Origin of the sequence: Paraburkholderia sp. LEh10, assembly GCF_017814945.1 — a bacterium.
GTDB lineage: Bacteria > Pseudomonadota > Gammaproteobacteria > Burkholderiales > Burkholderiaceae > Paraburkholderia.
Window position 1 is genome coordinate 128 of sequence record NZ_JAGIPX010000010.1, and the last position, 55840, is coordinate 55967.

55 protein-coding genes (1 of these 55 only partly in view) are annotated in these 55840 nt (G+C 65.0%); 29 read left to right on the forward strand and 26 right to left on the reverse strand.

The features are described 5' to 3' along the window. The 4 genes from J8I87_RS10625 to J8I87_RS10640 all read right to left on the reverse strand — a co-directional run. On the reverse strand, positions 1-335 hold a 335-nt coding region (locus J8I87_RS10625), incomplete at its 3' end, for a hypothetical protein (protein WP_209931412.1). Beyond that, the gene (locus J8I87_RS10630; RefSeq protein ID WP_209931413.1) at positions 302-1684 is read right to left on the reverse strand and encodes a DUF6513 domain-containing protein; all 1383 of its coding nucleotides are present in this window, start codon (positions 1682-1684) and stop codon (positions 302-304) included. The genes J8I87_RS10630 and J8I87_RS10625, both read right to left, overlap by 34 nt. After that, a complete protein-coding gene (locus J8I87_RS10635) occupies positions 1663-2262 on the reverse strand; it encodes a flavoprotein (protein ID WP_209931414.1) in 600 nt (199 codons plus the stop codon). Before J8I87_RS10635 ends, J8I87_RS10630 begins: the two co-directional genes overlap by 22 nt. 7 nt (positions 2263-2269) lie before the next feature. Continuing rightward, positions 2270-4372, reverse strand: coding sequence for a sigma-54-dependent Fis family transcriptional regulator (locus tag J8I87_RS10640; RefSeq protein WP_209931415.1), 2103 nt, complete (start codon positions 4370-4372; stop codon positions 2270-2272). A gap of 379 nt (positions 4373-4751) precedes the next feature. Here J8I87_RS10640 and J8I87_RS10645 point away from each other — a divergent pair, with 379 nt between their 5' ends. Beyond that, on the forward strand, positions 4752-5225 hold the full coding sequence (locus J8I87_RS10645) for a dihydroneopterin aldolase (RefSeq protein ID WP_209931416.1): 474 nt from the start codon (positions 4752-4754) through the stop codon (positions 5223-5225). Between the two features lie 51 nt (positions 5226-5276). On the opposite strand, the gene J8I87_RS10650 is transcribed toward J8I87_RS10645, so the two are convergent. The 9 genes from J8I87_RS10650 to J8I87_RS10690 all read right to left on the reverse strand — a co-directional run bounded on the left by J8I87_RS10650 (position 5277) and on the right by J8I87_RS10690 (position 13680). Continuing rightward, complete coding sequence (locus J8I87_RS10650; protein WP_209931417.1) at positions 5277-5690, reverse strand: hypothetical protein; 414 nt, start codon at positions 5688-5690, stop codon at positions 5277-5279. Between the two features lie 124 nt (positions 5691-5814). Continuing rightward, a complete protein-coding gene (gene fae / locus J8I87_RS10655; protein WP_209931418.1) occupies positions 5815-6324 on the reverse strand; it encodes a formaldehyde-activating enzyme in 510 nt (169 codons plus the stop codon). A 135-nt stretch (positions 6325-6459) separates the two neighbouring features. After that, positions 6460-7452: a triphosphoribosyl-dephospho-CoA synthase gene (locus J8I87_RS10660; protein WP_209931419.1), complete on the reverse strand. Its 993-nt coding sequence runs from the start codon at positions 7450-7452 to the stop codon at positions 6460-6462. Then, complete coding sequence (locus J8I87_RS10665) at positions 7439-8452, reverse strand: RimK family alpha-L-glutamate ligase (RefSeq protein WP_209931420.1); 1014 nt, start codon at positions 8450-8452, stop codon at positions 7439-7441. The genes J8I87_RS10660 and J8I87_RS10665 overlap by 14 nt, the downstream gene beginning before the upstream one ends. Beyond that, positions 8449-9552, reverse strand: a complete 1104-nt coding sequence (gene mch, locus J8I87_RS10670; RefSeq protein ID WP_209931421.1) for a methenyltetrahydromethanopterin cyclohydrolase — start codon at positions 9550-9552, stop codon at positions 8449-8451. Before mch ends, J8I87_RS10665 begins: the two co-directional genes overlap by 4 nt. Then, positions 9527-10753: an ATP-grasp domain-containing protein gene (locus J8I87_RS10675; protein ID WP_209931570.1), complete on the reverse strand. Its 1227-nt coding sequence runs from the start codon at positions 10751-10753 to the stop codon at positions 9527-9529. The genes mch and J8I87_RS10675 overlap by 26 nt, the downstream gene beginning before the upstream one ends. A 34-nt stretch (positions 10754-10787) precedes the next feature. Beyond that, positions 10788-11714, reverse strand: coding sequence for an NAD(P)-dependent methylenetetrahydromethanopterin dehydrogenase (locus J8I87_RS10680; RefSeq protein ID WP_209931422.1), 927 nt, complete (start codon positions 11712-11714; stop codon positions 10788-10790). A gap of 93 nt (positions 11715-11807) precedes the next feature. Further along, complete coding sequence (locus J8I87_RS10685) at positions 11808-12878, reverse strand: beta-ribofuranosylaminobenzene 5'-phosphate synthase family protein (RefSeq protein WP_209931423.1); 1071 nt, start codon at positions 12876-12878, stop codon at positions 11808-11810. 415 nt (positions 12879-13293) lie between these two features. Then, positions 13294-13680, reverse strand: coding sequence for a 4a-hydroxytetrahydrobiopterin dehydratase (locus J8I87_RS10690; RefSeq protein ID WP_209931424.1), 387 nt, complete (start codon positions 13678-13680; stop codon positions 13294-13296). 379 nt (positions 13681-14059) lie between these two features. Between J8I87_RS10690 and J8I87_RS10695 the strand changes: the two genes are divergently transcribed. From J8I87_RS10695 to J8I87_RS10715, 5 genes are all read left to right on the forward strand, one after another. Then, positions 14060-15880, forward strand: coding sequence for a methanol/ethanol family PQQ-dependent dehydrogenase (locus J8I87_RS10695; RefSeq protein ID WP_209931425.1), 1821 nt, complete (start codon positions 14060-14062; stop codon positions 15878-15880). Positions 15881-16080: 200 nt separating this feature from the next. Next, positions 16081-16518, forward strand: coding sequence for a c-type cytochrome (locus J8I87_RS10700; RefSeq protein WP_209931426.1), 438 nt, complete (start codon positions 16081-16083; stop codon positions 16516-16518). Between the two features lie 88 nt (positions 16519-16606). Then, entirely contained in the window at positions 16607-17521 is a 915-nt protein-coding gene (locus J8I87_RS10705; protein ID WP_209931427.1) for a substrate-binding domain-containing protein, read from the forward strand. Further along, entirely contained in the window at positions 17518-18363 is an 846-nt protein-coding gene (locus J8I87_RS10710; protein ID WP_209931428.1) for a hypothetical protein, read from the forward strand. The genes J8I87_RS10705 and J8I87_RS10710 overlap by 4 nt, the downstream gene beginning before the upstream one ends. Before the next feature lie 73 nt (positions 18364-18436). Then, positions 18437-19399, forward strand: a complete 963-nt coding sequence (locus J8I87_RS10715) for a LysR family transcriptional regulator (RefSeq protein ID WP_209931429.1) — start codon at positions 18437-18439, stop codon at positions 19397-19399. A gap of 476 nt (positions 19400-19875) precedes the next feature. Here J8I87_RS10715 and J8I87_RS10720 read toward each other — a convergent pair whose 3' ends face one another. The 3 genes from J8I87_RS10720 to J8I87_RS10730 are packed head-to-tail and all read right to left on the reverse strand — an operon-like array spanning position 19876 to position 22634. Next, the gene (locus tag J8I87_RS10720) at positions 19876-20346 is read right to left on the reverse strand and encodes a hypothetical protein (protein WP_209931430.1); all 471 of its coding nucleotides are present in this window, start codon (positions 20344-20346) and stop codon (positions 19876-19878) included. Further along, positions 20337-20543 carry a YbdD/YjiX family protein gene (locus J8I87_RS10725; RefSeq protein ID WP_209931431.1) on the reverse strand — a complete coding sequence of 69 codons (207 nt, stop codon included), beginning with the start codon at positions 20541-20543 and terminating at the stop codon, positions 20337-20339. The genes J8I87_RS10720 and J8I87_RS10725 overlap by 10 nt, the downstream gene beginning before the upstream one ends. 12 nt (positions 20544-20555) lie before the next feature. Beyond that, positions 20556-22634 carry a carbon starvation CstA family protein gene (locus tag J8I87_RS10730; RefSeq protein ID WP_209931432.1) on the reverse strand — a complete coding sequence of 693 codons (2079 nt, stop codon included), beginning with the start codon at positions 22632-22634 and terminating at the stop codon, positions 20556-20558. 203 nt (positions 22635-22837) lie between these two features. Here J8I87_RS10730 and J8I87_RS10735 point away from each other — a divergent pair, with 203 nt between their 5' ends. Then, entirely contained in the window at positions 22838-24253 is a 1416-nt protein-coding gene (locus J8I87_RS10735; protein ID WP_209931433.1) for a cache domain-containing protein, read from the forward strand. Continuing rightward, positions 24250-24891 carry a response regulator gene (locus J8I87_RS10740; protein ID WP_209931434.1) on the forward strand — a complete coding sequence of 214 codons (642 nt, stop codon included), beginning with the start codon at positions 24250-24252 and terminating at the stop codon, positions 24889-24891. The genes J8I87_RS10735 and J8I87_RS10740 overlap by 4 nt, the downstream gene beginning before the upstream one ends. Positions 24892-24915: 24 nt before the next feature. Here J8I87_RS10740 and J8I87_RS10745 read toward each other — a convergent pair whose 3' ends face one another. After that, positions 24916-25140, reverse strand: a complete 225-nt coding sequence (locus J8I87_RS10745; RefSeq protein WP_209931435.1) for a hypothetical protein — start codon at positions 25138-25140, stop codon at positions 24916-24918. A 374-nt stretch (positions 25141-25514) separates the two neighbouring features. Here J8I87_RS10745 and J8I87_RS10750 point away from each other — a divergent pair, with 374 nt between their 5' ends. Beyond that, positions 25515-26003, forward strand: coding sequence for a YozE family protein (locus tag J8I87_RS10750; protein ID WP_209931436.1), 489 nt, complete (start codon positions 25515-25517; stop codon positions 26001-26003). A gap of 41 nt (positions 26004-26044) precedes the next feature. On the opposite strand, the gene J8I87_RS10755 is transcribed toward J8I87_RS10750, so the two are convergent. Next, entirely contained in the window at positions 26045-26710 is a 666-nt protein-coding gene (locus tag J8I87_RS10755; RefSeq protein WP_209931437.1) for a glutaminyl-peptide cyclotransferase, read from the reverse strand. A gap of 38 nt (positions 26711-26748) precedes the next feature. Further along, the gene (locus tag J8I87_RS10760; RefSeq protein ID WP_209931438.1) at positions 26749-27969 is read right to left on the reverse strand and encodes a helix-turn-helix domain-containing protein; all 1221 of its coding nucleotides are present in this window, start codon (positions 27967-27969) and stop codon (positions 26749-26751) included. 90 nt (positions 27970-28059) lie between these two features. Here J8I87_RS10760 and J8I87_RS10765 point away from each other — a divergent pair, with 90 nt between their 5' ends. Both J8I87_RS10765 and J8I87_RS10770 read left to right on the forward strand, forming a co-directional pair. Further along, on the forward strand, positions 28060-28824 hold the full coding sequence (locus tag J8I87_RS10765; RefSeq protein WP_209931439.1) for a DUF899 domain-containing protein: 765 nt from the start codon (positions 28060-28062) through the stop codon (positions 28822-28824). Positions 28825-28832: 8 nt separating this feature from the next. Beyond that, positions 28833-29669: a DUF2182 domain-containing protein gene (locus tag J8I87_RS10770; protein WP_313064383.1), complete on the forward strand. Its 837-nt coding sequence runs from the start codon at positions 28833-28835 to the stop codon at positions 29667-29669. Between the two features lie 218 nt (positions 29670-29887). On the opposite strand, the gene J8I87_RS10780 is transcribed toward J8I87_RS10770, so the two are convergent. Both J8I87_RS10780 and J8I87_RS10785 read right to left on the reverse strand, forming a co-directional pair. After that, positions 29888-30859: a zinc-binding alcohol dehydrogenase family protein gene (locus J8I87_RS10780; protein ID WP_209931440.1), complete on the reverse strand. Its 972-nt coding sequence runs from the start codon at positions 30857-30859 to the stop codon at positions 29888-29890. A gap of 71 nt (positions 30860-30930) precedes the next feature. Beyond that, the gene (locus J8I87_RS10785) at positions 30931-31785 is read right to left on the reverse strand and encodes an alpha/beta fold hydrolase (RefSeq protein WP_209931441.1); all 855 of its coding nucleotides are present in this window, start codon (positions 31783-31785) and stop codon (positions 30931-30933) included. A gap of 172 nt (positions 31786-31957) precedes the next feature. On the opposite strand from J8I87_RS10785, the gene J8I87_RS10790 reads away from it, so the two are divergent. Next, on the forward strand, positions 31958-32590 hold the full coding sequence (locus J8I87_RS10790; RefSeq protein ID WP_209931442.1) for an ABATE domain-containing protein: 633 nt from the start codon (positions 31958-31960) through the stop codon (positions 32588-32590). 46 nt (positions 32591-32636) lie between these two features. Continuing rightward, positions 32637-33335 (forward strand): haloacid dehalogenase type II, encoded by a 699-nt coding sequence (locus tag J8I87_RS10795; protein WP_209931443.1) that lies wholly within the window; start codon positions 32637-32639, stop codon positions 33333-33335. A gap of 57 nt (positions 33336-33392) precedes the next feature. Here J8I87_RS10795 and J8I87_RS10800 read toward each other — a convergent pair whose 3' ends face one another. The 4 genes from J8I87_RS10800 to J8I87_RS10815 form a co-directional block, all read right to left on the reverse strand. Beyond that, positions 33393-34019 (reverse strand): phospholipid-binding protein MlaC, encoded by a 627-nt coding sequence (locus J8I87_RS10800; protein WP_209931444.1) that lies wholly within the window; start codon positions 34017-34019, stop codon positions 33393-33395. Positions 34020-34220: 201 nt separating this feature from the next. Further along, entirely contained in the window at positions 34221-35252 is a 1032-nt protein-coding gene (locus J8I87_RS10805; RefSeq protein ID WP_209931445.1) for a lyase, read from the reverse strand. 41 nt (positions 35253-35293) lie between these two features. Beyond that, positions 35294-36208: a DUF4922 domain-containing protein gene (locus J8I87_RS10810; protein WP_209931446.1), complete on the reverse strand. Its 915-nt coding sequence runs from the start codon at positions 36206-36208 to the stop codon at positions 35294-35296. Positions 36209-36290: 82 nt separating this feature from the next. Continuing rightward, a complete protein-coding gene (locus J8I87_RS10815) occupies positions 36291-36776 on the reverse strand; it encodes an adenosine-specific kinase (protein ID WP_209931447.1) in 486 nt (161 codons plus the stop codon). 455 nt (positions 36777-37231) lie between these two features. Here J8I87_RS10815 and J8I87_RS10820 point away from each other — a divergent pair, with 455 nt between their 5' ends. The 6 genes from J8I87_RS10820 (at position 37232) to J8I87_RS10845 (ending at position 43881) form a co-directional block, all read left to right on the forward strand. Further along, positions 37232-38179 carry a DMT family transporter gene (locus tag J8I87_RS10820; protein WP_209931448.1) on the forward strand — a complete coding sequence of 316 codons (948 nt, stop codon included), beginning with the start codon at positions 37232-37234 and terminating at the stop codon, positions 38177-38179. A 320-nt stretch (positions 38180-38499) separates the two neighbouring features. Then, a complete protein-coding gene (locus J8I87_RS10825; protein ID WP_209931449.1) occupies positions 38500-39516 on the forward strand; it encodes an alcohol dehydrogenase in 1017 nt (338 codons plus the stop codon). A 230-nt stretch (positions 39517-39746) separates the two neighbouring features. Then, a complete protein-coding gene (locus J8I87_RS10830; protein ID WP_209931450.1) occupies positions 39747-40493 on the forward strand; it encodes a DUF3348 domain-containing protein in 747 nt (248 codons plus the stop codon). Positions 40494-40503: 10 nt separating this feature from the next. After that, positions 40504-42603: a DUF802 domain-containing protein gene (locus tag J8I87_RS10835; RefSeq protein WP_209931451.1), complete on the forward strand. Its 2100-nt coding sequence runs from the start codon at positions 40504-40506 to the stop codon at positions 42601-42603. After that, positions 42600-43247: an OmpA family protein gene (locus tag J8I87_RS10840; RefSeq protein ID WP_209931452.1), complete on the forward strand. Its 648-nt coding sequence runs from the start codon at positions 42600-42602 to the stop codon at positions 43245-43247. Before J8I87_RS10835 ends, J8I87_RS10840 begins: the two co-directional genes overlap by 4 nt. After that, positions 43240-43881, forward strand: coding sequence for a DUF2894 domain-containing protein (locus J8I87_RS10845; RefSeq protein WP_209931453.1), 642 nt, complete (start codon positions 43240-43242; stop codon positions 43879-43881). Before J8I87_RS10840 ends, J8I87_RS10845 begins: the two co-directional genes overlap by 8 nt. Positions 43882-43892: 11 nt before the next feature. Here the strand turns inward: J8I87_RS10845 and fusA are convergent, their stop codons facing one another. Beyond that, entirely contained in the window at positions 43893-45938 is a 2046-nt protein-coding gene (gene fusA, locus J8I87_RS10850) for an elongation factor G (RefSeq protein WP_209931454.1), read from the reverse strand. Between the two features lie 185 nt (positions 45939-46123). On the opposite strand from fusA, the gene J8I87_RS10855 reads away from it, so the two are divergent. From J8I87_RS10855 to J8I87_RS10900, 10 genes are all read left to right on the forward strand, one after another. Continuing rightward, positions 46124-46771, forward strand: coding sequence for a DsbA family oxidoreductase (locus tag J8I87_RS10855; RefSeq protein ID WP_209931455.1), 648 nt, complete (start codon positions 46124-46126; stop codon positions 46769-46771). Positions 46772-47517: 746 nt separating this feature from the next. Further along, the gene (locus J8I87_RS10860) at positions 47518-47682 is read left to right on the forward strand and encodes a zinc ribbon domain-containing protein (protein WP_209931456.1); all 165 of its coding nucleotides are present in this window, start codon (positions 47518-47520) and stop codon (positions 47680-47682) included. Positions 47683-47994: 312 nt separating this feature from the next. After that, entirely contained in the window at positions 47995-48255 is a 261-nt protein-coding gene (locus tag J8I87_RS10865; RefSeq protein ID WP_209931457.1) for a hypothetical protein, read from the forward strand. Between the two features lie 228 nt (positions 48256-48483). Then, complete coding sequence (locus J8I87_RS10870; RefSeq protein WP_209931458.1) at positions 48484-50010, forward strand: sensor domain-containing diguanylate cyclase; 1527 nt, start codon at positions 48484-48486, stop codon at positions 50008-50010. A gap of 277 nt (positions 50011-50287) precedes the next feature. Then, positions 50288-51307 (forward strand): LacI family DNA-binding transcriptional regulator, encoded by a 1020-nt coding sequence (locus J8I87_RS10875; protein WP_209931459.1) that lies wholly within the window; start codon positions 50288-50290, stop codon positions 51305-51307. Positions 51308-51421: 114 nt separating this feature from the next. Next, a complete protein-coding gene (locus J8I87_RS10880; protein WP_209931460.1) occupies positions 51422-52753 on the forward strand; it encodes an ABC transporter substrate-binding protein in 1332 nt (443 codons plus the stop codon). Between the two features lie 71 nt (positions 52754-52824). Beyond that, positions 52825-53781 carry a carbohydrate ABC transporter permease gene (locus J8I87_RS10885; protein WP_209931461.1) on the forward strand — a complete coding sequence of 319 codons (957 nt, stop codon included), beginning with the start codon at positions 52825-52827 and terminating at the stop codon, positions 53779-53781. Next, positions 53778-54731: a carbohydrate ABC transporter permease gene (locus tag J8I87_RS10890; protein WP_209931462.1), complete on the forward strand. Its 954-nt coding sequence runs from the start codon at positions 53778-53780 to the stop codon at positions 54729-54731. Before J8I87_RS10885 ends, J8I87_RS10890 begins: the two co-directional genes overlap by 4 nt. Next, a complete protein-coding gene (locus tag J8I87_RS10895) occupies positions 54728-54922 on the forward strand; it encodes a hypothetical protein (RefSeq protein ID WP_209931463.1) in 195 nt (64 codons plus the stop codon). The genes J8I87_RS10890 and J8I87_RS10895 overlap by 4 nt, the downstream gene beginning before the upstream one ends. A gap of 3 nt (positions 54923-54925) precedes the next feature. Then, on the forward strand, positions 54926-55840 hold the 5' portion of the coding sequence (locus J8I87_RS10900; RefSeq protein WP_209931464.1) for an ABC transporter ATP-binding protein. The gene runs 201 nt beyond the window's last position; the window shows 915 of its 1116 coding nt (coding positions 1-915); its start codon is at positions 54926-54928; its stop codon lies beyond the right edge, outside the window.

The following is a 55840-nucleotide window of genomic DNA, read 5'->3' on the forward strand; positions in this document are numbered from 1 at the left end:
CGGATGCCAGCGACAGCGGCAAAGGCAACCCGCAATCGCGGATGCCAGCGACAGCGGCAAAGGCAACCCGCAATCGCGGATGCCAGCGACAGCGGCAAAGGCAACCCGCAATCGCTGGCAACGCCCGCGCCGCGAGGCGCATTGCGGATGCCAGCGACAGCGGCAAAGGCAACCCGCAATCGCGGATGCCAGCGCAAAGGCAAAACAAACCGCAATCGCGAAGGATGCCAGCGATAGCGGCAAAAACTCAAATCAAACCACGAATCGCAAAGGCTCGCCCGCGACAGCGCCAACAGCAAGCCTATTCCTTTTTCATCGTCGCGCCCGGCGCACACCACACATCGAGATCCTCCGCGGGCCTCTCAACCTGGCATCCCCAGTCCAGTTGCTGATCCTGATCGAACCTCTTTCCCAACTGCCACGCGATCTCGGCGCGCGCCGTCTGCACACCCATATAAAACGCATGTCCGCCATCGTGTTCGAGCTTCAGATGCGGATAGAGCGCAAACGGATCCTCTTCGACCACGTGCATTTCGCGGTTGTACACATGAATGCCGTCCGTCGTGACCTGCACGCGGAAGTTCGGATCGCGCACCTGTGCGGCGAACGCGGCAATTTCATCAGCGTCGTACGGAAACGGACGCTTCGCGTGCAACGCGCAAAGATCGGCGTCGATGCCCTTCGGCAACACCTGCGCTTCGTGCGCGGCCTCCATCACGCGCCGCGCGACGTCCGCCTCGCGCACCGCCCGCCGCGCGTGCAGGCTGACGGAGGTCGTCAGTACGGCGGATACCCGCAACTCGGCGGCAATGCCGAGCAGCACCGCATTGATCCCGCTCGTATCGGCTTCCGTCAATTCCGTGAGATTGCCAATGCCAAGCATGATCGCGATGTCGGGATAGCGCTCGCGCAGCGCGACATAACGCGCAATCGACGCCGCAAAGCCGAACGGAATCGGATCGAGGATGGGATCGGCGAGAAAGGGCTTGCCGCGCGCCACGAGCGTATCGATGGCCTGATGCAGGGAAGCCGTATCGCGCGGCTCGCGTGCGACGACGACAGGCGTCGCGCTCACTTCGTCTGCGATCCATAGCGTGTCGGCGTTCAGGCTCATCAGGTAGTCGGCGCCCGCGCGGCCTGCGCGCAGCAGTTCATCCGTAACCATCGAATCGACGCTCACACGGTAGCCTTGCGCCTTCAGCATGCGCACGGCGTCTTCGAGATGCGCAAACGGCGTATCGGGCAGACAGCCGATATCGATCACGTCCGCGCCTTGCTGCGCATACTGCTTTGCGCGGGCCGCGATGCCGTCGAGATCGAGCCTCGGCGCATCGACGATCTCCGCGAAGATTTGCGTCGTGTAGCGCGACAGATCGAACTTGCGGGCCGCGTGGCCGAAGTGCTGCGGCAAGTCTTTCGCCTCCTCCGGACCGCGCTCGACGGGTATGCCGAAGTGCTCGCTCAGCGCCGCGAGATCGCCGCGGCAGCGTCCGGGCACGATCATCCGGTCGGCGGCGAGCGGCAGCGCGACGCGCCGGCGGATCATGTCGGCCGTCATCAGCGCGGCGACCTGCAGGCCGATCTCGCGCACTTCCCACGTGAACGGCGCGTCGATCATGCCTGTCAGCACCTGCACGACGCTTTGCTCGGCCAGCCTGCCGGTCAGGAAGACGATGTGTTCCATGCGAGCCCGAGTTTCGATAGCCGATCGCTCAATGCCGCGCGCAGTTCGTCGAGCGAGCGCGCGACGCTCGTGTATTCGATGCGCGCGAGCCGTTCGACGTTCTCCAGTTCGATCGCGCGCGGGCGCACTTCGACCCATTCGTGCGGGCTCTGCGTGATGACGCTCGGCTCGGTGTCGCATGCGAAAACGATGCCGGGCACGCACTGCTTGCCCGCTTGCGCGTAAAGATTGGTCGGCAGCGTGTCGGAGATGCCGAACGCGCATTTGGCGACCGTGTTGCTGGTGGCGGGTGCGATCACGACGGTGTGATAGAAGCCCTCGTACAGCATGCCGACGGGCACGCTGCTCGCGCTGTTGTCGCGCATCACGCGAAAGTGCTCGCGCAACCGCGTGACGGGCCAGCCGTACAGCGGCAGCACTTCTTCGCCGGCCGCGGACAGAAACAGCTCGACGCCCGGCAGCGCGAGCGCGATGTCGATCGATTCTTCGAGCATATGGCCCGAACCTGTGATGCACCACGCGAAGCGCGCGTCGGGGCGAAATTCGCCGGGGCGGCGGGCGGGCGACGGTGCGCTCATGCGTGGATCATTTGGCGGGCGCGGCGTCGTCGGCGCAAGGCTGCGTGCCGTCGTGCGACAGCCGGATGTGCAGTCTGTGCATCTTCCGATATAGCGTGTTGCGGCTGATGCCCAGCGTCTTCGCCACGTTGCTCACGTTCCAGCGATGTTCGTCGAGCAACGCGAGCACCGTTTCGCGTTCCTTGATCTGGATCGCGTTGAGCGCCGACAGGTCGACGTCGTCGTCGAACGGCGGCGCCGGCACTCGCGCCGTTTGCGCGGCTATCTCCGACGAAGCGCGCGCGGGCGTGCCGTTGACGTCATCGACGATTTCCACGGGCAAATGCGCGCAGCGGATATCGGGCCCGTCGCACAACGCAATCGCCATTTGCAGCACGTGCCGCAACTGGCGGATGTTGCCCGGCCACGCGTAGTTGAGCAGCACATGGCGCGCTTCGGCGCTAAGTTCCGGCGGATCGTCGGACTCGCTTTCAAGCAGATGCTGGATCAACGGCAGCAGGTCGGCGCGCTCGCACAGCGGCGGCAGATTGATTTCGATGCCGTTGAGCCGGTAGTACAGGTCTTCGCGGAACAGCCCGCGCTGCACCAGATCGAGCAGATTGCGGTGGCTCGCGCTGATCAGCTGGAAATCCACCTTGATCGTGGTTTCCGCGCCTAGAGGCGTGACCTCCTGCTCCTCCAGCACGCGCAGCAGCCGCGCCTGCAAGGCCATCGGCATGTCGCCGATTTCGTCGAGGAACAGCGTGCCGCCACTGGCCTGCACGATCTTGCCGCGCCGTCCTTCGCGCTGCGCGCCCGTGAACGCGCCCGCGCGATAGCCGAACAGTTCGCTTTCGATCAGCGTCTCGGGCAGCGATGCGCAGTTCACCGCGACGAATGTGCCCGCCGCATTCGGACTGATGCTGTGCAGCGCGTTCGCGAACACCTCTTTGCCTGTGCCCGTCTGGCCCCGCAGGATGATCGGGATCTTGCGCTGGATCACGCGCGCGGCCAGCTGGCTTTGAGCGGCCATGCGCGGGTCGCCGAACTCCAGGTGTGACAGCTTGTCGAGTCCCGCTGCCGCGGGCTTCGCGTCGCGGGCCTCGCGCGGGCTCTTCGCACGCGCGCCGCGGTTGAGCGTCACGTCGCTCCACGGCCCGCGCGCGCTCGACGCCACCTGGTTCGTGCCCGGCATCGCCGTCGCGTCGCGCGGCGTCTGCGCGATCAGGAAGAAGCGGTTGTTGGCGTGCGCGCTGTACACGGTGATCGGGTGGAACGAGCCGCGAATGCTGCGCGCGATCATGTCTTCGAGCGTCGCGCTGAACGCCTCCTCGATCCGCTTGCCGCACAGCTGGTCGGGCGAGCGCAGATCGAGCTGGAACAGCGCGCTGCGATTGACGGCGAGCACGATGCCTTCGTCATCGACGGCGAGCTTGCCCGCGTGCAGCGTGCCGACGAATTCGGGCCGGCTATGAAAGTGGATCGTGTTCGCGCGGCGGTAGCGCGAATCGATCAGACGGTTTTCGATCATCTGCCGCGACATGCCGACCAGCACGAGGGAATGCTGCTGCAGCATCTTCGAGCGGCTCGTCACGTCGAGCACGCCGACGATCTCGCCGCGCTCGTCGAAGATGGGCGCAGCCGAGCAGGTAAGGGCCGTATAGCGCGGATAGAAATGCTCGTGCTGATAGACAGCGAGACATTCGCGTTCCGTCAGGCATGTGCCCATGCCGTTCGTGCCCGCCTCGCGTTCGCTCCACACGGCGCCGACGCGCAAGCCGTCGGCGGCCACCGTCTCGCCGAACGGCACCGACGAAACCTGATGGACGATCACGCCGTTCGCATCGACGAGGATCACGGCCAGATCCGGGTCGGCGAGCTGTTGATACAGCGTGGTCATTTCCAGCTTCGAGCAGGCGATCAGATCGCCGGCTGATTCACGGCGCAGGGTCAGCTCGTGCTGCGTGAGCACGGGCGGCATGACGAAGCGTCCAGGGTCCAGACCGAAATCGACAAGACAGCGTGTCCACGACTGCGCGACAGAGGGGCTCATCGTGCACGTGGCAGGCTGGTTGTTGACGATGTTCAGTACATCCCGGACGTGCGAATCTATGTCAACGAGCGATGACATGAGGGGCGTCTCCGTTGCGCCCGGCCCGGTGCCCATCGCTGTCGCTGGACGGCGGGCCTGCGCTGATCTATGTGTATTTCCCCGCTTGCTTCCCGACGTGCCGCGCGTCTTGCGCGCGCGTATGGCGTATGAATTGCTGGACTGTTATGTCGATTGAATCCGTTCCTGAGCATTCTGCAAACACTGTACAACTCGTATGGCGATACATCAATAAATAGTCGTACCAGTGATTCGCGGTGCGCCTGCTTTTTGCTTCGCATCGTCGAGGGGGTTTGCGGCGGCGACGGCCGAACCGCGACCGGACGATGCGCCGCGGCACGACGCGCGGCTTCATGACCGACGATGCGCCCGACGGCGCGGCCTATGCCGGAGCTTTCACATGGACCGTTTCAATCCAGCCAGCAGTCCCGTTCATTTCACTGTCGTGCTGCCGTCGAGCGCGCGTCCGCAGCCCGCACAGGTGCCGCGTGCCGCGCTCGATATCGTCTATATCGAGGGCTTCGTCGCGCAGACGATCATCGGCATCGATTCGAGCGAACTGCATAAGCCGCAGCCCGTGCAGCTGGATCTCGCGATCGGTGTGCCGTCGCTGCGTGCCTGCGAGACCGATCAGATCGGCGACACGATCAATTACGCCGCTGTGCGCGCCGAGCTGCACGCGCTTCTTGCAACGCACAAAGTGCAGCTGCTGGAGGCGCTGGCTGAGCGGATCGCGCAACTGCTGATCGCCCGGTTCGGCGCCCATTGGGTCCGCGTGAAGCTGTGCAAGCCGGCCAAATTCGACGATGTCGCCGCCGTCGGCGTGGTCATCGAAAGGAACAGCAGCGGGAACAGCAGCGAACGTTTCGGATGAGACGTATGCATCGTGTGTGCCCGATGCTTTCGGCACGCAGGCTCGCGCCGCTTACTTCGACGCGGAAGGCGAGGGCTTAGCGAGCCCGCACGCCTGATACGCCTCTTCCTGCAACGCGCGGTATTTCTTCGTCTGCGCGCGCGCCCGGTCGACGCGGAACTCGTTGCCGCCCTCGCCGCCGAGCGTCGCGTACTTCGAGAACGTCATCTGCTCGACGTAATCGTCGTACGGAAGCGCGGCCGCGATCTTGTCGATCGTGCATGAGCACTTGTAGACATTGGCGAAATCGTGGCCCTTTTCGTCCATGCAGCCGAGCACGTATTCGACGCGGCCTTGCGTCGGGTAGTCGTAGCCCTTCGCGGGCGCGTTGGCGCCACCGGCGTCTGCCGCCGACGCGCGAAGGGGAATCACTGCAACGCACGCGAACGCCGCGACAGCCATGCGCGCGCGATAACGTGAGGTCATGTCAAAGCCTTTAGCGTAGGGTTCTGCATTCGTCCATCAGGCGCGCGCGGCGCGAGGCGCGGCTGTACTCTGCCCGTCCCGCCGCGGCCCGCGCGCGACACTGCTGCACATGCATACCGCGCGCCTAGTTCGGCGCGAACGGATGCGCAACGCTCGACTTCTTCCCGACGACTTCAGCAGCGTTCGGCTCGCCTGCCACCGCACGCTGGAGCGCCTCGCGCGTCGCCTTGTAGTTGAACTCCTGGATCTTCTTGTCGTCGTCGGCTTCCCAGTGGATGAAGACGCCGACGCAGATGAACAGGTCGTCGGCTTCCTCCTTCGGGATCGTGCCGTCCTCGACGCAATCCGCGACGGCGAGCGCGACGGCGTGCTGCGCCGGGCCGAACATCTGCACGGCCTGCTTCGCGCCCTTGATCGTCACCTTGTTGAACATCACGGTATTGGGTTTCGTCATCAGATTCGGCGCGACGACGGCGAGTAGCGAAGTAAAGCCATCCTTGTTGTTGGTGAGCGCGTGGCAAAACGCCGATTCGGCGGCGGAGCCTCGCGGTCCGATCAGCAAGTCGATGTGGGCGACTTCATTGCCTTCGCCGATAAGCGACTCGCCTACCAGGACGCGGTTGATCTTGGCCATGCTGTTCCTCCAGTGATTTGGGTCTGTCGACGTGGGACGAACTCGCGACGCGTGGCCACCCGCCGCGCGTTGTATGAGGGGGACGCACCGCGTTCCCGTCTAACAGGAACCATGCCAATCGCGATGCCGATGCGTTCACGCGCGTTCGGCCGCGAAGCGCGGCGGATCGAGCAGGGCTGCGACGAACAGCGTCGCCACGGTCAGATCGGCGCTCGTGCCTGGGTTGACGCGCCGGGCCTTCAGTTCGGCGTCCCATGCATCGAGCCGCGCGGCGGATGCGGCATCGCCTTCACGGCGCCATTGCGCGTGACGCTCGCGTGCCTCGCCCGTGACACTTTGCGCCACGGCCGCGCCATGCTTGCGCAGTATGTGCGAGTCGGGCCACGTGCCGAGGAATGTCAGAAACACATCGAGCGTGAGCGCGGCCGGGCTCGCGCGCGGCGATATGGCGAGCGCGTCGAGGCCCGCGCCGAAGATGTCCGCAAAGCCGTTCGCATACTGGCGCGCGATGCTGTCGCGCCCCGCCGCGAGCGACATCGCCGCGCGCAGATCGACGGTGGGCGGCGCGTGCACGGATTGCTCGGGCGCGTCGCCGAGCCCGCCGGGGTTTGCGAGCGCGATCGCGCGATAGGCGGCGCGCGCGTCGTCCACCGTGAGCGCGGCCAGCACGCGCCCGACACACGCCTGCCAGCGCGCGGCGTCCGGCGGCGCTGCTTCGCATCCCGCTTCGCAGCCTGCTTCACATCCCGCTTCACATCCCGCCTCGCACCGGGCTTCACATCCTGCTTCACATGCCCCCTCGCAGCCCGCTTCGCACCTCGCCTCGCACGCGGCTTCGAGCGCGGCGGCAAGCGGCGCGACGAGCAGCACGATGCCGAGATTGGTGTTGCATCCCGCGACCTGCCGCGTGCGCGTCACGGCGCCGAGAATGCGCGCGCCGACGCTCGCGCCGCGCGTGAACAATGCGGGCGCGGCGGCCTCGGCGCTGTCGATGAATTGCGTCGCGTCCATCCCGTGCCCCGGGCTCGCGATGCTGACGTTGCCGGGCTTCGCCGTTTCGACATCGAGACGGCAGGCGCGCAGAAACGCGTCAGGCGCGCGCGCGAGGGGATCGTCAGCGGCCCGCATGGATCGGCACGACGGGCACCGTCGACGCGCGGCTCGCGGCGAGCTTGCGGTCGAGCAGATCGTCGGCGAGCGCCGCCGCGATATCGACGGATGTCACCGATTGCAGCCCCCGCCATGCCGCGACGCCGTTCACTTCGAGCACGAGCGGCACGCCGGCGTCATCGGGCATCGAAGGGTCGGGGATCAGGTCGACGCCCGCATAGTCGAGCCCGAGTGCCGCCGCCGCGCGCTCGGCGATGGCAGCGAGCGTCGGTTCGAGCGCGCAAGGCTCGCAGCGCGCGCCGCGTGCGACGTTGTGTATCCAGCCGCGCCCGCCGCTGCGCCGCATCGCGGCCACCGCACGGCCGCCGATCACCAGCACGCGCCAGTCGAAGCCCGCGCGCCGCGCGCGGGCCGTGCCGACGAAGCGCTGCAGATACGCGACCTGCTGATAGCTGCGCAGGGAGGGCAGCGGCGTCAGCGAACCGCACGCGCCGGCGCGTGTCGCTTGCGAGCCGAGCCGCCGCAGCCCTTTGCCCTGCGAGCCGAACAGCGGCTTCATCACGACCTGGCGGGCGGCCGCCGTTTCGCGCATCAGCACGCGTTGCGCGAACGCCGCCGATTCCGTCGCCCAGGCGGGCGGCGTCGGCACGCCCGCGCGGTGCAGCAAAAAGCTCGTCATCGATTTGTCGACGCTGCGCTCGATGGCGCGCGCATCGTTGTAGACGGGCACGCCGCACTCGCGCAGCGCGTGCAGGATGCCCAGGCGCAGCGTCACCTGTTCGAAGGTGCCGCCCGCGATGCCGCGTACGAAGACGGCGTCGGGCACCTCGCGCGCGAAGCCCGGAATCGCGACGCCATACGGCGACCATGACGTGTCGATGCGGCATGCGGCGAGATCGACGCAGCGCGCGTCCACGCCGCGCGCGCGGAACGCCTTCTTGAGCCGGCCCGTGTGCCAGCCGGTCTCGTCCGTCATGATCGCGACGCGCAGTCCAGACGCGACGGCGGCATCGCTCATGGCGCCCCCGTACTGGTGACGCCCGGCGTGCCCGGCGCGGCGGCCGGCTCGCTGGCCGCGTCGAACGCATCGCCTTGCCACAGCGCATGCAGCAGCGCGCCGTCGAGCCGCCCGCCGCGATACGTCGCGCCGCTTTCGAGACTGCTGGCCCACACCTCGGCGGGCGCGAACAGCGACGGATCGATCTGATAGAAGTCGTGGTTGAACGACGCGAAGATGTCGGCGAACGGCCGTCCGTAGTCGCGCGAGTTCGACGACGGCAATTCGGCCGCGAGCCGCCGCGCGGTGGCGTCGCGGGTCACGGTCAGATGCACGCGCCCGCCGTAGAGGATCGCGTCGTTGGTGCGGCCCATCGCGGCAAGCGCATCGGGCGCGGGCGGCGGCAGCGGCGCGGTGCCGCTCGCTTCGACGATCTCGCCGAGCGGCACGCCGAGCACATGTGTCTTGTGCAGCGCGACTTCGACCACGCGCGCGACGATCTGCACCGTGCCCGCGACAGACTGTGTCGGCGTGACGATCACGGTCAGCCGCTCGGGCGCGAGAGCGCAGTCGCCGGCGATTTTTTCGAGCACCGCTTGCGGCGGCGGCTGGCCGACTTCCATCACGAGCACGCCCGCGTCATGGACGTCGCGATAGCCGAGCTCGTCGAAAAGCGTCTCCTTGCCGGCTAGCGCGCGCGCCGGGCCCGAGCCGAGCGAAAAGAACTTGTTGCCGTGGTTCTGCTCGCGCGTCGCCGAAAGGCTCCAGCCCGCGTACTGGCTGCCGAGGCAGGCGAGCACGGGCGCGGACGTGTGGACTTCGATCGTCGCAGGCCAGAGCGGCTCGTGCTCGCTGCTCGCGCGCGTCTCGACGCGGCCGAGGCCGCCCATGCAGATGCGCGCGATCATCACGCCCGCTTCGACGCCGCCCGCTGCCGCGACGCCCGCATCGACGATCGTCGGCCCGAACGCGTGGCGCGACGACGCGATGCGCAGCCGCGCCGCGTCGATGAGCAATTGCGCGACGAGCGGCGCGGCGAGCGCGTTGACGCTGGGCGCGTCGCGGGCGATGGGCGGCGACGCGCTGCCGCCGGATTCAGCCGTGTGTGTCGACGAGTTCATGGCAGGGCTCGGTACGGGTGTCGATGGTTGGCGAAAGACGTTGCAGCAGGCGTTGCGTGTGGCGTTGCAGTTCGCGTGACAGCGCGGCCGTCGAGTCGCCCGTCACGAGCACTGTGCAGACGGGCTGGCCCGCTTCGATCCGCGTGCCCCGGTTCGGAATGTCGTGGCAGACGGGGTCGACGAAGAGGGTGTCGCTCAAGCGGCGCGTGACGCTCAGCGTGTGGGCTGCGAAGACGACCTGTTGTGCGACGCGGCATTGCGGCGCGCCGTTGCGCCCGCCGGGCAGGCGCTCGTGCAGGCAGGCGTCGATATGCGCGGCGACGAGGCCGCGCGGCCATGCATCGCGCGATGCGCGCTCGTACAGCGCCATCGTCGACGACGGGCGCGCGTTGATTTCGAGCACGCTGATCGCGTCGCCGTCCAGCAGAAAATCGAGGCTGTTGAGTCCGCGCAGGCTGGCGCGCGCGGCAATCGAGCGGACGGCGTAATCGATCTGCCCGGCGATCCGGGCGGGCAGATCGACGGGCCCGAGCGACCCCGCGTGCACATACGGCAACGCGCCGCTCGCGATGCAGCGGTGCTCCGCAAAGCCGACGATCGATACTTCGCGCCGCGCAGCGAGAAAGAGCGCCGACATCGGCAGTCCCTTTTGCACACGCTGAAAATAGCCGGACGAATGTTCGTCTGCATTGCCGAGCGGAACAACATGTGTGCCGCCGCAGCCATCAGCGTGCTTGCGCAGCCATCCTCCGGGGTGTGCGGGCCGCTCGAAGGCGACCTCGGGATGCGCGATGCCAAGCTCGTCGAGCAACGCGAAGAAGCGCGCCGGATCGCGCACCGTGGCCGTCGCGTGCGCATCGCTGCCGATCAGCCGCGGCAGGCGTGACATGCGGTGCAGCGCGGCCAGATGGGGCTCCGTGCCGCTGCCCGCAATCAAGCCCAACAGGCGCGGCAGCCGTGTGACCCGCTCGAGCGCGGCGTGCAATTTGTCGGGATCGATCGACAGACGGGCGCCGCCGATATCGATCCACAGCTTCGCGTAACGGCGTGTGTCGCGGTCGCCGAACACGTCGAGCGCCGCCACCTGATAGCCCGCCTGCGCGGCGGACTGCGCCAGCATGCGCGCGGACAGGCCCGCGACCGCGACGAACGGCGTGCATGCGGCAACACGCGCACGCGCTGCGGCAAGGCGGCCCGTCATCACGGACGATGCGTGCATCGTATCGCCTCCTGCGCTAGCTGCGCTCGGCGACGACCGCGCGCGCTTCGTCGAATGCTTCCGCGAAGCCCAGATAGGCGGCCTTGCCCGCCGTTCGCATGCGCGTGAACAGACGATGTTCGACCTGGTACTTCACGTTGCCGATCGCCAGTGCGCCGATGCCGATCGCGTCGGGCCGCGCCGCGCCCGCGAGCGGCTTGCCGTCGTCCATCACGTTGACGCCCGCGATGCCCTCGGGCGGCACGGCGTTGACGTCGGCGGCGATCACCAGCCGCTGTGCCTGTGCGAGATCGGCGGCGCTCACGATCTGCACTCCCGCTGCCGCCGTCGCGAAGACGATATCCGCGTGTGCGAGCGCGGCGTGCAGCGACTCGCGCGTGCCCGTGCCCAGGCCCGACGTCTTGACGCCGAACCGCTCGTCGATGTCCTGGCTCGCGCGCTGGGCGCGCGCCGCGTCGGAATGGCTCGCGATCACGACCTGTGCGCCGAGCGTCGCGGAGATCGCCGCGGTGACACGGCCCACCGCGCCCGTGCCGCCGAGGACCAGCACCTGCTTGCCCTTGAACTCGTCGCCGTACTGCGCTTTCAGATGTGCCTCGACGAGCGCGACGAGCGCCGCTGACGTCGTGTACGCGCCGCTCGGGTCGGCGAACACGGAGACTTCGAACGGCGGCACCATCGCTTCGCGCGCGCGTTCGAGCATGTCGGCGGCGAGCATCACGTCGCGCCCGCCGATGAAGATGCCCGTGCGCGACACGCCTTTCGGGCCGCGCGAAAAGATGGCGTCCTGGGTCAGCTGCACGACGTTGCGCACGTCGACGTCGCAGTACGGCACGAGAATCTGATAACCGGCATCGGCCGCCATGTTGACGTCGAACGGACTCATCTGCGGCGTCGGCGTGAACATGTGCAGGATGTAAGGCCTTTCAGTGGTTTGGGACATGGCGTCGGCTCATTCGTAGTCGGTAGCGGGGCGTGCGCGACGGGCTGGCGCGCACTCATTCGATCCAGCGGCGGGCGCGGGCCGTCCGGCTCATCATGCGTCGATGCCGAAGTGCGGCTGCTGCACGGCATAGAAGCGCGCGCCGTGATTGCGGCCGCGCGTGACGGAGCACACGATGCCGGGAAATGCGCGCGTCGCCGCGCGCGCTGCCGCAAGCGCTTCATCGGCGTGGCGCGAGCTTTGCACGATCGCAAAGCCTGTCGGTCCCCACGAGCTCTGGCCGACGCCCGCGTGCTGTTTCGCGGCGATGGCCTGCATCGCCGCCGCGACGGCAGGGCTCGAATAGACACCGCCCTGCACGGGCGCGAAATATCCGCCGATCGACTGCTGGATCGCGGTGACACCCGCGGCGAACGCGTCGAAGTCGGATTGCGCGATGCCGGGCAGCACGCGCATCAGCAACTGATGACAGACGCGCGCGGCCAGCGCCTCGGGGAAGGGCGGCAGTGCGGCGAGGCCGCGCCGCTCTTCGTCGCCATGCAGACCTGCGCGCGTGGTGTCGTCGATCAGCACGATGCGCCAGTCGTCGGGAAACGGCTGGCGTGAGACGAGCGGCGGCAACGCGGCCGCGTGCGCCTCGCGCGATCCCGCGCGTGCCGGTGAAGACGTCGTCGCGCGGCCGGGACCGCCGTCGACGATCAGTCCGCCGTGATCGAAACCCAGCACGCCGATGCCGGAGCGCGCGCCTCGCCCGAGCCGTTGCGCGAGTTCCGCCGTCGTCGCGCAAATGCCGGCGAGGCGCGCGTATGCGGTGCCCACGGCCAGCGCGAGCTGCGTGCCGGAGCCGATGCCGCAGTGCGGGCGCGCGGCCTGGTCGAGTTCGATCGAAGCGGGCGGGCCGCCGTATGCGTCGTGCAGCAGTGCGAGGTAGCGGGCGATGCGCTCGTGCTGCGCGTCGGTGAGCGCGCCTTCGACACGCATGTCGTCGGCGTGCCGCGCGGTGACGCGCGTGCCACATCCTTCGATGACAAGGCCGACGCTGCCGAACGCGCGTCCGAGCGAGCCGCCGGGATCGAGAAAGCCCATATGCAGCCGGCCGGGTGCTTCCACGGTGATCGCCGAGATGGCAGGCAGGGCCGACGAGCGTTCGGATGGCATCCGCATGCGAAAGCTTCCTTTTCGAATGTGCATGGGTACGGCCTGATGTACCGCCGCAGCGGTGCGCGGCATCCAGGTCTCAGGCAAGAGCCGTACCATTGGCGCTGCGGCGCGGGCGGGCGTGCGTGCGCGCGCTCGCGGGCGCTGGCGCACGTGCGCGGCGGAACGTGGCATGGACGCGGGCGCAACGCGGCATGAGCGCGGCATGTACGCGGCATGAGCGCGGCATGAGCGCGGCATGAACGCGGCATGAACGCGGCATGGCGCGCGCTCGCCGCGACATCGCGTGTCAGATGCGGCACAGCGATGGGCGGCGGCGTGACGGCGTGTCACGCGCCGCCGCCGAGGCAGCCGACGGCCTCAAGCCGCATCGACGCCGCATCGAACCCGAATCAAAGCCTCGAAAGCCGCCGATGCGCCGTCAAGCCTTCGGCGCGTCGTACTTGATATAGCGGAAGCGCTGATCGTCCGACGGTGTGCCTTCGAGCGGCCCGCCTTCCTTGCCCGGCTGCCACTGGATCACTTCCTCGATCTTGCGGGCGAGCGCGAAGTCCTTGTCGGTGATCCCCTTCGCGGAATGCGTCTTCAGCTTGACGACGACAAATGCATACGACACGGTCAGATCCGGGTGATGCCACGCCGCCTCGGCGAGATGGCCGACCGTGTTGACGACCATCAGTGTGCCCTTCCAGCTTTCCGTGCGGTATTTGCGCCGCAGCCAGCCGTCCTCCATATACCAGTGCTGCAACGGACCTTCGAGTTTCTTCTGGACTTCCTCGTCGGAATACACCTGTTCGCTTTGCGCCATGGCGGACCTCCGCTCGTCTCGTGAGATGGGTGTCGCATAGGGAAGCTTAGTCCCCGTATCCGGTTTGCAAAGCAGGATCGCGAAATGGCTGACAGGCGGCCATCAGGCACGGATGCGACCCCGCTGATGTATTGCGTATCTGACACAGAATGTCCCGCCGTCCGTGGCGAAGCGCCACACGTTGACGCCGGCAGGCCGCATGGCGCCGCGCCGCATCGACCGGCATGGAATATGCAAACCGCCGTCATACGCATGAGCCGGGCAATGGACCCGGCGCAGCTCAGGCGTTACCTGCATCCAGAGGCGCGGCTGGAGCACACGGTAGCGTGTCATCGGTAACTGGACGGATTCAACCCAGTATCACCCATCTGGAGGAGACATGAACGTACGCACCCTGGTTCTCGGACTGGCGGTGTTGGTTGCGACGGCGCTGAACTCGTTCCTGGCTTATGCCGATCCGCAACTGGACTCGCTGATCAAGAACCCATCGAACTGGGCGGCGCAGGCAGGTGACTATTCGAATCACCGCTACAGCCCGCTCAAGCAGATCAACGAAGGCAATGTCGGCAAGCTGCAAGTCGCATGGACGATGTCGACGGGCGTGCTGCGCGGTCACGAAGGCTCGCCCCTCGTGATCGGCGACACGATGTATATCCACTCGCCGTTCCCCAACAAGGTCATCGCGGTCAACCTGAAGGACCAGACCTTCCTGTGGCAGTACGAGCCGAAGCAGGACGCTGCCGTGATTTCCGTGATGTGCTGCGACACCGTCAACCGCGGGCTCGCGTATGGCGACGGCAAGATCTTCCTGCAACAGGCCGACACAACGCTCGTCGCGCTGAACGCGAAGACAGGCGAAGTCGTGTGGAAGGCGCAGAACGGCAATCCGAAGGCGGGTGAAACCAACACCAATGCGCCGCACGTATTCGGCGACAAGGTGCTGACGGGCATCTCCGGTGGAGAGTTCGGCGTGCGCGGCCGCCTGATCGCCTATGACATCAAGACGGGCAAGGAAGTGTGGAAGGCCTACAGCACAGGGCCCGACAACGAGATGCTGCTCGACCCGCAGCAGACGATGACCTGGGCCGACGGCAAGTTGCAGCCCGTCGGCGCGGACTCGTCGATCAAGAGCTGGAAGGGCGATCAGTGGAAGCTCGGCGGCGGCACCACATGGGGCTGGTACGCGTGGGACCCGAAGCTCAACCTTGTCTACTACGGCACGGGCAATCCGGGCACGTGGAATCCGACGCAGCGCCCCGGCGACAACAGATGGTCGATGTCGATCTTCGCACGCGATCTGAATACGGGGAAGGCGAAGTGGGTCTATCAGATGACGCCGCACGACGAATGGGATTATGACGGCGTCAACGAAATGATCCTCTCCGACATTCCGATGAACGGCAAGAAGGTGCCCGCCATCGTGCACTTCGACCGCAACGGCTTCGGCTATACGCTGAATCGCGAAACGGGCGAACTGCTGGTCGCGAGCAAGTACGACCCGGCCGTGAACTGGGCTGATCGCGTCGATCTGCAAAGCGGCCTGCCGATCCGCAACGCTGCCTACTCGACGCAAAAGGCGGGTCCCGATCACAACGTCAAGGGCATTTGCCCGGCGGCGCTCGGATCGAAGGACGAGCAGCCGGCCGCGTTCGATCCGTCGTCGAACCTGTTCCTCGTGCCGACCAACCACGTCTGCATGGACTACGAGCCGTTCGACGTCGATTACGTGTCGGGTCAGCCGTATGTAGGCGCGACGCTGTCGATGTATCCCGGTCCTAACGAAAACGGCGCGATGGGCAACTTCATCGCGTGGGATGCGGCGAAGGGCAAGATCGTCTGGTCGAAGCCCGAGCGCTTCTCCGTGTGGTCGGGCGCGCTCGCCACGGCAGGCGGCATCGTCTTCTACGGCACGCTGGAAGGCTACATCAAGGCAGTGCGCATCAAGGACGGCAAGGAGCTGTGGAAGTTCAAGACGCCGTCGGGGATTATCGGCAACGTCTTCACGTATGAGTATCAGGGCAAGCAGTACGTCGGCGTGTATTCGGGCATCGGCGGCTGGGCGGGCATCGGCATGGCGGCCGGCCTCGAAAAGTCGACGGAAGGCCTGGGCGCCGTCGGCGGCTACCGCGCGCTGGCGAAGTACACGGCGCTTGGCGGCACGCTGTTCATCTTCGCCATTCCGGGCGGAACGAACGGCTGAACGCGAACGCCGTCCGGCAGTTTCGCAGCAGTAACGCGGCCGAAGGCGCCTGCACGCGGTCTTCGGCTGTGACAAAACATCGAACGGGCGCCGGCGGCGCGCCGCATGCGCGCCGCACGGCCGCCTGGTTGCAGTCGAAGAGCAGCTTCAATCGGGATCACGCCCCCATGTAGCGTGATCGCAAAAAGGGAGACGAACGCATGAAAGGCCGCGTTGTGCTGTCGCTTGCAGGTGCGTCACTGGTGTTGTGCGCTTTACCTGTTGTCATGACCGAAAGCTGGGGGCAGTCGTCGGACGCGCCCCAGGTCCAGAAGGTCGCCTACAAGGTCGTCGACGGCAACAAGGTCGACAACGATACGCTGCTGGGATGGAAGACCTGGCGCGCGCTCGCCTGTGAACGCTGCCACGGCGCAAAGCAGGAAGGCCTTGTCGGTCCGTCGCTGATCGAAGCCTTCAAGACGCTGGACAAGAACGAGTTTCATCGCACCGTGTTCGGCGGGCGGGTCGACAAGGGCATGCCCGACTTCAGTACGAGCCAGATGATGCAGAAGAACTGGGAAAACCTCTACGCGTACCTGAAGGGCCGCTCCGACGGCAAGATTGAGCCAGGCGACCTGAAGGCGATCGATGCAAAGTGAGCACAGTGACCTCGTGCGATGCTGCGTGACGCGCCGTCGTGAGATGGATCGCGCCGCGCTTCGCATGACGCAAACCCAGGAGACCGTCATGTCCGATCGCAGAAATTCCGCCGTCCGAGTTGCCTGTGCCACGCTGGCGCTCTGCTGCGCCTGGGCGCTCACGCCTTGTGCTCGCGCGCAGGGCACAAACGCGCCGGATCTGCCGAACAACGACGGCGCGGACAAGGTGCTGCGCGTATGCGCGGACCCGAACAACATGCCGTTGTCGAACGACAAAGGCGAGGGCTATGAGAACAAGATCGCGGCCGCGATGGCCAAAGACTTCGGCTACCAGCTCGAATACACGTATTTTCCGCAGCGCATGGGTTTCGTGCGCCATACGCTGCGCGACAAGGTGCCCAACACCGAGCAGTTCAAATGCGACCTCATCATCGGAGTGCCGCACGGCTACGACATGACATCGACGACGCGGCCCTGGCTGCATTCGACGTACGCGATGGTGTTCGTCAAGCGCCCCGAGTTCGCGAATATCAACACGCCGTCCGATCTGCTGAAGCTGCCGCCCGACCAGCTCAAGAAGCTCAGGCTCGGCATTTTTTCGCAGACGCCCGCTGTCGACTGGCTGCTGACCAACAATCTGATCGACCAGGCGGTGTCGTATCAGGCGCAAAGCGGCGACCCGAATGCGTTCCCCGGCGAGATGATCCAGCATGACCTCGCGAAGGGCAATGTCGATGCCGTGTTCATCTGGGGGCCGATTGCGGGCTACTTCGCGAAGCGCGAAGGCGATCGCGTGAAGCTCGTGCCATTTCCGCCGCAGCAGGGCATCCGTTTCGACTATGAAATCTCGATGGGCGTGCGCTATGGCGAGAAGGCGTGGCGGGACAAGATCGACCAGTGGATCGGCTCGCATCAGGACACGATCAATCAGATTCTGATCAGCTACGAGGTGCCGCTGCTGCCGCTGGCGAGCGCGCCCGTCGCATCGGAAGCGCCGAAATGATCCGCGCTCGCGGAGCAGGTGCGCGCGTGCGCGCGCTTGCGCTTTCGTGTGCGTTTTGCCGTGCGCTTTCCGCGCGCGGCGTGACGGCGCGCGCGGCGCTCGCTTCTTCGTTGATGATGTCGCTGATGATGCCGCAGTGGGCGTTGCACCCCGCGATGGCGGCCGACACCACCCAGGCCGACACGACCCCGATCGCGCCCGCCGAAAAGCTGCTGTTTCTTACGCCTCATCTGCATGGTGTCGCACCGCAGACGGAGCTCGATTACTCGCTCGTCGTATCCGCGCCGCCCGACAAGCGGACGGACCGGATCCGGGTGCTCGTCGCGAGCGCGGATAACGTGGACAGCGACGCGACCGTGAGCGACGCGAGCGGGAAGGTGCAATTGCCTGCGAATCTGCCGTGCAATCCTGTGATCCTGTATTTTCTCGAACGCGACATCGCGGAGATGGAGCAGTTGACGGGCGGCCAGCGGCGCTATTTCCAGCAGCGCGTGCGGCTCGCGCTGGCGGCGGGGCCGCCCATCACCGAGGCGACGGTCCAGTTGGACGGCAAGCCCGTGAAGGCGCACAAGATCGTGATTCAGCCGTATCTGAACGATCCGAACGCACAGCGCTTCCCGAAGTTCACGAGCAAGCGTTATACGTTCGTGCTCGCCGATGGCGTGCCCGGCGGCGTGTCGCTGCTGCGCACCGATGTGCCCGGCGCCAACGACGATTTCGCGCATCCGCTGAAAACGGAATCGCTGAGCTACGAAGGCGCGTTGCGCAAGCTGCAGCCGCCCGCGCACGGCGCGTCGTCGCCATCGACGAAGCCTGCCAACGGGCCACGGGCGAGTCGCTGAAGCAGTCGGGTTATTGCGCGTATCGGCGCGCGGCGGCGCGTGCTGCCCGCCGCTGCGCGATGGGAACCGCTTCATGAATCTGATCCGCTCGCTGACGCTGCGGCAACTGCAGATCTTCGTGATCGCGAGCCGTTTGCCGAGCTTCGCGCGCGCGGCGGAGGAACTGCATCTGACGCAGCCTGCCGTGTCGATGCAGATCCGCCAGCTGGAAGAAGCCATCGGCATGCCGCTCTTCGAGCGGGTCGCGCGGCGGCTGACGTTGACGGAAGCGGGTGAGCGCCTGTCGCATCACGCGAGCCGCATTCTCGGCGAGATCAAGGACGCCGAGGACACGATGACTTCGCTCGCGCAAGCCGATAGCGGGACGATTGCCGTGAGCATCGTGAGTTCCGCGACCTACTTTGCGCCGAAGCTGCTTGCGCTGTATTCGAAGCAGTATCCGAAGGTCGACGTGCATTTCTCGGTCGGCAATCGGGAGATGCTGTTGCGGCTGCTACATGACAATGCGACGGATCTCGCCATCATGGGCCGGCCGCCGCCCGAGCTCGGCACGACGGCCGAGCCGCTTGCCTATCATCCGCATGTGATCATCGCGCCCGTCACGCATCCGTTGCGTCTTGCGCGCCGATTCGATCTGCAGGAACTCGCGGGCGACACTTTCCTGCTGCGCGAGCCGGGGTCGGGGACGCGCGCCGTCGCTGAACATACGTTCCGGCAGCATCTATTCACGCCTGCGCGCTGCGTGACGCTCGGCAGCAACGAAACGATCAAGCAGGCGGTGATGGCGGGCATGGGCGTGAGTCTGATTTCGTTGCATACGCTTGCGCTTGAATTGCGGACGGCGGAGATCGCGCTGCTGGATGTGAACGGAATGCCCGTTGAACGCACGTGGCAGATCGTGCATTTGAGTTCGAAGCAGTTGTCGCCGACGTGTGTGGTTTTCCGTCGTTTCCTGCTCGAGCATGCGGCGCCTTTTCTTGAGCGGGAGTATGCGGAGTTGATCCGGCCATTGGCGGTGGCCGCTGCGCGGCGGTGATGGTGTGGTTGCCGCTGGCGCTGTTTGCTCTGCCGCTATCGCTGGCATCCGCGATGCGCCTCGCGGCGCGGGCGTTGCCCCTGTGCGGGGCGGCACCTACTTTCTTTGCCGCGGCAAAGAAAGTAGGCAAAGAAAGCCGCTCACCCCGCCAACCCTTGACGTTTATCCACGGGCCCCCAACGTCCCCACGTTTATTGCGGCAGTGTGCTCGCCCACGCCCGTTGCCTGCACATTGAGCGGCGCCTCACCCGCTTCATGCCCCCGCGTTGCAGACCACGCCCCAGATTATCCGGCGCCCCCATGCGGCAAACCTATGTAGGCATTCGCGCGATCAGAACAGCGTCGCTGCGCGATGTCTCTGCGCTGTTAGAGCGCTGCCCTGAGAGGCGCGACGACCAACATAGGGTTTGCCGCAAAGGGCACTGAAACATCAGGACGGTTAGCAGTTGTGCGAACGCATGAAGCGGGTGAGGCGTTCAATCAGCGCGCGGGCAACGGGCAAAGTCAGCACGCTGCCATGCGAAGCGCGGGGACGCCAAGAGCCCGTGGATAAGGGTCAAGCATTGGCGGGGTGAGCGGCTTTCTTTGCTTACTTTCTTTGCCGCGGCAAAGAAAGTAAGTGCCGCCCCGCACAGGGGCGACGCCCGCGCCGCGAGGCGCATCGCGGATGCCAGCGATAGCGGCAGAGCACAGCGCCAGCGGCAGAGCACAGCGCCAGCGGCAGAGCACAGCGCCAGCGGCAGAGCAAACAGCGCTAGCGGCAGAGCAAACACCAGCGGCAGAGCAAACACCGCCAGCGGCAGAGCAAACACCGCCAGCGGCAGAGCAAACAGCGATAGCGGAAGAGCAAACACCGCCAGCGGCAGAGCAAACAGCGATAGCGGAAGAGCAAACACCGCCAGCGGCAGAGCAAACAGCGCCAGCGGCCGAAACCTCATCAACAACACTTCCCCGCGCCACCTCCATACCGCGCGGACTGTCGCTCGCGGAAGAATTCCTCATAACTCATCACCGCGCGACCGGGATGCGTCGCGCGCATGTGCTCCACGTACGTCTCGTAGTCGGGCAAGCCGACCATCAACCGCATCGCTTGCCCGAGATACCGCCCCGCGTTGCGCACATCATCACGAAGTCCGGAAAACATCGCGCGCCCCGGTCAGTGCGTACCGCTTGCGCGCTGGCCCGAAGGCAGTATCTCGAACGGCGTCTCGCGCACGGTCGGACGCTCTGCACGACGCGCCCGCACCACCGCCAGCACGCCATACACCACCACGCTCACGACGACAAAAATGAACAGCCCCGCGAGCGCCGCATCGACATAGTCGTTGAACATGATCCGGTGCATCTGTTCGATCGATTTGGCGGGCGCCACGATCTTGCCCGCATCGGCGGCTGCGCCGAGCTTCGCGGCGTGCGCGAGGAAACCGACCTTCGGATTCGCATCGAATATCTTCTGCCAGCCGGCCGTCATCGTGCAGACGAGCAGCCATGCCGTCGGCACCAGTGTGACCCACGCGAAGCGCTCGCGCTTCATCTTGAACAGCACCACCGTGCCGAGCACGAGCGCAATGCCCGCGAGCATCTGGTTCGAAATGCCGAAGAGCGGCCACAGCGTATTGATGCCGCCAAGCGGGTCGACCACGCCCTGATACAGGAAGTAGCCCCACGCGGCGACGCACAGTGCCGTCGCGATCAGGTTCGCGGGCAGCGACTCCGTGCGCTTGAGCGCGGGGTGGAACGTGCCGAGCAGGTCTTGCAGCATGAAGCGTCCGGCGCGCGTGCCCGCATCGACGGCCGTCAGGATGAAGAGCGCCTCGAACAGGATCGCGAAGTGATACCAGAACGCCATCATCGCTTCGCCGCCCATCACCTGATGGAGAATCTGCGCCATGCCGACCGCGAGCGTCGGCGCGCCACCGGCGCGCGCGACGATCGTGGTTTCGCCGACGGCCTTCGCGGTCTGCGTCAGCATGTCAGGCGTCAGCACGAAGCCCCATTGCGACACGGTCTGCGCGACGGCGTCGGGCGTCGTGCCGAGCACGGCGGCGGGTGCGTTCATCGCGAAGTAGATGCCCGGCTCGATCACGGCGGCGGCCACCAGCGCCATGATCGCCACGAACGATTCCATCAGCATCGCGCCATAGCCGATGAAGCGCGCGTTGGTTTCGTTGTCGAGCAGCTTCGGCGTCGTGCCCGACGAGATCAGCGCGTGGAAGCCCGACACCGCGCCGCAAGCGATCGTGATGAACAGGAACGGGAACAGGTTGCCCGACCACACGGGGCCCGTGCCGTCGACGAACTTCGTCAGCGCGGGCATCTTCAGCTCCGGCGCGATGACGAGAATGCCGATCGCAAGACCGAGGATCGTGCCGATCTTCAGGAACGTCGACAGATAATCGCGCGGCGCAAGCAGCAGCCACACGGGCAGCACCGACGCAATGAAGCCGTAGCCGATCAGAATCCACGTGAGCTGTGTGCCGCTGAACGTGAACCATGCAGCGAGCGTGGGGGAGTCATGCACGCTTTGGCCGAACACGATGGAAGCCATCAGCAGCACGAAGCCGATCACCGACACTTCGCCAATGCGGCCCGGCCGGATGAAGCGCGTATAGACGCCCATGAAGAGCGCGATGGGAATGGTCGCGGCGACGGTGAACGTGCCCCACGGCGAATTCGTCAGCGCCTTCACGACGATCAGCGCGAGCACGGCGAGGATGATCACCATGATCAGGAACGCGCCGAACAGCGCGATCACGCCGGGCACCGTGCCAAGCTCCATCTTCACGAGATCGCCGAGCGAGCGGCCATCGCGGCGCGTCGAGATGAACAGCACGATGAAGTCCTGCACTGCGCCCGCGAACACGACGCCCGCGAGAATCCACAGCATGCCGGGCGCGTAGCCCATCTGCGCGGCGAGCACGGGACCGACGAGCGGGCCCGCACCCGCGATCGCCGCGAAGTGATGGCCGAACAGCACGTACTTGTTGGTCGGCACGTAGTCGAGGCCGTCGTTGTGCCGCACGGCGGGCGTCATGCGCTGGCCGTCGAGCTGCACCACATGGTTCGCGATGAAGCGGCTGTAGAAGCGGTAAGCGATCAGATAGACGCAGACTGCGGCGATCACGACCCAGAGGGCGCTGACCCGCTCGCCATGCGCAAGCGCAATGGTGCCGAACGAGAACGCGCCCAATAGCGCGACCGCCGTCCAGACGAGAAAAGTGGATGCCCGGTTCATGGCGTCTCCAATGTGATTGTACGAATGCCCGTCAGCGGCGCTGGCCGGACTCATTGCGGCGCGCTGCGGGGGCGCCGCGCATGGTCGAAGATGTGCCATGCTCTGGGCGTGTAGTATTCGACTTCGTCGTGTGCGCCACAAGCGCACAACTACGTAAGCACGCTACGTAGTAATACGTAGGCAGCCCGACCGGTTTTCCCCAGATGAAACTCAAGGCCAAGATCTTCCTGCTCGCGATCGTGCCGTTTCTCGCCGCCATCGCAGGCATTGCATTCGGCGTGCGCCATCAGGCCACGGCGCTCGCCACCGCGCAGCACGACACGACCCAGTCGGCGTATATGGCGAGCAAGGAAATCGAATTGCGCCATTACGTGGACCTCGCCACCAGCGCGATCAAGCCGCTCTACGACGAAGCGGGGAGCAACGCGCGCGACGACGCGATGCTGCGCAACCGCGCGCTCGCGATGCTCGAAAAGATGGACTTCGGACAGGACGGCTACTTCTTCGTCTACGACATGCACGGCCGCTCGCTGATGCATCCGCGTGAGCCGGATCTCGTCGGCCGCGACCTGTGGACCTTGCGCGATCCCGCGGGCTCGCTGACCATTCAGCAGTTGATCGCCGCGGCAGCCGGCGGCGGCGGCTATGTCCGCTATGTGTGGCACAGGCCTTCGACGGGCAAGCTCGCGCCCAAGCTCGGCTACGTCGTGCCGCTGCCGCGCTGGGGCTGGATGCTCGGCACGGGCATCTATCTCGATGACGTCGACACGACGCTGGCGCGCATCGATCAGCGCGCGTCCGTCGACATCGAGCACACGATGATGTGGATCGGCGCAATCGCGCTCGCGGGGCTCGGCGTGATCGCGTTGTGCGCGCTGGTGCTGAACGTGAGCGAGTACCGCAGCGCCGATGCGAAGCTCAAGCGGCTCGCGCAGCAGGTCGTCGAGTCGCAGGAGAACGAACGGGCGCGGCTGTCGCGCGAACTGCACGACGGCATCAGCCAGATGCTCGTGTCCGTCAAGCTGTTGCTGGAGTCGGCGCTCGCGCGCTTCGAGCTCAGCGAGCGGCGCGTGCAGCCGGCGGAGGCCGCGCTGTCCACGGGCATCGGGCGGCTCGGCGAAGCGTTGCGCGAAGTGCGCCGCATTTCGCATGCGCTGCGTCCTTCGATGCTCGACGACCTCGGTCTTGCGGCAGCGCTCGAGCAACTGACGCGCGAGCTGAGCGCCGAGAGTCATCTGGCCATCGGCTTCACGCATGTCTCGCACGATCACGCCGCGCAGTTGCCCGATACCGTGAAGACGGCGCTGTTCCGTATCGCGCAGGAAGCGCTGACCAATATCTTCCGGCATGCACGCGCATCGCGGGCGGCGCTCGCGCTCGAGATCTCGGCGAGCAAGGTCGCGCTGTCGATCAGCGACGACGGCCAGGGCTTCGATGTCGACAAGGTGCAGGCCGACCCGCGCGCGGGTGTCGGCTTGCGCAACATGCGCGAGCGGCTGGAGGCGCTCAACGGCGAATTGCAGCTTGCCTCGCGCGCGGGCCATACCATAGTCACGGCGACCGTGCCGCTTTTCGCGAGCGTCGCGCGTCCCATCGAATTGCAGGCGAACCACTCATGAACAGTCCAGCGGGCGCGGCGCGCCTCATCCTCGTCGACGATCATCCCCTCGTGCGCGACGGCTTGCGCGCGCGGCTCGAAGCCGTGCCGGGCTTCGCAGTGGTCGGCGAAGCGGGCAACGCGCAAGAAGCGTTGACGCTCGCGGCCGCGCATGAGCCGGACCTCGTGCTGATGGACGTCGGCATGAACGGCATGAACGGAATCGCGCTCGCCGCGCTGTTTCATGAGCGCTTTCCCGGCATCCGCGTGCTAATGCTGTCGATGCACGACAACGTCGAATACGTGACGCAGGCTGTGCGCGCCGGCGCGAGCGGTTATGTGCTGAAGGACTCGCCGGGCGCGGAGATCATTCGCGCGATCGGCGCGGTGCTCGACGGCAGGACGTTCTTCAGCGAAGGACTCGGCGCGCGGCTCATCCAGGCATCGGCGATTCGCGATCCTATCGAACGCCTCACGCCGCGCGAGCGCGACATTCTCGATCAGCTCGCGCAAGGTCTGTCGAGCAAGCAGATCGCGCAGCGCAACGGCCTGTCCGTCAGAACCGTCGAGACGCATCGCCTCAACCTGAAGCGCAAGCTCGAAATAGAAGGCCAGGCTGAGTTGATCAAGTTCGCCGTCGAGCATCGCAGGTCGGGTTGATGCCGTCGCGGCGGCGGGCGTGTGTCAGGTCAGGAACCGGTCAATGAGCTTCTGGGCCGCCCGAAAGCCCGCGAGTAGCGCATCCGCATGGGTGGCGAACGGACGGCCCTCGTCGTTGGACAGGCGGAACGGCGCTATGCCGGCTTCGGCATCGGGATGGTCGATGCAAACGTGCACCAGTGGCGCTGCGCGCGAAATCCGTGTTCTCGCTGCGATCACCAACGGCATCGTTTGCACCACGATCGTCACGTCGAAGCCGCGATATGAGTAAGTCCGCTGCATTGTGAAACCTGAACTCAGCCTAGGGTCGCCCGGAACGGGGCCGCTGCGTGAAGGGCCGGCTGAGGGGCTGGCTGAAGGGCCGGCTGAAGGGCCGGCGTTGCGCGGGACGGGTTGCACGCACCAGGGCCACGCTGCGCGAGGGCCGCGCTTTGAGTATAAGCAGCGTGAACGCAACAAGAATCGCCGGGATCAACGGGAACATAAGTCTGCCTTTGGGGTTGTGAATCGAACGGGTACGGCCAGGATATCGCGAACCTTCCGGGTTCCGCAGAGCTGAATCCGTGAACGCGTAAATGAACCCTGAACGGTGGGGCGCGGGATGAAGCCGTGTCGAATATGGCATGCATCGCTCGATGCACGGCAAAGCAGGAAAAGTTCGAAAGAACGCGCAGGATGCACCGAATCCCGACTCTCGAAATTATTTGTCTATACACTGTGCGCCTTTCTACGCGAGCACGCCCCCGTGCTCTGCGCGTCGCTTTGTCGTTACGTTAAAAACGACGCGTAACAGTTCGAGGAGAATGCACGTGAGCGATTCGTTTTTGTCCTGGATTCGGCTGCAAACTGGGCGCGGCGATCCCGTCGGCCGGTTGGCCCGCGACGTCGTAGCGGATCCGCAAGCGCCAGACGGATCATCGAAGGCCGTTTGGCTCGGTCATCTGGCGTTGCGCAATGCCGGGCCGGGTGCGATAGCGGCGTTTGAAAATGCGTGGGAAGAATTCGGCGCGCAAAACGGGCACGTCAACAAGGTGATGCTGACGGTCCGCGCACCCGCGCCGGTTGCTCTAGACGAGAAACTTTTCGGATGGTCCGATACAAAAAGGTCATAGCCCGCGCATTGCGAACAAACGGGCGCCTTGCCGCGATCAGTTCAAACGCTCGTGGTATCGGCAGGCGCTTCAGCATTCCTTCGCGGCTTGCGAACGGCGCGCAGTTTTCCGCTATTGCCGCCACCGCAGAAGAACCGGTCGCCGCCATCCGATTCGAGTCCCGAGACGCCGATGCCATCGGGCATGTCGAGCATCTCCAGCACTTCGCCCGTTTGAGGATCGACGCGCCGCAGATCGCTCTGTTCGTCCTGCCATGTGCCGTGCCAAAGCTCCCCGTCGACCCACGTGACGCCCGTGACGAACCGGTTGGATTCGATCGTGCGAAGCACCGCTCCCGTTTGCGGATCGACCTGATGGATCTTGCGTTCGTGGTATTGCCCGACCCACAGCGAGCCTTCCGCCCACGCGAGCCCTGAATTGCTGCCAGCGGGCGCGGGGATCGTCGCAAGCACGCGGCCCGTCTGCGGATCGACTTTCCTGATGCCGTCTTCGGCGATCTGATACAGGTGCGCCCCGTCGAAAGCCGTTCCCGCTGTGGCGGGAACGTCGATCGAGCGCAAGGTCTGGCCGCTCGACGGATCGAGCGCTTGCACCGTCTCTCCCGCCGCAAACCAGACGTTCTGGCCGTCATACGTGACGCCATGCACATTGTCGATTCCCGGAAAGGGCCCGTATTCACGCACGATTTCAGCAGCTGAGCGATTCATGCTTCCTTCCTCGTCACTGAAGAGTTGAGCCTTACATGCTAGTCGATGGGCAGCGGGGCGGGGAGTAACAACGCCGTCGCGAATCCGGGCATCGGCGGCGTGATCCAGCGGCGCGCGCGTCCCTGTCCAAACGACTGCGCCTTGCCCGCTGACGCAAGCGAATCGAGCGCGCGCTGCACGGTGCGCTGGCTCGCGCCGAGCGCGAGCGCGAGCGCCGAACTCGACCACGACTCGCCGTCGGCAAGAAACGCGAGCAGCGGCGCATGCGCTTCGTCGACGGGCCGCGCCAGCACGACGACCTCGGGCGCGCGACGCGGCGACAACGCGAAGCCGCGCTTCGTCGCGCTGACGTCGGCGAGCGCTCCGAGCATCGTCCGAAGCCGCCCGATTTCGACGCGCAGACGCGCGCGATGCGAGTCGTCCACGTGCTTCGTCCGGAATGCATGCGCGATCAGCGTATCGCGCGGCACGTCGGCCGGCCACGCTTCGCCGAGCGAGCGCGCGAGGCTGAACAGCACGGCGCGCGTGGCGAGCGGGACGACGGTATCGGCATCGCGCACGGCATGGCGGCACGCATCGATGATGAGCGCGTTCGACGCCATCAATGCTTCGACATCTTCGAGCAGCAGCAGCCGTTCTTCGCCTCGTGCGATCAGGCGCGCGGCAGGCGTGGTCAGCAGGCGTGATGCGCTCTCGACTTCCGCTGTCAGACCCGCAATGCCCGCATCGCGCGCCGCGCGTTCGGCCCGCGCGAGCGCGGCGCGCGCGGTCTTCGTGTGCAGGCGGCGCATCGCGATTCCCGCGACGATCAGCTCGTGCGCGGCGCTCGACGCAGGCGGGAAGGGCGTGGGATCGAAGCCGTCGAGCAGACTCTCGGCTTCGTCGAGACGCCCGATCAGCAGCAGGCGCCGGACTTCGAGATGCCGCGCGTGTGCGGCGTTGAAGCGGTCGCCGTGCGCTTCGAGCGTCGCGCGCGCGGCCGCGAGGGTCTTGACGGGCCAACCGAGATCGCGCGAGGCAAACGCGATGTCCGCTTCGGCGACGATGCACCGCGCGCGAGCCACGGCTTCTCTCGGACCGAAGGCGCGCGCCGCGCTGCGGACCAGCGCCCTCGCGCGCGTGAGATCGCCGAGTTGCGCCATCGCGATGCCGCGCAGCGCGAGCGCGGGTGCGTCGTCGCGCAACGCGACGCGGTTCAGCGCGCCGAGGGGATCACCCGCCGCGAGCGCGCGCGCCGCAGCTGCGATGAGCATGTCCATCCGAATCCCGCCACACTTGTCACTCCCAGCCGTTGGAAGTCCCGGACTAATCTAACACACGACGATTCACCACCAACGGAGGGACGAACGATGACAACGCACAAGACGGGCACGCGTGAAGCATGGCTGAAGGCGCGGCTCGAACTGCTCGAAGCGGAAAAAGCGCTGACCCGGCGCAGCGACGAACTCGCGCGGCAACGGCAGGCGCTGCCCTGGGTCAAGGTCGACAAGCCGTACAGATTCGAGACGGACACGGGAAGCGCGTCGCTGGCGGACCTGTTCAATGGACGCTCGCAGCTCATCGTCTATCACTTCATGTTCGGGCCGGACTACACGGCGGGCTGCCCGTCGTGCTCGGCGATCGCGGACGGCTTCAACGGCTTTGCCGCGCACCTGGCGAATCACGATGTGATGCTGATGGCCGTGTCGCGCGCGCCGCTCGTGAAGCTGCAGGCGTACAGGCAGCGAATGGGATGGACGTTTGCGTGGGCCTCGGCGAGCGGCAGCGATTTCAACTTCGACTTCAACGTGTCGTACACGCAGGAGCAGCAACGCGCGGGCGACGTCGAATACAACTTCGAGCGAGGCGGGCACGCGATGGACATGACGCCGCCGCCGGAGCCCGTCGTCCAGTTCGCGGCCGCCTGTGGCACCGATGCGCCGACCTATTCGCGCGACCGGCCGGGCATGAGCGCGTTCGCGCGCGAGGACGGCGTCGTGTATCACACGTACTCCACCTATGCGCGCGGCCTCGATGCGCTGTGGGGCATGTATCAGTGGCTCGATCGCGCGCCTGCGGGGCGCAACGAGAAGGGCATCTGGTGGCGCCGCCACGACGAGTACAAGCGTCGCTGAGGTGCATCGTGGACGCAGCAGGCGCAACCTTGGGCGGGAACGTTTCGCGGCGAGCCGTCGCGCCGCGCGTTTCGCAGCGGGCCTTTTTCGGCGTGATGGCGCTCGTCTTCGCTGTCTGCGCGGCATTGACGATCGTCTGGTGTGCGTCGATGCAGGCGATGGGCGAGATGCCGATGCCAGGCGGCTGGACGCTGTCGATGACATGGGCGCCGATGTGCGGACAAAAGTGGCCGCGCGCCGCGCTTTCGTTCGTCGGCATGTGGGTGGTCATGATGGCCGCGATGATGCTGCCGTCGCTCGCGCCGATGCTGTGGCGCTACCACGAAGCCGTCGGCCGGTCGGGTGTGAGCCGCGCCGCCTCGCTGACCGCGCTCGTGAGCGTCGCGTACTTGTTCGTGTGGAGCGTTGCGGGTGTGGCCGTCTTCGCGTTCGGCGGCGCGTTGATCGCACTCGCGCTGCATCTGCCCGTGCTCGCCCGCGCTGTTCCCGTTGCAGCCGGGTTGGCCGTGCTCGCCGCCGGCGCGCTGCAGTTCAGCCCATCGAAGGCCCGTTTTCTTGCGTGTTGCCGCACAGCCGACGCGCACGGACCGACGCAGGCGACGACGGTCCACGCGGCGTTGCTGCATGGTCTGCGGCTGGGTGTCCATTGCGGCTGTTGCTGTGCCGGATTGACGACGGTTCTTCTGATCCACGGCGCGATGGATCTGCGCGCGATGGCGTTGCTCACGGCCGCCATCACGGCTGAGCGCCTCGCGCCGGCTGGCGGGCGCGTCGCGCAGGCGAACGGTGTGGCCGTCGTCGCGATGGGACTATCGATGCTCGCCCGCGCGTTCGGTCAAAGCTGATGCGCGGCATCTCACCCTGGCCGGATGCCCGCCGCGCATCCCGCCTTCGCATCAGATCGACTTGACTTCGCCGCCGTCCATCCGCAGCGTCGTGCCCGTCATCCAGCGCGCGCCCGGCGGCACGATGAACGCCACCAGTCCGGCGATCTCATCGGGCGTGCCGTATCGCGCGATGCCCGCCTGCTGCGGGAATTTCGCCGTCGCCTCTTCGTTTGCCGTCAGTGGACGACGACCATCTTGCCGCCCGCTTCGTTCGCTTCCATCACGCGGTGCGCCTCGTGAATCTGATCGAACGTGAAGACGCGCGACGGCTTGGCCTTCAGGCGTCCCGCTGCGACATCCGCGGCGATCTGCTGAAGCGGGACGTCGGAGACCGGAAAGCCCGGTGTGCCGAATACGAAGCTGCCGAAAAACGTCAGATACACGCCGCTTGCCATCTGCAGCAGCGGATTGAAGTCCGCGATGGGCGCGAGGCCGCCGAGCCAGCCCGCGAGGCAGGCGCGCCCGCCGCGACGCAGCATCGCGAGCGAGTCGAGGATCGTGCTGTTGCCGACGAGGTCCAGCACCGCGTCGATGTTCCTGGCCTCTGCGATGCGCTTTGACAGATCGGGGCCTTCCAGCTCGACGCGCGCCGCGCCGAGTTCCTTCAGCATGTCAAAGCGGGCCGGGCTGCGCGTCGTGGCGATCACGTTCGCGCCCGCGTTCACGGCAAGATTGACGGCCGCCTGTCCGAACGACGACGTCGCGCCGCGAATCACCAGCGTTTGTCCCGCCGTGAGTTCGAGGTTGCGGAACAGGCACGTCCAGGCGGTCGCGTAGGTTTCGGGAATCGCGGCAAGCTCGGCCCACGGCAGATCGGATTCGATCAACGCGACATTCGAAGCGGGTGCTCGCGTGTACTGCGCATAGCTGCCGTTGATGGTCCGGCCGAGGCCGCCCATCAGCGCCGCGACTTTCGCGCCGACGGGAAACTCGCCGCCGGGGCACGACTTGACGATGCCGACGCATTCGATGCCGCTCACCTTCGCTGCTTCCGCCCACTCGCCGCGACGCATATGCATTTCGGCGTGGTTGATGCCGAATGCCTTGATTTCGATGACGACGTGGCCTTCCAGCGGTTCAGGCTCCGGCAGTTCCGTATAGACGAGGCTATCCAGACCGCCGAATTTTTCGAGCACGATTGCACGCATGAGCGTTCTCCTAACGTAGATCGGGGCATCGGAACGATGCGGTGTTATCGGGCGGTCCACATGGCCGCGAGTCAGCGAATCAGAAAGTCGGCAATGGCTGCGGCGATTTCGGCCGCATGGGTTTCGAGCGCGAAGTGGCCGGTGTCGAAGAACCGCACGTCCGCATTGGGAAGATCGCGCCTGAACGCTTGCGCGCCCGCCGGCAGGAAGAACGGGTCGTTCTTGCCCCAGACAGCAAGGAACGGCGGCTGATGGGTTCTGAAGTACTGCTGGAATGCGGGATAAAGCGCGACATTGCTTTGATAGTCGCCGAACAGGTCGAGCTGGATTTCATGCGCGCCCGGGCGGTTCATGTAGTAGTCGTCGAGCGAGTAGCCGTCGGGCGACACGGCTGTCGTGTCCGGCACGCCATGCGTGTATTGCCAGATCGTCGTCTCTTTGGTCAGCAGCGCGCGCAGGGCGTCGCGATTGGCCTGCGTCGGTTCGCGCCAGTACGCCTCTATCGGATTCCATCCGTCGCTCAAGCCTTCCAGATAAGCATTGCCGTTTTGCGACACGATCCCCGTGATCCGCTCGGGATGCTTGAGCGCAAGCCGGAAGCCCGTAGGCGCACCGTAATCGAACACGTACACGGCATAGCGGTCGAAGCCGATCACCTCAGTGAAGCCGTCGATCACGTTTGCGAGATTGTCGAACGTGTAGGCAAAGTCGTCGCGGCCCGGCAGGTCCGACTGGCCGAAGCCCGGCAAATCCGGCGCGACGATATGAAAGCGCTCTGACAGCAGCGGGATCAGGTCCCGGAACATATGGCTCGAACTCGGAAAGCCGTGCAGCATCAGCAGCTTCGGCGCGCCGGGACGGCCTGCCTCCCGGTAAAAAACATTGAAACCGTCGACGTCGGCGTATCGATGGGCAATCGTGGACATGGCGTTTCTCCGCTGGGTGATGAGTTCCGTTCTAGTTCACATGCGCTGCTTTCGCTTTGCTTGTGTAACCGTTAAAACCATGAGTTAAAGGTTACAAAGCGGGCGTGTAACTTGTCAAGAGGTTTTTTAGCGGTTACGATGTATTCATCGTCATTCACATTCGTCACAACAAATGGACTACCGCCAGATACCGGCGCTGTTTCTCGCCGATGCGCCAGGTCTTGATTTTCTGAATTCGATTGCGACGCCGGTTGATGAGCCTGTCGACTGGATCAGCGACGGCGACGGGCTGGTCGGCTGGCTCCAACAGGCGGGCATGGTCCCCGCTGATGCGCTCGCAGCAATCCAGGCGCGCGCCACGCGGGAGGAGCTCGATGAAGTCGCGGCGAAGGCGCGCAGCCTGCGTGAGTGGTTCAGGGGCTACGTGCAAAAGAGAAAAGGGCGCGCGCTCGCCGCGAAGGACTTGCGTGAGCTCGAGCCGCTGAACCAGTTGCTCGCGCGCGACGAACAGCACGGCGAGATCGTCGCGAGCGGCCCGGACGAGGGCGGCGTGTTTTCGTTTCGCGCGAAGCGGCGGTGGCAATCGACGGAGTCGCTGTTGATGCCGATTGCCGAGTCGCTCGCGAGACTCGTATGCGACGAGGACTTCACGCAGGTGAAGGCATGCGAAGGACCGAAATGCACGCTGCTGTTCGCCGATCACACGCGCGGACACGCGCGCCGGTGGTGCAGCATGGCGATTTGCGGCAACCGCGCGAAGGTGGCTGCGCACCGCGCGCGGCTCAAGGAAGCGAAGTCCCGCTAAAGCCCGGTGGTTGAAGCGGGGTTCACATTTTTCTGAGGGAGGCTGTATGGATCACATCAAGGCAATCGCGTTCGATCTCTATGGGACGCTGTTCGACGTTCACTCTGTCGCGAGCCGGTGCGAAGAGCAATTCGCGGGGCGCGGGCAGGAGATCAGCAATGTCTGGCGACAAAAGCAGCTCGAATACACGTGGCTGCGCAGCCTGATGAACCGCTACATCCCCTTCGAGCATGTGACGGAAGAAGCGTTGCGCTTCACATGCCGCCATCTCGGCCTCGAACTCGATGAGCGCGCATGCCGATCGCTATCCGACGCGTATCTGCGTCTGCAGCCGTTCGCGGAGGTGCCCGACGCGCTGCGCGAGCTGCGTGATCGTGGACTCAAGCTCGCGATACTGTCGAATGGTTCGCCGCATTCGATAGGCGCCGTGGTGGGCCATGCGGGCCTGCGAAGCAGCTTCGATCATCTGCTGAGCGTCGATCCCGTGCGCGTCTACAAGCCGGACAATCGTGCGTACGAACTCGCGGAAGAGGCGTTCGGCGTCGACCGGAGAGCGATCCTGTTCGTGTCGTCGAATGCATGGGATGCAACAGGCGCGCGCTACTTCGGTTTCCCGACGGCCTGGATCAATCGGGCGGGCAAGGTATTCGAGGAAATGGGCCAGCGGCCGGATTGGGAACTGACGGGTGTGGACGGTCTCGTGAAGCTGTTCGGCACAGCGGATTCGTCCGCGGGGAACGGTTGAGCCCGGGTGCTGTGCCGTGCCGGCCTGAAGGTGCGTCGCGCGCTGGTGACGGGTCCGTTACTGCTTGCCCGACGCAAGCTGCTCGTTGCGTTGAGTCAGAAAGCGCAGCAAGCCATCGATGCCGCTTTGCTGGATCGTCTCGCCGAACTGCTGTCGATAGGTCTGCACGAGCCATGCGCCGACCACATTGAGGTCATACACGCGCCATCCTTGCGGCGTCTTGCGCAGACGGTAGTCGATCTCGATGGGCTGCGCGTTGGTCAGCGCGATCGTGCGCACCACCGTGTCGGTGTCCGTGGGCGAGAAGCGCATCGGCGGATATTCGATCTGCTGATCCGGGCGCAGCTGCGCGAGCGCGCCTGAATAAAGATGGATCAGCAGCGTCCTGAACTGCTGCACGAGCTGTTGCTGCTGCGCGGGCGTTGCCGTTCTCCAGTAGCGGCCGAGCGCGAGTTGCGTCGTATGCTCGAAGTCGATGTACGGAAGAATGTCCCGGTTCACGATGTCCATGATGCGCGGGATATCCGACGGTTCGATCGCCCGCGTGCGGACTTCGTTGAGCACCTGCTGCGTGACAGTCTTGACGAGCGTCTGCGGATCGGAGCTGTCGACGCTTTGCGCCGACGCAGAACGGCAGAACGCGAATGCCGTACAGAAAAGGGCGATGAGAAAGAGCGATCTCATATTGGAGGAATTCTCTCGTGAATGCGGTGGCGAACGATTGCCGCCTGAAGCAGCGGCGACAGCTATTTTATGAGTGGCCGGAAAATTTGGCAGATGACGTGGCACTGTCCGGCTGAGCGCGAAGGCAGCCAATGCTGCAATTCGTGTCAACGCTGGCGCGAAGGTTCGGACATGAGCGATTTCGCAGTCAGTTGCAGGCAATCAATCGGCCGGCGCATGCGAAGAACGGCGCGCCAGATGATCGGTGCCGGACTCCGATAGCCACACTTCGCCCGGCCGTCCCATCATCTGCCGCACGTTCGCGTGAGCACGCGGCAGCGGCAACACGGCGAATCGCTCGGCGCGCGGATCGAAACGCACGAGGGCATTCGCGCTCCATTCGCTGAGCCATACGATGTCGCGATCATCGACGAAGACAGCGTACGCGTGCGGATCGTCGCCGGGCAGACGCCATTCGCGCCATTGCTGTTTCGCGGGATCGTACATGCCGACCTTTCCCGCATTCCACTCGCTGATCCACACGCGCCCTTGCGAATCGGACCAGGCGCGGCGCGCGCCCTGATCCGGCGTCGGCGGTTCGAGAACCTGCGCCGCGCCCGTGCGGGGATCGATGTGTCCCAGATAGTTGCCCGCCAGCGAAGCGAAATACAGGCCGCCGTTCGGCGTCACGCAGATGCCATAGGGACCGCGTCCGCGCGGCGCATCGAACACGCGCATCGTGCCGCGTTGCGGGTCGAGTTCGCCGTAGATGCCGTTTTGCCCCGTAAACCACAGGTGCCCTTGCTTGTCGAACACGGCCGTGTTGAGGTTCGCGTTCGGCCGTTCTTTCGGCAACGGAAAGCGCGTGACGGCGAGCGTCTTCGCATCGACGCGGACAATCGCGTTCTGGCCGCCATCCGTGATCCATGCCGCCATGTCGGGGCCAACGATCACGCCATGCGGCGCCGACCCGGCGCCGAGCGCAATCCTGTCGATCTTGCCGCTGCGCGGCTCGAGCCGGCCCGCTTCGCCCTGCGCCTGCGCGCTGTACCACACGGTTCCGTCGGGTGACGGCGCGACATCGTGCGGCGCGCTGCCCGTCGGGACGGCGAAGCTGTCGAACGAAGCAGACTGCGCATGCGCGTCGTTCGTCGATGCGATGCCGATGAGCGTCACCACGAAGAGCGAAACGACGCAGCTTTCGAGCAACCGCTTTGGCGATGCAGCAACCCGTTCATTCGCGATCTTGAACATGCTCGCCTCCGTGTCGCGGGCCATCGACCATCATCTCGTGTTCAGCGCAACGCAACGCGTTGCAATACGCTGATCGGGCCGAGCCGCTCGATCAGGTCCATCTGCGCCGCGTCGCGCACGAACAGCGAACCGGCGAATCCCAGTGCGTTCACCGACACGCCTTCCACGCGCTCGGCCGAACGCGGCACGAGCAGCATCCATTGACGCGTGACGAGCAGGTTGTAGGGCATCGACTGGCAGCGTTCACCGTCGATTTCGATGGCGCCGACGCCTGTTGCTTCGAGCAGCGCATGATAGCTGTCGAGCGCCGACTTCGCCGCGCCGGCCGACGCCGGAGGGTCGAGCGCGACACGCATGAAGGCGTGACGAAAAGGCAGTCCCCGTATGCGTCCCACTGGACCATCGCCATGCGCCACAGCCGTCGACAGCAGCGCTTCGATGGGCACAGACGGCCCGGCGTCGGCAAGCGGCAGCGGCACGATTTGCAGATGCTTGTGCGGCTGACTCGCGCCCGCCTCCGCGCCGGCGTTATAAAAACCGATGCCGTCGAATTCGGCCATGCAGGCGAGCAGCGACGCGAAGTCCGCGAGATCGAGCAGCGCCTCTTGCCGCTCGAATCGCCGCGTGACGATCAGCAGGTGATAGTCGATGACGTTGAACTTGTTGAGCAAGGCCAGATGCGTATCGGAGATATCGGCGACGAACAGGTCCGGCTCGTACGGCAGAAACGGATTGGCCGTGGCTCGCGCCTGCGGTTGAAGCTTGCGCGCCTGCAGACGTTGCTGCTCCTTGCGGGTGAGGCTCGACACTTGCCGCACCACGAAGGGAATGCCGCCGCTTTCGATCTCCACCTGCACGGTGTCGATGCGTTGCAGCGCGCCGCAGCGCAGCGCGTGCTCCGTTTGCCGCAGGATGGCGGGCCACAGTGTACCGGGTGCGAGGCGTGGTTGTTCCATGGATCGTCGGGGCGATACGTTCCGGGTTGCGCGACTGATCGGCGATCGAGCGCAGAAGTGCCGAAGCGCAGAAGCGCCGAAGCTAGAGCTTGTAGCCGATCGTGCGCAACAGGTCCTTGCGCCATTGCACGTCTTCTGCGCCTTCGACGCCGAGCGGCGTGAATCCGTCGATCACGCCGACGATGCCGCGTCCCTGATCCGTTTGCGCGACCAGCACCTCGACCGGGTTTGCCGTCGCGCAGAAGATGCGGCACACCTCCGGCACCATCTTGAGCGCATTCAGCACGTTGACGGGGAAAAAGCCATCGCCGAGAAATACGAAGAAGCTGTGGCCAGCGGCGACCTTCTGCGCATTCTCGCTCGCCATCTCGACGAGGCTTTCGTCGTTGCCCGAGCAGCGCACGAGGCGCTTGCCCGACGCCTCGCAAAACGCGATGCCGAACTTGATGCCGGGCACCGCGCCGACCAACGCCTCGTGAATATCCTCGACGGATTTGATGAAATGGGTTTGCCCAAGAATGAAGTTGGTCGCTTCGGGCTTGACGACGGTGACGGCGGACAATTGCATGGCGGACCTCGCTCCGTTGCGGCAGAACGGCGATGAAGACACGTGGACTGCGCACGAACCCCGCTTCGCAGACGGTCGCCGGGCAGTCTCGCCTTTTGCACTGCATCTAGCCTAGACCGAAGCGCGCGCGAGGGAAAGCTCGATGCGGCGAACCGGCCGCATGCCCGCAGGCCGCCCGTCGCGGCGTGCGGGGCGATGATCGATGCCACGGCTTCGCTGTGTCATCCGTTCGCGTCGTTGCTTTCCGGCGTCTGTGTCCGGCTTTACGTCCGCCGGGCAGCATTCGACAACGAAGTCCAAATCGTCGAAAATCGTGAGCCTTGTACGCGAGAACTGTTCAATGCCGCGGCCGAACGATCGATTCGTCCGGACTGGCCGCGCTGTTTCTAGCTGCGCGAAAGACTCCCCTCTATCCCGCGAGTGCGCTTTCGCGTCAGACCTGCTGGCGAATGTCGATGAGAAAAACACTGGACGGCCTGGCCGTCTCAAGCATGGTGATCCTGTGTCTGATCTGGGGGCTGCAACAAGCCGCGATGAAGGCGGTCGCGGCGGATGTCGCGCCGCTGCTTCAGGTGGCGCTGCGCTCCGGCGTCGCCGCGGTGCTGGTGTGGGTGTTCGGTCGGCTGATCGTGCGCGACCGTTGGCTGGCGGGTGTCGCGCGCGGGCCGGGATCGCTGGTTGGCGTGCTGTTCGCCGCCGAGTTTCTGTTCGTCGCCGAGGGCCTGCGCTTTACGACGGCCTCGCATATGGCCGTTTTCGTGTACACAGCGCCGATGTTCGCGGCCGTCGGCCTGCAAATGGTGCTGCCTGCCGAGCGGATGACGCGCGCGCAGTGGACGGGCATTGCAATCGCCTTCGTGGGCATCGTCATTACGTTTGTCGGGCCGGGCGCGACAGGACGCGCCGATCCTTCCGCGTCCGACTGGATGCTCGGCGATCTGCTGGGCATCTGCGCGGGCGCCGCCTGGGGCCTGACGACAGTGGCCGTTCGCGCCACACGCCTGAGCGACGCACCCGCCACGCAGACGCTGTTCTATCAGCTGGCATGGGCCTTCGTGGTGCCGCTGCCGTTCGCGGTGATCTCGGGCCAGTCCCATTTTCACGGTACGCCGCTCGCGTGGGCGAGCCTCGGCTTCCAGGCGATCGTCGTCTGCTTCGGCACCTACGTCGCGTGGTTCTGGCTGCTGAGGATCTATCTCGCGTCGCGGCTCGGCGTGCTGTCGTTCATGTCGCCGCTGTTCGGCGTTGCGATGGGCGCGTTGCTGCTGCATGAGCGGCTCGATCCGACCTTTATCGCGGGCGCCGCGCTCGTGCTGGCGGGGATGCTGGTCGTCAACGGCCGCGAGTGGCTGAAATACATGCTCGCGCGGCAACGGCGCGACGGCAGGCACGGCGCCGCATGAGCGGACGGGTCGTCCACGCGAACCGGGTTGCGCACGGAATCGAAGCAATACGGTCCGCCGCGCGCACTGCAGCCGCACGGTCCGTCGCAGTGCCGCTGCAGCTCACCCGTCATTCCACGTGATGCCGGGGTCAGCCCGACGCGTGCACCGCCCGGCGTCGGCCGCCGCGCGACCCTTCATTTGCGGCAGCTCGACTCAGCCCCTAACATCCACAGTCGGACCAGCGGGTTGCGTTCGCCGCATGGCGACGTGTCTGGCCGCATGGCCGATGCGACTCCGGGCCGCGCTGGAAGCACTGTTCTTCGACTGGAGCAATCCCGATGCGAAAGATGAGAGCGGTACAGGTCGGCAGTCCAAATGGGGCGCTGGAGATCGTGGAGCGTGACGTGCCCGCGCCCGGCGCCGGCCAGGTGTTGATCAAGGTGCAGGCGTGCGGCATCTGTCACAGCGACTCGCTGACGAAGGAAGGCTTGTGGCCGGGCCTGCAGTATCCGCGCGTGCCGGGGCATGAAGTGGCGGGCGTGATCGACACGCTGGGCGCGGGCGTCGACGGATGGAAGGCGGGCGAGCGCGTCGGCGTGGGCTGGCATGGCGGCCACTGCGGGCATTGCGCGAACTGCCGGCGCGGCCACTTCGTCGTCTGCGAGAAGGGGCAGGTGCCGGGCATCAGCTACGACGGCGGCTATGCCGAGTATCTCGTCGCACCCGTCGAAGCCCTCGCGCGCATGCCCGCAGAACTCAACGATGTCGATGCCGCACCGCTGCTTTGCGCGGGCATCACCACGTTCAACGCATTGCGCAACAGCGGCGCGCGCGCGGGCGATCTCGTCGCGATTCTCGGCATCGGCGGACTGGGGCACCTCGGCGTGCAGTTCGCGCAGCGGATGGGCTTCCGCACGGTCGCGATCGCGCGCGGCGAGGACAAGGCGCCGCTCGCGAAGCAGCTTGGCGCGCATCATTACATTGACAGCCGCACGCAGAATGTCGCCGACGCGCTGCGGGCGCTGGGCGGCGCGAAGATCATTCTGGCGACCGTGACGAACGGCGACGCGATGACGGCCACGCTCGGCGGCCTCGCGCTCGACGGCAAGCTGATTATCCTCGGCGTCGCGGACAAGCCCATCGAGGTGCCCGCCGTCCAGTTCATCATGGGCCGCAATGCGGTGGTGGGCTGGCCTTCGGGCACGTCGGCCGATTCGGAGGACACGCTTGCGTTCAGCGCGCTCGCCGGCGTCAAGCCGATGATCGAAACCTATCCGCTCGAACGCGCCGCCGAAGCGTACGACCGCATGATGAGCGGCGCCGCGCGCTTTCGCGTGGTGCTGACGATGAGCTAGCCGCATCGATGCAGCGCACGGCCGCCCGCAGCGCGACGGCGGCCGTCATGCCGTCTACACCCTCTTTTCGGCTGCACCTTTTTTCCCCTACACCCTCTTTTCGCCGGCACCCTTTATCCGCGGGGCCTCCGGCCGTTTTCGAAGCGTTGCGCGGCGCCTGTCGATACTTACGCAAGGCAGCCTCGGCCCCGACAGCGTGTAAACTGCTGCCTTTTTGAGTCTCCGGTGGTATGGTTCAAGCCCCTCAGCGCACGGCTGTCAGCGGTCCGACGCTGATTCGCCTGCTTGCCCGGCTGACGGCCGTCGACGCTCCCGCCTCCAGCCAGTCGCTGTCGGACCAGTTGAGCCAGTGGCTCGGCTGGACCGACGCCATTGCGCTCTCGTCAGCGCTGAACGGCAGTCCGCCCGCTGGCGCCTGCGCGGCGCGCGCGTCGACGGGCAGCGCCGAGAGCGAGTGCGCGCGCTTGCGCGCGTCGCTCGCGCAAGCGATTGCCGGCGACAGCGCGTTTGCCACGGCGCGGCGGCGCGGCAAGGCGCCTGCGCCCGCTCAGGACGCGCCGCAGGGCCCGGACGTCGATTACGCGGATTTCCGCCAGCGTTATCTCGCGCTGCAGCAGACGATGGAAACCCGCATCGGCAATCTGCGCGGCCGCCTGCGCGCGATGCTGGCCGCGCGCGCGCCCGGCATGACGCGGCTCGCCGTGGTGGACGCGATCATGGAGCGGGCGCTGGGCGCGCGTGAGCGCAACCTGCTGGGCGCCGTGCCCGGACTCCTCGGCGCGCATTTCGAGCGTTTGCGCGCGGCCGGGCAGCACGCGCCCGACGACGGGCAAACGGCTGCGGCGCAAACCGCCGCAGCGGGGCCCAGCGCGTGGCTCGACGCGTTTCGCAAGGACATGCAGAGCGTGTTGCTCGCGGAACTGGAGATTCGTTTTCAACCGGTCGAAGGGCTGCTTGCCGCCCTTCGCAGCAGCTAACTGGGACAAGATGTCCAGATATCGCATTGAATTGGTCGCTGTTTTTGTCGTCGGTCTGATTGCAGTTGCGTGGGTCGGCGCCGGCTATGTCGTGACGAACCCCATGGCGCTCGCCGTCACGATGCTGGTTGCCGCCTGCTATGCGGCGGGCGCGTACGAACTGCAGCGCTACCAGCAGGCCACTTCCACATTGGCGCGTGCCGTCGGGGAACTGAACGCGCCGCCGCCTCGCCTCGCCGCCTGGCTCGAACAGTTGCACCCCACGCTGCGCAACCCGGTGCGCATGCGGATAGAGGGCGAGCGGGTGGCCTTGCCGCGCCCGGCGCTCACACCCTATCTGGTCGGGCTGCTGGTGCTGCTCGGCATGCTAGGCACGCTGCTGGGCATGGTCGCGACCCTGCGCGGCACGGGCGCCGCGCTGGAAAGCGCGACGGACCTGCAGGCGATCCGCGCGTCGCTTGCCGCGCCTGTGAAGGGGCTCGGCTTTGCATTCGGCACGTCGATTGCCGGCGTGGCCACGTCGGCGATGCTAGGACTGCTGTCGGCGTTGTGCCGGCGCGAGCGGACACAGGCCGCGCAACGGCTCGACGCGAAGATCTCGACGACCTTGCGCATCTTTTCGCAGAGCCAGCAGCGCGAGGAAACCTTCAGGCTGATGCAGCGGCAGGCCGAAACGATGCCCGTGCTGGTCGATCGCCTGCAGACGATGATGACGGCCATCGAGCAGCAAAGCCTCGTGCTGAACGAGCGGCTGATCGCGAACCAGCATGCGTTTCACGCGAGGACGGACTCGGCTTATGCGCGTCTTGCTTCGTCCGTCGCGCAGGCGCTGAAGGACAGCGCGGCCGAGAGCGCCCGTGCCGCGGGCGCCGCGTTGCAGCCCGCCGTCGAGGCGACGATGGCCGGCCACGCGCGCGAGATGGCGTCGCTGCGCGAAACCGTCGAGCAGGCCGTTCAGCGGCAACTGGACGGGCTGTCGACGGGCTTTGCGGCGACGACGGCAAACGTCGCGGACGTGTGGCGCAGCGCGCTGGAAGGGCATCGACGGTCGAGCGAGTCGATGGCGGAAGATTGGCGCGCGTCGCTCGAGCGCTTCAGCGAGACCTTCGAGCAACGCTCGGCGAGTCTGCTCGAAGGCGTCTCGGCGCGGCTCGACGCGACGGCGGCGCATGCCGCTGAAGCATGGAACGATGCGCTGTCCCGGCAGGAGCGCGCCAGCGAGAAGATCGCGGACCACAACCAGCAAGCCCTCGCGACGGCGGCGGCGACCTTCGGGCAGCACGCGACGGCGCTGCTGCGCGCCGTGGACGACGCACATGCCGAGCTGCACGCTGAACTGGCGTCGCGCGATGCGCAGCGTCTCGACGCGTGGAACGCGTCGCTGGGATCCATCGCCGCGACGCTGAGCAAGGAATGGGAAGAAGCGGGCGCGCGTAGCGCAAGCCGTCAACAGCAGATCTGCGACACGCTCGAACAGACGGCACGCGAGCTCTCCGCGCAGACGCAGGCGCATGCGAGCGGCACGATCGCCGAGATTTCACGGCTGGTGGAGGCCGCGTCGCAGGCGCCGCGCGCCGCGGCGGAAGTCGTCGCCGAACTGCGCCAGAAGCTTTCCGACAGCATGGTCCGCGACACCGCGATGCTAGAGGAGCGCAGCCGCCTGCTCGCGACGCTGGAAACCCTGCTCGATGCCGTGAACCACGCGTCGACGGAGCAGCGCACGGCCGTCGATGCGCTGGTCGCGACCTCCGCCGATCTGCTCGCGCGCGTGAGCACGCAGTTCACCGACAAGGTCGAAGCCGAAACCCGCAAGCTCAATGACGTCGCCGCGCAGGTCACGGGCAGCGCCGTCGAGGTGGCGAGCCTCGGCGAAGCGTTCGGCGTGGCCGTGCAACTGTTCGGCGAATCGAACGACAAGCTGATGGCGCACCTGCAGCGCATCGAAGCCGCGCTCGACAAGTCGCTGATGCGCAGCGACGAGCAGCTTGCGTACTACGTCGCGCAGGCGAGGGAAGTCATCGATTTGAGCATGCTGTCGCAGAAGCAGATCGTCGAAGACCTGCAGCAGATTGCGGGCCAGCGTGCGTCGGCGGGAGCGGACGCGGCATGAGCGACGAAATCGACGGCGGCGTCGAGCCGACGATGCCCATCTGGGCGGCTTTCAGCGACCTGATGTCGGTGCTCCTCGGCGCGTTCGTGCTGATTCTGGTCGGCGTGATCGGCGTGCAACTCGAACTCTCGTCGCGGCTCGACGATGCTGTCAAGCAGCGGCAGATCGAAGCGCAGCGGCGCAAGACGCTCGAACAGGCGCTCGCGGGGCCGCTCGCGGCGGGCCGGGTGACGCTGGTCAACGGGCGCATCGGCATCAGCGGCAACGTGCTGTTTGCAATCAACTCCGATCAGTTGCAGCCGCAGGGGCGCGAACTGCTGAGGAGCCTCGCCGGGCCGCTGTCCGCGTACCTGAAGTCGCACGAAGAAATCCTGATGGTCAGCGGCTTCGCCGACGATCAGCAGGTGCGCGCGGGCAACCGGCGCTTCGCGGATAACTGGGAGCTGTCGGCGCAGCGCGCGCTGACGGTGACGCGCGCGTTCATCGATGCGGGCATTCCCGCTTCGTCGGTGTTCGCGGCGGCGTTCGGCTCGGAGCAGCCTGTCAGCTCGAATGCCGACAATGAAGGCCGGGCCAAAAACCGGCGCGTCGAAATCGCGGCCGTCCCGAAACCGTCGACTGCCAACGGCGCTCAGCATGAGTAACGGTGAATCGCACGCGCGGGCGATGCTCGACGCCTGGCGCGCGCAAGGCGCCGATCGCTTCGATCCCGTGCGCTTTCACTTCATCGACGCGCTTGCGCGCCGCGCGGCGGGCCACACCGGGCAAGCGCGACGCATCCTCGACGAGCGCCTGTCGACGCTGCTCGAAGCCTATGCCGCCGATCTCGAAAGCAATGCTGCGATGACGGGCGGCGCGGATGGCGTGGCGCCCGTTCGCGGACCGCTGGCGGGACTCGTCCAGTATCTTGCGAGCCACACGGCGGCGCACGGCGAGCGCGAGCCGGCGGCCGGCACAATGGGTGTTGCATCGCCACGCCCCGAGTTGAAGGCGCTCGACTACTTCCGGCAAACCTGGTCCAGGGTGAGCACGGAAAAGCAGTTGCGCCAGTCGCTGGAGCAGGTGCCCGGCAATGCCGGCCCGCTCAATTCGAGCAGCCTCGTGCACCGGTCGCTGTCGCTGATGCGCGAGTTGTCGCCCGGCTATCTGCAGCAGTTTCTGTCGTACGTCGATGCGTTGTCGTGGATGGAGCAGATCACAGGCGGCGCGCTGCCACCCGTGAAAGAAGCGCCGCGCGCGGCGAGCGCGAAAAAGGGCGCGCGCAGCAAGCCGCGCTAGCGTGCGCTGCGCTACGCCGTATCGCTCTGCTTCTTGTATTGCGAAGTGATCCGCTCCTGCTGGTTCGGCGGCACGGGGTCGTAATGGCTCAGCTCGATGCTGTAGTTGCCGTGCCCGCCCGCGATCGCGTTCAGCCGCGACTGATAGTCCGATAGCTCCGACAACGGCACTTTCCCCGCCACCACGACGGCACGCCCCGCCAGATTGCGCGTGCCCTGAACCTGCGCGCGCCGTGACGACAGATCGCCGATGATGTCTCCCATCGTCGCTTCCGGGGTCATGACCTCGATGTTCACGATCGGCTCGAGCAGGATCGGCTGTGCCTTGAGGATCGCGTCGATGAACGCTTTGCGGCCCGCCGTCACGAACGCGACTTCCTTCGAATCGACGGGATGGCTCTTGCCGTCGAACACCGTGATGCGCACGTCCTGCATCGGAAAGCCCGCGAGCGGCCCGCTTTCGATCACCTGCAAGATTCCTTTCTCGACGGCGGGCATGAACTGGCCCGGGATCGCGCCGCCTTTCACGGCATCGACGAACTCGTACCCCGCGCCGCGCGGCAAAGGCTCGACGCGCAGCATCACCTCGCCGAACTGTCCCGCGCCGCCCGTTTGCTTCTTGTGCCGGTGATGGCCCTCGGCCTTGCCGCCGATCGTCTCGCGATACGCGATCTTTGGCGGACGCGTGACGACGGCGAGCTTGTACTGATCGGTGAGCCGCTCCAGCATGTGCCGCAGGTGCAGTTCGCCGAGCCCGCGCACGACGGTCTCGTTGGTGCCGACGGGATGCTCGATCTTCAGGCAAGGATCTTCGGCAGCCAGCTTTTGCAGGATTTCCCACAGACGCTGCTCGTTGCCGCGCCGCTCGGGCTCGATGGCGAGGCCATAGATCGGCGTGGGAAACGCGAGCGGCGCGAGATGGATGTTGCCGTCCTCGGGCGCGTCGTGAAGCACCGCGTCGAAGCCGATCTCGTCCACCTTGGCGGTCGCGCAGATATCGCCGGGGCCCGCCTGCGGAACATCGACGTGGTCTTTGCCTTGCAGCAGCATCAGATGCGCGACCCGGAAGGGCTGGCGCGCGTCGCCGATATAAAGCTGGCCGTCGCGCCGCACCGTGCCTTGATGAATGCGGAACACGGCCATCTTGCCGATGTACGGATCGATCACGATCTTGAACACGTGCGCGAGCACATGCTGGTCGGGGTCGGGCTCGGCCTGCACCGTCTCCCGCCTGCCGTCGACATCGCGATAGAAGAGGGGCGGATTGCCTTCGAGGGGATTCGGCAGCAGCCGCACGAACACATCGAGCAGTTCGCGGATGCCCGCTCCCGTCGTCGCCGATGTGAAGCAGACGGGCACGAGATGCCCCTCGCGCAGCGCGCGCTCGAACGGTTCGTGCAACTGCTCGGGCTGGATTGCTTCGCCCTGTTCGAGGTACAGCTCCATCAGCTTCGCATCGAGTTCGATCACCTGATCGACGAGTGCGTTGTGCGCGGATTCGACTGTCAGCAGATCCGATTCACCGGACGGGTTGAAAAAGCAGTCGACCACGGCATGCGCGCCTTGCGCGGGCAGATTGATGGGCAGACACGTCTTGCCGAACGTCTCCTGAATTTCTTCGAGCAGTTCGGGCAGATTGACCTTGTCGCCGTCGATGCCGTTCACGACGATGATCCGGCACAGCTTGCGCGCCTCCGCCCACGCCATCATGCGGCGCGTCGTCATTTCGATGCCGGTGCGCGCGTTGATGACGATCGCGGCTGTCTCGACGGCGGGCAGCGCGCTGATAGAAAGACCGGAGAAGTCGGGGTAGCCGGGCGTGTCGGCGAGATAGACGCGGGTGTTTTCGTAATGCAGGTGGGCGAGTGCGGAGGTCAGCGTGTGGTGGTATTTGCGCTCGAGCGGATCGAAATCGCAGACCGTCGAGCCTTTGTCCACGGAGCCTGCCGAGTGGATCGCGCCGCCTTCGTGCAGCAGCGCCTCGATCAGCGAGGTCTTGCCGCAACCGGCATGGCCGACCAATGCAATGGTACGGATGGCTTCGGGGGGATAATCCATGGCCGTCCCTCTTCTTTGCGACAATTGTTCGGCCATTATTGGTGAAAATGGCGCTGGCCGCCACCCGGGCCACGACGATTTGCCGCCGCAGCGTTGCTGCAATGCAGTGGATGCAGTGCAGCAGTTTTCGCTTAAACCCCGCGGATATAACGCTCCGCGAACCCGTTCTTTTGATCAGCAAGCCCATGACACAACCGCTCAGAATCGATTTTGTCTCCGACATCGCATGCCCGTGGTGCGCGATCGGCCTGTCCTCTCTTCAGCTTGCGCTGTCGCGTCTCGGCGATGCCGTCGATGCCGAGATCGTCATCCATCCGTTCGAGCTGAATCCGCAGATGGGGCCGCAAGGGGAGGCCATCGTCGATTATGTCGGCAGGAAATACGGCCGCACGCCCGCGCAAATCGAGGAAACGCAGGCGATGATCCGCGAGCGCGGCGCGAGCGTCGGTTTTGCGTTTGGACCGCGCACGCGCGTCTACAACACGTTCGATGCACATCGTCTGCTGCATTGGGCGGCAATCGAAGGCAAGCAGTTGCCGCTGAAGCTGGCGCTGCTGAAGGCCTATCATTCCGACGGCAAGGACCCGAGCAACCATGACGTGCTCGTCGAAGCCGCGCAATCCATCGGGCTCGATCCCGCGAAGGCGCGCGGCGTGCTGGAAAGCACCGACTATGCCGACGACGTCCGCGCGCAAGAGCAGGAGTATCAGCAGATGGGCATCCAATCGGTGCCGTCGATCATTTTCAATCAGCGCTATCTGTTGACGGGCGGGCAACCCGTCGAGGCATTCGAGCAGGCAATTCGCCAGATTCTTGATGAAGCTGAAGCCTGACGGGAATTAATCAAGGCTCGCCTGTCGAATTTATTCGCCAATTTTTTCCATTTTTGTTATGAGCTGCGGCGCCAAGAATCGTCGCAGCCGTAAAAAAGGGGCAAAAAATGGCGATTACCTTTGAATCTTCCGGCTTCTGAAATGCGAGGCAAGACGTTAAAGATAGATGCCATTCGATTCCTTGCGGCTTTCTGAGCACATCAAGCCGCCGGGATTCAAGGCTTTTTGCCGCATCAGCTTTCCTTTTTCATGGTCCGGGCGACTGCGCTACTCACTCGCGGGGCCTGCCGCCGTTATCGTGTTCTTTGTCATTTCCGGCTATCCACTATTTCGCATCGCGATTCATCCGTATCGGTTTGCCGCTGGTCATTGTGCCTGGGCGTCGTTCAGTCTTTGCCGACGGGGCAAAACTATCTGGAATCGGTACTGTGGTCGCTTTACTGCGAGATGGTGTATTACACGATTGTCTTGCGCCCGCGGTTTCACTATTTCATGCAAGCTCGATATTCGAAACGGGCCACGCTGCTTCGGCCGATGTCTGCGGTTGCTGCTTACTAGCGAAGCCACGGGGACCGACATCTGACATGCCGCGACGAACAGGTTGAGCAGGTTACGTATGGGCTGCGGAAAACCCTGGACGTTATCGATGTTTTCGCACGCCGACCTAGAATGAGTTACTGCCCCGCGAAGCGCGCGGCAGTGCAGACCTCGCGCCCGCGTCCCATTCATTCGCATTGGAGATCAGCATGCCGACCTATCAGTATCGTTGCCAAAGTTGTGGTGAAACGTTCGAACATGCCGAGCACGTCGCGGAACACGCAACGGTGCAGCTGAAATGCCCCAAATGCGGCAGTGAGAAGGTGCAGCATGCGCCGACCCCTTTCGTCGCCAAGACGTCCAGAAAGAGTTGAAGACTGTTGTGATGCGGCGAGGTGAGGCGGCATGCGCTTTCGCGGGAAATTTCCATGACTCCATGCGCGGCATGCAAGGCATTGGTGGGAGAACCTTCGTCGAAGCCGCCTCACGGCGATCTGGGCGTGACGGGCTCGCGTATCAGCGGCTCGGCGACGCATCCAGCGAAACTCTATGACGAGTACCGGTGCACCGTTTGCGGCAACGCGATGCGGCGAAACACACGCGATGGCGATCCGCCCGGCGTCTGGTCGGTCCGGAATTAGGCAGCGAGCAGTCGATCGACATGCTCAACCGAGAGTGAGGTCGCGATGACATGGCTCGTCATTCTGCATGGCGCTTACTGGCGCGACGTTTCACCCGATGTATTCAGGGAGCACGGGAAACGGGACGATTGGAGCCAGTTGGTCTGTGACACCTTCGACGCAACCGAAAGCCTGTGCGAGGCGGAGCATGACGGATTGAAAATCCTCATTCCGCGCGGCACGGTCATTGCCGCAGTGAATCTGCAAGATCGGCAGGAGGTCAGGGGATTCGCGTTGCCGGCCAGCGACGGCGACGTTCATCGCTGACGCCGCTTGCGTCGCTGCCTCACGATCACGCGAGCCCGCCGGGCATCGCGCCCGCCAGCACGAAACCGTCAATCAGGGCATGATGCGTCACCCGGCGCATCACTTCGCGCATCACTTCGCGTGTACCTCCCTCAAGAAACAGATTTTCAGGCCGTTAGCCCAGAGAGCGAGGGGTGCTTCGCAAAGCGCCGGAATGCACCCATGCAGCGTCTTGACCACGGCCGAGCCATGTCAGAGAACACGTCCATCTTCGATCCCTTGCTGGCGACGCCGACGCGTGGGCAAGCCGTCGTCAGCCCGTCCGTGCGCGCCGCGTTGCTTTCCGCGCTGTTCGACAACGCGTGGCCGCTGTTCCTGTCGGGCATTTCGAGCGCGTTCGTGGCTGGCGTCGCGTGCTTTCGTCTGCAACAGCAGTGGACGGCGCTTTGGCTGATCGCGGATGTCGCGGTGCTGGCGGCGCGGCTCTCGATCGTGCGCACTTACCTCGCGCGCAGCCGGACGGGCGTCGTCCATCCCGCGCCGTGGGCCGCCCGCTACGCGCCCTTAGGCCTGATCGCGTGCCTGCTGCTGGGCCTCGGCACGATGGCGTGCTTTCTGTCTTCGGACAAGGAACTGGCCGCGCTTGCGATCATGGTGGCCGCGGGCATTCTGGGCGGCATCGCGTCGCGCAATGCAGCGCTGCCGCGGCTCGCGATTGTGCAGATCTTCCTCGGCACCGCGCCCATCGCGATAGGTGCGGTGCTTGCTCCGGAGAGCGGCTCGTGGATACTCGTGCCGCCCCTCATCGCGTACAACGCGGCGATGGTCTCGGTCGTGCGGCGTCACTACACGGGGCTGGTCGCCCTGATGACGGCCGAGCAGCGGCACGCCGAGCTGGCGGCCCGGTTCGACGCTGCCTTGGCCTATATGCCACATGGACTGTGCACCGTCGACGAAGCAGGCAAGGTCGTCATTGCCAACCGGCGCACGGCGGAACTGTTCGGCGCGACTGTCGAGATGCTCAAGCTCAACGTGCCGCTGCCCGAGTTCATCGGCCATGTGGGTATCGCGCAGTTCGGCGAGACGCTGCACAAGCGGCTCATCGAACGGTTCGCCGTGTGGCTCGGCGACGAGCGCAGCCCGATGGACGTCGAACTGCGCGATGGCCGTCAGCTCGAATTGACGCGCAACCCGGTGCCCGACGGCTCCGCGATCATCATCATCGAGGACGTGACGCAGCGCCGCCTGACCGAGGCCAAGATCCTGCATCTCGCGCGGCATGATTCGCTGACGGGCCTGCCGAACCGCCGCGAGTTGCGCGACCGGCTCGAACAGTTCCTCAGGGCATCGGAGGGCGGCAACGGGCAATCGATCGCGATGATGTATCTCGATCTCGACGGCTTCAAGCAGGTCAACGACAGGCTCGGCCATTGCGCGGGCGACGAGGTGCTGGAGACGGTCGCGGCGCGGCTGACGCAGACCCTTCGGCCGGGCGAACTGGTCGCGCGTCTGGGCGGCGACGAGTTCGCGATCGTCGCCGATCACACGACGCTGCCCGCCGCTGTCGCGCTGGCCCAGCGCGTGATCCGCGACATTGCGATGCCGTACCACCTGTCGTCGGGACAAGCCGTCAGCATCGGCACGAGCGTCGGCATCGCGATAGCGGCGAACGACGATTCCGTCGACCGTCTGATACGGCGCGCGGACGAGGCGCTCTACAGCGCGAAGCAGGCGGGAAGGGGAACGTACCGGGTCGCGAATACTCACGCGCGGTGATTGACTCGTTTGCTGATCGCCGAACTCGCCGTTCACCCATACGTCGTCATTCGCAGTCGAGGAACAGTTTCACCTCGTATTTCCGCGGCTATTCGTACTACGGCAAGAACGGATACGGACGGGTTCGCTACTCGTACTTAAGCGCTTGCGGAGAATTGCCGCTGCGCACTGCCATCAAAAATGATGCATTTAACCCAGCAAAAAACCTTGCATTCTCCGCTGGAAAAACTATTTTCAATTAACAAAACGACTCTTTGCCAGGCGCGAGAGGAGACCCATGCCGGCTACCCGTATGATGATTGCGCGTCGTGCCGGCGTGAGCGTTGCCACCGTCGATCGTGTGCTGCGCGACGACCAGGGCGTGCGCCCGGAAACAGCCGAACGCGTACATCTCGCGCTCGCGACATTGCGTGACGAGCGCGCAAGCCGTGGTCGTCCCGCAAAAGCCACGTCATTTCGCGTCGCGTTCGTTCTTCCGCAAATCAACTCCCGCTTTCTCGATCAGGTCGAGCGCGATATCGCGCTGTCGGCCAGTTTCTTTCGCGAGCATCGCATCGTCCCGTCGTTTTATCGATGCGACCTGTCGAGCCAGCGCGATGCCGCTTCCTTCTCCCAGCAACTGATCGACTACGACGCGCTCGTGCTCGTGCCGCTCGACTACCCGTGGGTCGTGCGGATGATCCAGGACATGACCGATGCGAACATGCCCGTCGTCACGGTGTTCTCCGATTTGCCGTCGAGTGCCCGCGCGGCGTATGTCGGCGTCGACAACCGCATCGCGGGACGAACGGCTGGCTTGCTGATGGGCCGTTTCGTCGGATCTCGCATTGGTACCGTCGCGGTGCTGTCGGCATCGTCACGACTGCACGATCAGCTCGAGCGTCGTACGGGCTTCTCTCAGGTTCTCGAAGAAGACTTTCGCAACCTGCGCTGGGTCACCGAACCCGATTTCGCCGAAGACGACGATAGCGCTGGCCTCGCCGTTCAAGGGCTGATTGCCGGACACCCGGATCTCGTCGGCGTCTACGTGACGGGGGGCGGCATTTCCGGCATTGCGTCCGCGTTGCAGGAGTCGGGCGACAAGGCGCGCGTCGTTCTGATCGGCCACGAATGTACGGCCGACACGCGCGAGCAATTGTCCGCGCGCGCGATCGACGTGATCCTCGACCAGGATGTGCGCGGCATCGTCCATTGGGCCGGTCTCGCGGCCATCAATTTCCTGAACGACGTGCGTGGTGTGCTAGGCATCCCGACGCCCGAAACCCGAATTTATCTTCGTGAGAATGCGCATGCCTGACGCTCGCGACACGCGGACAGCCGTCTGAATCCGCAGGAGCCCGAATACAGCGCCTGGCGCATGGGCGCTGTCTGTCATCAGGTTGGAGACCCGACAGAGACAAGGAGAAGACAAATGTTACGTCTTACGTCAGCAAGGGTAATCGCGACGGTACTGGCGTCGCTGGGTTTTTGCTTCGGCTCGGCAGCGCACGCGCAAGGCAAGCAGTTGACGCTGTGTTGGGCCGCCTGGGATCCCGCTAACGCACTCGTCGAATTATCTAAAGATTTCACCGCTAAAACCGGCATTGCAATGAAGTTCGAGTTCGTTCCGTGGACGAGCTACGCGGACCGCTTTCTGAACGAGCTCAATTCGCACGGCAAACTGTGCGACCTGATCATCGGCGACAGTCAGTGGATTGGTGGTGCGGCCGTCAACGGCCACTACGTCAAGCTCAACGATTTCTTCGCGAAGAACAAGATATCGATGGATGACTTCGTGCCGGCAACCGTCGTCGGTTACGCGGAATGGCCGAAGAACACGCCGAACTACTGGGCGTTGCCCGCGATGGCGGACGCGGTGGGATGGACGTACCGGAAAGACTGGTTTGCGAGACCTGAACTGCGCGCCGAGTTCAAGCAGAAATACAAACGCGAACTCGAACCGCCGACTACGATGGATGAACTCAAGCAAACGGCCGAATTCTTCCAGGGACGCAAGATCGACGGCAAGACCGTGTACGGCGTGTATATCTTCACGGAGCGCGGCTCGGAAGGCATCACCATGGGCGTGACGAACATGCTGTACAACTACGGCTTCGAGTATCAGGATCCAAAGAAGCCGTATCACCTCGATGGTTTCGTGAATTCGCCCGGTGCGGTCAAGGGGCTCGAATTCTATAAGGCGCTTTATAAATGCTGCACCGCGCCCGGCATGACGAACGCGTACATGCAGGAAGGACTGGATGCGTTCAAATCCGGCCAGGTAGCAATGCAGATGAACTGGTTCGCATTTTTCCCCGGACTGTATAAAGATCCGAATGTAGGCGGCGACAAGATCGGCTTCTTCGTCAATCCGAAGGAAACGAGTCAGTTCACGCAACTCGGCGGGCAGGGCATCTCCGTCGTTTCGTATTCGGATCATAAGGCGGACGCGCTCGAATACATCAAGTGGTTTTCGCAAGGCGACGTGCAGAAGAAATGGTGGCAACTCGGCGGCTATTCGGCGGCGAAGTCGGTCGTGGATGCGCCGGACTTTCCAAAGAGCGCGCCGTTCGCGCCTGCCTTCCTGAAGTCGATGTCGATCGTCAAGGACTTCTGGGCGGAACCGGCTTACGCGGAGTTGCTGCTCGACATGCAGAAGCGCGTGCACGACTATGTGGTGGCCGACAAAGGCACGGCTAAAGAAGCGCTGGATCTGCTCGTCAAGGACTGGAACAAGGTCTTCAAGGCAGAAGGGAAGAACTGAAGCTCCAGAGACCTCAACGCATGGAGCGGCCGGCTGAGTGAGGTCGCCCGTTCGTGCAAAGGAGTCAGGGCATGTTGGCAAACAAGCCTTTTCCTCCGGAAGGGTTGCAGGCCAAAACGCAGGCGCGCGCGGCGGCGCGCCTGCATGGGCTGTCCGATCGGACAATCGCCTGGCTGTTCATTCTTCCGACCATCATCCTGCTGCTTGCGATCAACATTTTTCCGTTGATCTGGGCGCTGCGGCTGTCGTTCACGAACTTCAAGTCGAACATGCCGAGCGTGCCGGCGCGCTTTGTCGGCCTCGGCAACTATACGGACATCCTCACCGACGAAGACATCTGGTACGCAATGCAGGTCACCGCGCGCTTCGTGTTCTGGTCGGTCGGGCTCGAAGTCCTGCTCGGGTTCGGACTTGCGCTGCTGATCAACCGGCAGTTTCGCGGCCATAGCTTCTGGACGACACTGATCCTGCTGCCGATGATGTTGTCTCCCGCCGTGGTCGGCAACTTCTGGACGTTCCTGCTGCAACCTCAAACGGGACTGTTCAACGACATCGTCAGCTTCTTCACGGGCATTGCGCCCAACTCGTTCCAGATGATAGGCGACGTGCCGCTCGCGCCGTGGACCATCGTCATGGTCGACACATGGATGTGGACGCCCTATGTGATGCTGATCTGCCTTGCCGGCCTGCGCTCGATTCCCGACTACATCTACGAAGCGGCCGAAGTAGACCGTGCTTCGCCGTGGCGTCAGTTCTGGTCGATCACGCTGCCGATGACGCTGCCGTTCCTGATGCTCGCGGTCCTGTTTCGTGTCATCGAGAACTTCAAGATGTTCGACATGGTGAATCTGCTGACTTCGGGCGGTCCGGGTTCCGTGACTGAAACCGTGTCGATCACGCTCAAACGCGCTGCATTCGAGAAGTGGCAAACGGGCTATTCGTCGGCGCTGGCGATCATTCTGTTCGTCGTCGTGTTCGGCGCCGCGAATATCTATGTGAAGGCACTCAACAAGGTGAAACAGCGATGACAGACCTTGCCCTTCAACAATCCGTGGTGGCGGCTTCGCCGCGCGGCAAGACCTTTGCCGCCGTTGTCGTGATCGCGTATGCGCTGGTTGCGACGTTGCCGATCGTGTGGATCATCCTGACGAGCTTCAAGACGCAGGAGGACGCGATTGCGTACCCGCCCGTCGTGGTGTTCCAGCCGTCGATGGAAGGCTACGTGAACCTGTTCACGATCCGTTCGCGGCAGACGCCGGAATTCATCGCGAGCCTGCCTCCCGCGCAGACCTGGTATGACCGCGATGTGCGCAGGCGCAATATGGTGATCGCGGGGCCGTCGAAGGTCGTGCCGCGTTTCGTCAATTCGCTTGTGATCGGCTTTGGCTCGACGTTTCTTGCCGTGTTTCTCGGCACGCTGGCCGCGTATGCGTTCTCGCGCTTCAAGGTGCCGCTGGCCGACGACCTGCTGTTCTTCATTCTGTCGACACGGATGATGCCGCCCATTGCCGTCGCGATTCCCATCTATCTGATGTACCGTGCGCTCGGGCTGGCCGACAGCTACCTGGGAATGATCGTGCTGTACACGGCGGTGAATGTTTCGCTGGCAGTGTGGCTGCTCAAGGGCTTCATCGACGAGATACCGCGCGAATACGAAGAAGCCGCGCTCGTCGACGGTTATACGCGCTTGCAGGCGTTCATCAAGGTCGTGCTGCCGCAGGCGATCACCGGAATTGCCGCCACGGCGATTTTCTGTCTGATCTTCGCGTGGAACGAGTACGCGTTTGCGTTGTTGCTGACGAGCGGCGACGCGCAGACGATGCCGCCGTTCATCCCGTTCATCATCGGCGAGGGCGGTCAGGACTGGCCAGCCGTCGCGGCTGCCACGACCTTGTTCGTGCTGCCGATCCTGATCTTCACCGTCGTGCTGCGCAAGCACCTGTTGCGCGGCATCACTTTCGGAGCGGTACGCAAATGAAAGCGCAACCTGCGATGCCACGCCGCCGTCTCTTTCGCCGGCGCTACTGGGAAGGCGCTTCGACGGTGCTGATCGGCGTCGGCATCGCGATGCTCGTTCAGCCGTTCACCGTCGATCTCTACACCTGGTCGTTTCCCGTGATTCTGGTGGGCGCGCTGGCTTTCGTCGTGACGAGTCATTTTCGGGACTGAGCCATGTCGACGATCGTTCTTTCCAATCTCCACAAACGTTTCGGCGACTTCACGGCCGTGCGCAATACGAATCTGACGGTGAACGCGGGCCGCTTCGTCGTGCTGCTCGGACCTTCCGGCTGCGGCAAGACAACCACATTGCGCATGATCGCCGGACTCGAATTGCCGACGTCGGGACAGATTCATATCGACGGCGAAGATGTCACGGCGCTGCGCGCGCGTCAGCGCGACATCGCATTCGTGTTCCAGATGTTCGCGCTCTATCCGCATATGAGCGTGCGCAACAACATCGCATTTCCGCTGAAAAACGAAGGCATTTCGCGCCGGGAAATAGCGACGCGTGTCGAATCCGCCGCCCGTATGCTGCGCATCGGATCGATACTCGAGCGCAAGACGGGTGGACTGTCCGGCGGCGACCGTCAGCGTGTCGCTTTGGGCCGCGCGATCGTCCGGCATCCGAAGGCCTTTTTGATGGACGAGCCGCTCGGCACGCTCGATGCCGATTTCCGCGAGCTGATGTGCCTCGAACTGCGCAAGCTGCACAACGCGCTCAACGCGACAACCGTCTACGTGACGCACGATCAAAGCGAGGCGATGGCGATGGCCGACGATATCGTCGTGATGAGTCAGGGCGAAGTATTGCAGTCCGCGTCGCCGCACGAGATCTATCACTATCCCGCCACCGTTTTCGTCGGCAATTTCATCGGCAGCCCGCCGATGAACTTTCTGCCCGTGGACAGCGGCGTCGAAGCGGGCACGGAACAGATCTCGCTGGGCGGCGCATGGGTGCCCGTGCCGCGTACTGACGCGTGCGCCGAAAAGGTGCTGCTAGGCATCCGGCCCGAGCACGTGCTGATCGACGAGCACGGAGTTTTGCGCGGCCGTGTGATCGCCGACGAGTATCTCGGCTCGCATCAG

Excerpts from the sequence above, each read along its gene's own strand:
- J8I87_RS10855 (WP_209931455.1), top strand. The coding sequence starts at position 46,124 with ATGACACAACCGCTCAGAATCGATTTTGTCTCCGACATCGCATGCCCG.
- J8I87_RS10650 (WP_209931417.1), bottom strand. The coding sequence starts at position 5,690 with ATGACCTCACGTTATCGCGCGCGCATGGCTGTCGCGGCGTTCGCGTGC.
- J8I87_RS10705 (WP_209931427.1), top strand. The coding sequence starts at position 16,607 with ATGTCCGATCGCAGAAATTCCGCCGTCCGAGTTGCCTGTGCCACGCTG.
- J8I87_RS10835 (WP_209931451.1), top strand. The coding sequence starts at position 40,504 with ATGTCCAGATATCGCATTGAATTGGTCGCTGTTTTTGTCGTCGGTCTG.
- J8I87_RS10815 (WP_209931447.1), bottom strand. The coding sequence starts at position 36,776 with ATGCAATTGTCCGCCGTCACCGTCGTCAAGCCCGAAGCGACCAACTTC.
- J8I87_RS10800 (WP_209931444.1), bottom strand. The coding sequence starts at position 34,019 with ATGAGATCGCTCTTTCTCATCGCCCTTTTCTGTACGGCATTCGCGTTC.
- fae (WP_209931418.1), bottom strand. The coding sequence starts at position 6,324 with ATGGCCAAGATCAACCGCGTCCTGGTAGGCGAGTCGCTTATCGGCGAA.
- J8I87_RS10660 (WP_209931419.1), bottom strand. The coding sequence starts at position 7,452 with ATGCGGGCCGCTGACGATCCCCTCGCGCGCGCGCCTGACGCGTTTCTG.
- J8I87_RS10675 (WP_209931570.1), bottom strand. The coding sequence starts at position 10,753 with ATGACGGGCCGCCTTGCCGCAGCGCGTGCGCGTGTTGCCGCATGCACG.
- J8I87_RS10830 (WP_209931450.1), top strand. The coding sequence starts at position 39,747 with ATGGTTCAAGCCCCTCAGCGCACGGCTGTCAGCGGTCCGACGCTGATT.
- J8I87_RS10725 (WP_209931431.1), bottom strand. The coding sequence starts at position 20,543 with ATGTTTTCCGGACTTCGTGATGATGTGCGCAACGCGGGGCGGTATCTC.
- J8I87_RS10890 (WP_209931462.1), top strand. The coding sequence starts at position 53,778 with ATGACAGACCTTGCCCTTCAACAATCCGTGGTGGCGGCTTCGCCGCGC.
- J8I87_RS10750 (WP_209931436.1), top strand. The coding sequence starts at position 25,515 with ATGCATCGCTCGATGCACGGCAAAGCAGGAAAAGTTCGAAAGAACGCG.
- J8I87_RS10870 (WP_209931458.1), top strand. The coding sequence starts at position 48,484 with ATGTCAGAGAACACGTCCATCTTCGATCCCTTGCTGGCGACGCCGACG.
- J8I87_RS10845 (WP_209931453.1), top strand. The coding sequence starts at position 43,240 with ATGAGTAACGGTGAATCGCACGCGCGGGCGATGCTCGACGCCTGGCGC.
- J8I87_RS10735 (WP_209931433.1), top strand. The coding sequence starts at position 22,838 with ATGAAACTCAAGGCCAAGATCTTCCTGCTCGCGATCGTGCCGTTTCTC.
- J8I87_RS10810 (WP_209931446.1), bottom strand. The coding sequence starts at position 36,208 with ATGGAACAACCACGCCTCGCACCCGGTACACTGTGGCCCGCCATCCTG.
- J8I87_RS10780 (WP_209931440.1), bottom strand. The coding sequence starts at position 30,859 with ATGCGTGCAATCGTGCTCGAAAAATTCGGCGGTCTGGATAGCCTCGTC.
- J8I87_RS10795 (WP_209931443.1), top strand. The coding sequence starts at position 32,637 with ATGGATCACATCAAGGCAATCGCGTTCGATCTCTATGGGACGCTGTTC.
- J8I87_RS10765 (WP_209931439.1), top strand. The coding sequence starts at position 28,060 with ATGACAACGCACAAGACGGGCACGCGTGAAGCATGGCTGAAGGCGCGG.
- J8I87_RS10645 (WP_209931416.1), top strand. The coding sequence starts at position 4,752 with ATGGACCGTTTCAATCCAGCCAGCAGTCCCGTTCATTTCACTGTCGTG.
- J8I87_RS10695 (WP_209931425.1), top strand. The coding sequence starts at position 14,060 with ATGAACGTACGCACCCTGGTTCTCGGACTGGCGGTGTTGGTTGCGACG.
- J8I87_RS10865 (WP_209931457.1), top strand. The coding sequence starts at position 47,995 with ATGACATGGCTCGTCATTCTGCATGGCGCTTACTGGCGCGACGTTTCA.
- J8I87_RS10880 (WP_209931460.1), top strand. The coding sequence starts at position 51,422 with ATGTTACGTCTTACGTCAGCAAGGGTAATCGCGACGGTACTGGCGTCG.
- J8I87_RS10875 (WP_209931459.1), top strand. The coding sequence starts at position 50,288 with ATGCCGGCTACCCGTATGATGATTGCGCGTCGTGCCGGCGTGAGCGTT.
- J8I87_RS10685 (WP_209931423.1), bottom strand. The coding sequence starts at position 12,878 with ATGCGGATGCCATCCGAACGCTCGTCGGCCCTGCCTGCCATCTCGGCG.
- J8I87_RS10665 (WP_209931420.1), bottom strand. The coding sequence starts at position 8,452 with ATGAGCGATGCCGCCGTCGCGTCTGGACTGCGCGTCGCGATCATGACG.
- J8I87_RS10715 (WP_209931429.1), top strand. The coding sequence starts at position 18,437 with ATGAATCTGATCCGCTCGCTGACGCTGCGGCAACTGCAGATCTTCGTG.
- J8I87_RS10680 (WP_209931422.1), bottom strand. The coding sequence starts at position 11,714 with ATGTCCCAAACCACTGAAAGGCCTTACATCCTGCACATGTTCACGCCG.
- J8I87_RS10700 (WP_209931426.1), top strand. The coding sequence starts at position 16,081 with ATGAAAGGCCGCGTTGTGCTGTCGCTTGCAGGTGCGTCACTGGTGTTG.
- J8I87_RS10840 (WP_209931452.1), top strand. The coding sequence starts at position 42,600 with ATGAGCGACGAAATCGACGGCGGCGTCGAGCCGACGATGCCCATCTGG.
- J8I87_RS10740 (WP_209931434.1), top strand. The coding sequence starts at position 24,250 with ATGAACAGTCCAGCGGGCGCGGCGCGCCTCATCCTCGTCGACGATCAT.
- J8I87_RS10710 (WP_209931428.1), top strand. The coding sequence starts at position 17,518 with ATGATCCGCGCTCGCGGAGCAGGTGCGCGCGTGCGCGCGCTTGCGCTT.
- J8I87_RS10730 (WP_209931432.1), bottom strand. The coding sequence starts at position 22,634 with ATGAACCGGGCATCCACTTTTCTCGTCTGGACGGCGGTCGCGCTATTG.
- fusA (WP_209931454.1), bottom strand. The coding sequence starts at position 45,938 with ATGGATTATCCCCCCGAAGCCATCCGTACCATTGCATTGGTCGGCCAT.
- J8I87_RS10820 (WP_209931448.1), top strand. The coding sequence starts at position 37,232 with ATGAGAAAAACACTGGACGGCCTGGCCGTCTCAAGCATGGTGATCCTG.
- J8I87_RS10790 (WP_209931442.1), top strand. The coding sequence starts at position 31,958 with ATGGACTACCGCCAGATACCGGCGCTGTTTCTCGCCGATGCGCCAGGT.
- J8I87_RS10630 (WP_209931413.1), bottom strand. The coding sequence starts at position 1,684 with ATGGAACACATCGTCTTCCTGACCGGCAGGCTGGCCGAGCAAAGCGTC.
- mch (WP_209931421.1), bottom strand. The coding sequence starts at position 9,552 with ATGAACTCGTCGACACACACGGCTGAATCCGGCGGCAGCGCGTCGCCG.
- J8I87_RS10895 (WP_209931463.1), top strand. The coding sequence starts at position 54,728 with ATGAAAGCGCAACCTGCGATGCCACGCCGCCGTCTCTTTCGCCGGCGC.
- J8I87_RS10885 (WP_209931461.1), top strand. The coding sequence starts at position 52,825 with ATGTTGGCAAACAAGCCTTTTCCTCCGGAAGGGTTGCAGGCCAAAACG.
- J8I87_RS10760 (WP_209931438.1), bottom strand. The coding sequence starts at position 27,969 with ATGGACATGCTCATCGCAGCTGCGGCGCGCGCGCTCGCGGCGGGTGAT.
- J8I87_RS10860 (WP_209931456.1), top strand. The coding sequence starts at position 47,518 with ATGCCGACCTATCAGTATCGTTGCCAAAGTTGTGGTGAAACGTTCGAA.
- J8I87_RS10805 (WP_209931445.1), bottom strand. The coding sequence starts at position 35,252 with ATGTTCAAGATCGCGAATGAACGGGTTGCTGCATCGCCAAAGCGGTTG.
- J8I87_RS10785 (WP_209931441.1), bottom strand. The coding sequence starts at position 31,785 with ATGTCCACGATTGCCCATCGATACGCCGACGTCGACGGTTTCAATGTT.
- J8I87_RS10640 (WP_209931415.1), bottom strand. The coding sequence starts at position 4,372 with ATGTCATCGCTCGTTGACATAGATTCGCACGTCCGGGATGTACTGAAC.
- J8I87_RS10635 (WP_209931414.1), bottom strand. The coding sequence starts at position 2,262 with ATGAGCGCACCGTCGCCCGCCCGCCGCCCCGGCGAATTTCGCCCCGAC.
- J8I87_RS10690 (WP_209931424.1), bottom strand. The coding sequence starts at position 13,680 with ATGGCGCAAAGCGAACAGGTGTATTCCGACGAGGAAGTCCAGAAGAAA.
- J8I87_RS10825 (WP_209931449.1), top strand. The coding sequence starts at position 38,500 with ATGCGAAAGATGAGAGCGGTACAGGTCGGCAGTCCAAATGGGGCGCTG.
- J8I87_RS10755 (WP_209931437.1), bottom strand. The coding sequence starts at position 26,710 with ATGAATCGCTCAGCTGCTGAAATCGTGCGTGAATACGGGCCCTTTCCG.